Origin of the sequence: Bradyrhizobium pachyrhizi (assembly GCF_001189245.1) — a bacterium.
GTDB lineage: Bacteria > Pseudomonadota > Alphaproteobacteria > Rhizobiales > Xanthobacteraceae > Bradyrhizobium > Bradyrhizobium pachyrhizi.
In genome coordinates, this window is record NZ_LFIQ01000119.1 from 186479 (window position 1) to 243197 (window position 56719).

At 65.3% G+C, this 56719-nt stretch carries 54 protein-coding genes and 2 pseudogenes (1 of these 56 only partly in view); 23 read left to right on the forward strand and 33 right to left on the reverse strand.

From position 1 onward, the window contains the following. A partial coding sequence (locus AKL29_RS46090; protein WP_244482633.1) for a gamma-glutamyltransferase occupies positions 1-176 on the reverse strand: 176 nt, incomplete at its 3' end. 170 nt (positions 177-346) lie between these two features. Here AKL29_RS46090 and trhO point away from each other — a divergent pair. Next, positions 347-1138, forward strand: coding sequence for an oxygen-dependent tRNA uridine(34) hydroxylase TrhO (gene trhO / locus AKL29_RS35875; RefSeq protein ID WP_050387412.1), 792 nt, complete (start codon positions 347-349; stop codon positions 1136-1138). Beyond that, entirely contained in the window at positions 1131-1346 is a 216-nt protein-coding gene (locus AKL29_RS35880; RefSeq protein WP_050387413.1) for a SlyX family protein, read from the forward strand. Before trhO ends, AKL29_RS35880 begins: the two co-directional genes overlap by 8 nt. A gap of 29 nt (positions 1347-1375) precedes the next feature. Here the strand turns inward: AKL29_RS35880 and AKL29_RS35885 are convergent, their stop codons facing one another. After that, on the reverse strand, positions 1376-2263 hold the full coding sequence (locus tag AKL29_RS35885; protein WP_244482612.1) for a LysR family transcriptional regulator: 888 nt from the start codon (positions 2261-2263) through the stop codon (positions 1376-1378). Positions 2264-2643: 380 nt separating this feature from the next. Between AKL29_RS35885 and AKL29_RS35890 the strand changes: the two genes are divergently transcribed. From AKL29_RS35890 to AKL29_RS35900, 3 genes are all read left to right on the forward strand, one after another. Further along, positions 2644-3057, forward strand: a complete 414-nt coding sequence (locus tag AKL29_RS35890; protein WP_028333249.1) for a TadE/TadG family type IV pilus assembly protein — start codon at positions 2644-2646, stop codon at positions 3055-3057. 1 nt (position 3058) lies between these two features. Continuing rightward, positions 3059-4729 (forward strand): pilus assembly protein TadG-related protein, encoded by a 1671-nt coding sequence (locus tag AKL29_RS35895; RefSeq protein ID WP_050387414.1) that lies wholly within the window; start codon positions 3059-3061, stop codon positions 4727-4729. A gap of 152 nt (positions 4730-4881) precedes the next feature. Then, positions 4882-5169 carry a PilZ domain-containing protein gene (locus tag AKL29_RS35900; protein ID WP_152977908.1) on the forward strand — a complete coding sequence of 96 codons (288 nt, stop codon included), beginning with the start codon at positions 4882-4884 and terminating at the stop codon, positions 5167-5169. A 124-nt stretch (positions 5170-5293) separates the two neighbouring features. Here the strand turns inward: AKL29_RS35900 and AKL29_RS35905 are convergent, their stop codons facing one another. Further along, positions 5294-5479 carry a hypothetical protein gene (locus AKL29_RS35905; protein WP_028333252.1) on the reverse strand — a complete coding sequence of 62 codons (186 nt, stop codon included), beginning with the start codon at positions 5477-5479 and terminating at the stop codon, positions 5294-5296. A 122-nt stretch (positions 5480-5601) separates the two neighbouring features. On the opposite strand from AKL29_RS35905, the gene hemE reads away from it, so the two are divergent. Then, the gene (hemE, locus tag AKL29_RS35910) at positions 5602-6648 is read left to right on the forward strand and encodes a uroporphyrinogen decarboxylase (RefSeq protein WP_050387415.1); all 1047 of its coding nucleotides are present in this window, start codon (positions 5602-5604) and stop codon (positions 6646-6648) included. 102 nt (positions 6649-6750) lie between these two features. On the opposite strand, the gene AKL29_RS35915 is transcribed toward hemE, so the two are convergent. From AKL29_RS35915 to AKL29_RS35925, 3 genes are all read right to left on the reverse strand, one after another. Continuing rightward, positions 6751-8364 (reverse strand): GMC family oxidoreductase, encoded by a 1614-nt coding sequence (locus tag AKL29_RS35915; protein WP_050387416.1) that lies wholly within the window; start codon positions 8362-8364, stop codon positions 6751-6753. A gap of 157 nt (positions 8365-8521) precedes the next feature. After that, positions 8522-10111 carry a bifunctional 3-(3-hydroxy-phenyl)propionate/3-hydroxycinnamic acid hydroxylase MhpA gene (mhpA, locus tag AKL29_RS35920; RefSeq protein WP_050387417.1) on the reverse strand — a complete coding sequence of 530 codons (1590 nt, stop codon included), beginning with the start codon at positions 10109-10111 and terminating at the stop codon, positions 8522-8524. Position 10112: 1 nt separating this feature from the next. Further along, positions 10113-11108, reverse strand: a complete 996-nt coding sequence (locus AKL29_RS35925) for a VOC family protein (protein ID WP_050387418.1) — start codon at positions 11106-11108, stop codon at positions 10113-10115. A gap of 271 nt (positions 11109-11379) precedes the next feature. Between AKL29_RS35925 and AKL29_RS35930 the strand changes: the two genes are divergently transcribed. Next, entirely contained in the window at positions 11380-13341 is a 1962-nt protein-coding gene (locus AKL29_RS35930; protein WP_050387578.1) for a putative bifunctional diguanylate cyclase/phosphodiesterase, read from the forward strand. 37 nt (positions 13342-13378) lie between these two features. Here the strand turns inward: AKL29_RS35930 and AKL29_RS35935 are convergent. The 5 genes and pseudogenes from AKL29_RS35935 to AKL29_RS35955 form a co-directional block, all read right to left on the reverse strand. Further along, positions 13379-14312: pseudogene (locus AKL29_RS35935) on the reverse strand (PDR/VanB family oxidoreductase). Between the two features lie 109 nt (positions 14313-14421). Beyond that, a complete protein-coding gene (locus AKL29_RS35940) occupies positions 14422-15411 on the reverse strand; it encodes a DUF2778 domain-containing protein (RefSeq protein ID WP_050387419.1) in 990 nt (329 codons plus the stop codon). Between the two features lie 261 nt (positions 15412-15672). Further along, a complete protein-coding gene (locus AKL29_RS35945) occupies positions 15673-18039 on the reverse strand; it encodes a putative bifunctional diguanylate cyclase/phosphodiesterase (protein WP_050387420.1) in 2367 nt (788 codons plus the stop codon). Between the two features lie 137 nt (positions 18040-18176). Next, complete coding sequence (locus tag AKL29_RS35950; protein ID WP_050387421.1) at positions 18177-18587, reverse strand: DOPA 4,5-dioxygenase family protein; 411 nt, start codon at positions 18585-18587, stop codon at positions 18177-18179. Positions 18588-18608: 21 nt separating this feature from the next. Next, positions 18609-19229: a class I SAM-dependent methyltransferase gene (locus AKL29_RS35955; protein WP_050387422.1), complete on the reverse strand. Its 621-nt coding sequence runs from the start codon at positions 19227-19229 to the stop codon at positions 18609-18611. A 188-nt stretch (positions 19230-19417) separates the two neighbouring features. On the opposite strand from AKL29_RS35955, the gene AKL29_RS35960 reads away from it, so the two are divergent. Next, the gene (locus AKL29_RS35960; protein WP_028333263.1) at positions 19418-20122 is read left to right on the forward strand and encodes a hypothetical protein; all 705 of its coding nucleotides are present in this window, start codon (positions 19418-19420) and stop codon (positions 20120-20122) included. Between the two features lie 21 nt (positions 20123-20143). Here the strand turns inward: AKL29_RS35960 and AKL29_RS35965 are convergent, their stop codons facing one another. Beyond that, complete coding sequence (locus tag AKL29_RS35965) at positions 20144-20797, reverse strand: PilZ domain-containing protein (RefSeq protein WP_050387423.1); 654 nt, start codon at positions 20795-20797, stop codon at positions 20144-20146. 391 nt (positions 20798-21188) lie between these two features. On the opposite strand from AKL29_RS35965, the gene AKL29_RS35970 reads away from it, so the two are divergent. Further along, positions 21189-22001, forward strand: a complete 813-nt coding sequence (locus AKL29_RS35970) for an enoyl-CoA hydratase (protein WP_050387424.1) — start codon at positions 21189-21191, stop codon at positions 21999-22001. A gap of 277 nt (positions 22002-22278) precedes the next feature. Here AKL29_RS35970 and AKL29_RS35975 read toward each other — a convergent pair whose 3' ends face one another. The 8 genes from AKL29_RS35975 to AKL29_RS36010 all read right to left on the reverse strand — a co-directional run bounded on the left by AKL29_RS35975 (position 22279) and on the right by AKL29_RS36010 (position 29930). Continuing rightward, complete coding sequence (locus AKL29_RS35975) at positions 22279-23061, reverse strand: SDR family NAD(P)-dependent oxidoreductase (protein ID WP_050387425.1); 783 nt, start codon at positions 23059-23061, stop codon at positions 22279-22281. Next, complete coding sequence (locus AKL29_RS35980; protein WP_082190803.1) at positions 23058-24065, reverse strand: DUF1932 domain-containing protein; 1008 nt, start codon at positions 24063-24065, stop codon at positions 23058-23060. Before AKL29_RS35980 ends, AKL29_RS35975 begins: the two co-directional genes overlap by 4 nt. A gap of 5 nt (positions 24066-24070) precedes the next feature. Continuing rightward, complete coding sequence (locus tag AKL29_RS35985) at positions 24071-24940, reverse strand: substrate-binding domain-containing protein (protein WP_050387426.1); 870 nt, start codon at positions 24938-24940, stop codon at positions 24071-24073. 19 nt (positions 24941-24959) lie between these two features. Further along, positions 24960-25691, reverse strand: coding sequence for a TetR/AcrR family transcriptional regulator (locus AKL29_RS35990; protein ID WP_028333269.1), 732 nt, complete (start codon positions 25689-25691; stop codon positions 24960-24962). A gap of 59 nt (positions 25692-25750) precedes the next feature. Continuing rightward, positions 25751-26629 carry an SMP-30/gluconolactonase/LRE family protein gene (locus AKL29_RS35995; protein WP_050387579.1) on the reverse strand — a complete coding sequence of 293 codons (879 nt, stop codon included), beginning with the start codon at positions 26627-26629 and terminating at the stop codon, positions 25751-25753. Positions 26630-26664: 35 nt separating this feature from the next. Next, positions 26665-27735: an aldose epimerase family protein gene (locus tag AKL29_RS36000; protein ID WP_050387427.1), complete on the reverse strand. Its 1071-nt coding sequence runs from the start codon at positions 27733-27735 to the stop codon at positions 26665-26667. 2 nt (positions 27736-27737) lie between these two features. Further along, positions 27738-28667: a Gfo/Idh/MocA family protein gene (locus AKL29_RS36005; RefSeq protein ID WP_050387580.1), complete on the reverse strand. Its 930-nt coding sequence runs from the start codon at positions 28665-28667 to the stop codon at positions 27738-27740. A 237-nt stretch (positions 28668-28904) separates the two neighbouring features. Next, complete coding sequence (locus tag AKL29_RS36010) at positions 28905-29930, reverse strand: histone deacetylase family protein (RefSeq protein ID WP_050387428.1); 1026 nt, start codon at positions 29928-29930, stop codon at positions 28905-28907. Between the two features lie 178 nt (positions 29931-30108). On the opposite strand from AKL29_RS36010, the gene AKL29_RS36015 reads away from it, so the two are divergent. After that, on the forward strand, positions 30109-30720 hold the full coding sequence (locus AKL29_RS36015) for a TetR/AcrR family transcriptional regulator (RefSeq protein ID WP_050387429.1): 612 nt from the start codon (positions 30109-30111) through the stop codon (positions 30718-30720). Between the two features lie 3 nt (positions 30721-30723). Here AKL29_RS36015 and AKL29_RS36020 read toward each other — a convergent pair whose 3' ends face one another. Together AKL29_RS36020 and AKL29_RS36025 are read right to left on the reverse strand one after the other, a co-directional pair. Next, the gene (locus tag AKL29_RS36020; RefSeq protein WP_050387430.1) at positions 30724-31674 is read right to left on the reverse strand and encodes a fatty acid desaturase; all 951 of its coding nucleotides are present in this window, start codon (positions 31672-31674) and stop codon (positions 30724-30726) included. A 14-nt stretch (positions 31675-31688) separates the two neighbouring features. Further along, complete coding sequence (locus tag AKL29_RS36025; protein WP_050387581.1) at positions 31689-32720, reverse strand: alpha/beta fold hydrolase; 1032 nt, start codon at positions 32718-32720, stop codon at positions 31689-31691. Between the two features lie 213 nt (positions 32721-32933). Between AKL29_RS36025 and AKL29_RS36030 the strand changes: the two genes are divergently transcribed. From AKL29_RS36030 to AKL29_RS36060, 7 genes are all read left to right on the forward strand, one after another. Continuing rightward, positions 32934-34271, forward strand: coding sequence for an MFS transporter (locus AKL29_RS36030; protein WP_028333277.1), 1338 nt, complete (start codon positions 32934-32936; stop codon positions 34269-34271). A gap of 316 nt (positions 34272-34587) precedes the next feature. Further along, a complete protein-coding gene (locus tag AKL29_RS36035; RefSeq protein WP_050387431.1) occupies positions 34588-35493 on the forward strand; it encodes a LysR family transcriptional regulator in 906 nt (301 codons plus the stop codon). 124 nt (positions 35494-35617) lie between these two features. Further along, positions 35618-36559, forward strand: a complete 942-nt coding sequence (gene kdgD / locus AKL29_RS36040) for a 5-dehydro-4-deoxyglucarate dehydratase (RefSeq protein WP_050387432.1) — start codon at positions 35618-35620, stop codon at positions 36557-36559. 28 nt (positions 36560-36587) lie between these two features. Continuing rightward, positions 36588-37943 (forward strand): glucarate dehydratase, encoded by a 1356-nt coding sequence (gene gudD / locus AKL29_RS36045; RefSeq protein WP_050387433.1) that lies wholly within the window; start codon positions 36588-36590, stop codon positions 37941-37943. A gap of 18 nt (positions 37944-37961) precedes the next feature. Beyond that, entirely contained in the window at positions 37962-39410 is a 1449-nt protein-coding gene (locus AKL29_RS36050; RefSeq protein ID WP_050387434.1) for an aldehyde dehydrogenase family protein, read from the forward strand. A 108-nt stretch (positions 39411-39518) separates the two neighbouring features. Continuing rightward, positions 39519-41060 carry a galactarate dehydratase gene (gene garD / locus AKL29_RS36055; RefSeq protein ID WP_050387435.1) on the forward strand — a complete coding sequence of 514 codons (1542 nt, stop codon included), beginning with the start codon at positions 39519-39521 and terminating at the stop codon, positions 41058-41060. A gap of 93 nt (positions 41061-41153) precedes the next feature. Then, on the forward strand, positions 41154-41321 hold the full coding sequence (locus AKL29_RS36060) for a hypothetical protein (RefSeq protein WP_410712152.1): 168 nt from the start codon (positions 41154-41156) through the stop codon (positions 41319-41321). An 11-nt stretch (positions 41322-41332) separates the two neighbouring features. Here the strand turns inward: AKL29_RS36060 and AKL29_RS36065 are convergent, their stop codons facing one another. Further along, positions 41333-42838 (reverse strand): CYTH and CHAD domain-containing protein, encoded by a 1506-nt coding sequence (locus AKL29_RS36065; protein ID WP_050387436.1) that lies wholly within the window; start codon positions 42836-42838, stop codon positions 41333-41335. Positions 42839-42930: 92 nt separating this feature from the next. Continuing rightward, positions 42931-43188: a hypothetical protein gene (locus AKL29_RS36070; RefSeq protein ID WP_028333285.1), complete on the reverse strand. Its 258-nt coding sequence runs from the start codon at positions 43186-43188 to the stop codon at positions 42931-42933. Positions 43189-43385: 197 nt separating this feature from the next. Between AKL29_RS36070 and AKL29_RS43540 the strand changes: the two genes are divergently transcribed. Next, positions 43386-43562: a hypothetical protein gene (locus AKL29_RS43540; RefSeq protein WP_167350459.1), complete on the forward strand. Its 177-nt coding sequence runs from the start codon at positions 43386-43388 to the stop codon at positions 43560-43562. A gap of 48 nt (positions 43563-43610) precedes the next feature. Here AKL29_RS43540 and AKL29_RS36075 read toward each other — a convergent pair whose 3' ends face one another. Genes AKL29_RS36075 through leuC form a run of 6 tightly spaced genes read right to left on the reverse strand, consistent with a single transcriptional unit; the run spans position 43611 to position 49558 of the window. Next, on the reverse strand, positions 43611-44483 hold the full coding sequence (locus AKL29_RS36075; protein ID WP_028333286.1) for an ABC transporter permease: 873 nt from the start codon (positions 44481-44483) through the stop codon (positions 43611-43613). Next, positions 44480-45313, reverse strand: a complete 834-nt coding sequence (locus tag AKL29_RS36080) for an ABC transporter ATP-binding protein (RefSeq protein WP_050387437.1) — start codon at positions 45311-45313, stop codon at positions 44480-44482. The genes AKL29_RS36075 and AKL29_RS36080 overlap by 4 nt, the downstream gene beginning before the upstream one ends. Continuing rightward, positions 45310-46371 (reverse strand): ABC transporter substrate-binding protein, encoded by a 1062-nt coding sequence (locus tag AKL29_RS36085; protein WP_050387438.1) that lies wholly within the window; start codon positions 46369-46371, stop codon positions 45310-45312. The genes AKL29_RS36080 and AKL29_RS36085 overlap by 4 nt, the downstream gene beginning before the upstream one ends. After that, positions 46371-47504, reverse strand: coding sequence for a 3-isopropylmalate dehydrogenase (gene leuB / locus AKL29_RS36090; RefSeq protein WP_082190804.1), 1134 nt, complete (start codon positions 47502-47504; stop codon positions 46371-46373). The genes AKL29_RS36085 and leuB overlap by 1 nt, the downstream gene beginning before the upstream one ends. Next, entirely contained in the window at positions 47501-48151 is a 651-nt protein-coding gene (gene leuD / locus AKL29_RS36095; RefSeq protein WP_050387439.1) for a 3-isopropylmalate dehydratase small subunit, read from the reverse strand. Before leuD ends, leuB begins: the two co-directional genes overlap by 4 nt. A gap of 3 nt (positions 48152-48154) precedes the next feature. Then, positions 48155-49558, reverse strand: a complete 1404-nt coding sequence (gene leuC, locus AKL29_RS36100; RefSeq protein ID WP_050387440.1) for a 3-isopropylmalate dehydratase large subunit — start codon at positions 49556-49558, stop codon at positions 48155-48157. A gap of 145 nt (positions 49559-49703) precedes the next feature. On the opposite strand from leuC, the gene AKL29_RS36105 reads away from it, so the two are divergent. After that, positions 49704-50492 (forward strand): IclR family transcriptional regulator, encoded by a 789-nt coding sequence (locus tag AKL29_RS36105; RefSeq protein WP_028333292.1) that lies wholly within the window; start codon positions 49704-49706, stop codon positions 50490-50492. 277 nt (positions 50493-50769) lie between these two features. On the opposite strand, the gene ald is transcribed toward AKL29_RS36105, so the two are convergent. Continuing rightward, positions 50770-51885: an alanine dehydrogenase gene (gene ald / locus AKL29_RS36110; RefSeq protein ID WP_050387583.1), complete on the reverse strand. Its 1116-nt coding sequence runs from the start codon at positions 51883-51885 to the stop codon at positions 50770-50772. A gap of 126 nt (positions 51886-52011) precedes the next feature. Here ald and AKL29_RS36115 point away from each other — a divergent pair, with 126 nt between their 5' ends. The 4 genes from AKL29_RS36115 to AKL29_RS36130 all read left to right on the forward strand — a co-directional run bounded on the left by AKL29_RS36115 (position 52012) and on the right by AKL29_RS36130 (position 55597). Beyond that, entirely contained in the window at positions 52012-52500 is a 489-nt protein-coding gene (locus tag AKL29_RS36115; protein WP_028333294.1) for an Lrp/AsnC family transcriptional regulator, read from the forward strand. A gap of 192 nt (positions 52501-52692) precedes the next feature. Next, a complete protein-coding gene (locus AKL29_RS36120) occupies positions 52693-53631 on the forward strand; it encodes a hypothetical protein (RefSeq protein WP_050387441.1) in 939 nt (312 codons plus the stop codon). An 85-nt stretch (positions 53632-53716) separates the two neighbouring features. Beyond that, a complete protein-coding gene (locus AKL29_RS36125; protein ID WP_050387442.1) occupies positions 53717-54427 on the forward strand; it encodes a type 1 glutamine amidotransferase in 711 nt (236 codons plus the stop codon). Positions 54428-54565: 138 nt separating this feature from the next. Then, a complete protein-coding gene (locus tag AKL29_RS36130) occupies positions 54566-55597 on the forward strand; it encodes a serine hydrolase domain-containing protein (protein WP_082190793.1) in 1032 nt (343 codons plus the stop codon). A gap of 31 nt (positions 55598-55628) precedes the next feature. Here the strand turns inward: AKL29_RS36130 and AKL29_RS36135 are convergent. Beyond that, positions 55629-55977 (reverse strand): annotated as a pseudogene (locus AKL29_RS36135) (hypothetical protein). Positions 55978-56164: 187 nt separating this feature from the next. Continuing rightward, a protein-coding gene (locus AKL29_RS36140; RefSeq protein ID WP_028333299.1) for a LysR substrate-binding domain-containing protein crosses the window boundary here: on the reverse strand, positions 56165-56719 show its 3' portion. The gene runs 381 nt beyond the window's last position; 555 of the gene's 936 nt are visible here — the last part of the coding sequence; the start codon falls outside the window, past its right edge — the gene reads right to left on this strand; its stop codon occupies positions 56165-56167.

A 56719-nucleotide genomic window follows, 5' to 3' on the forward strand; every position in this document is an offset into this window, starting at 1 on the left:
GTCGATTGCGGCTCAATGACGCCGAGCAGCGCGCAGGCTGCAACCGCCGCGTCGGCGGCCGTGCCGCCCTCGCGCATCACCTCGATGGCCGCGAGCGCCGCTTCCGGATGCGACGTCGCCACCATCGCGTTCTGGGCGTGGACCGTGGAACGGCCGGCGAAATGGAAATTCCTCATGACAGAGTGCTCGCTTGATCGTGATGGTCTGATGCGGCTGCGGCGGATGATGCCAAGTACATGACACACTCATCCCCGGCTGAGCAATGCCTGGCATGCCAGGGGAATTATCCCGACAATGCATGGCTTTGCGGGTTTCGCCGGGCTGGCCGGCCTGATAAACCCCGGCGATGCCCTTCAAGGTCGCCGCCTTCTACCAGTTCGCCGCGCTGCCGGACTTCCGTGCGCTGCGCGAGCCGCTGCGTACGTTCTGCGCCGGGCTCGATCTCAAGGGCAGCGTGCTGCTCGCCCATGAGGGCATCAACGGCACCATTGCCGGCACCGACCAAGGCATCGATGACTTCGTTGCGGAGCTCAGGCACGGAGCGCTGTTCGGCGGCCGCCTCGACAATCTCGAGCTGAAGTTCTCCGAAGCCGCGCAGATGCCATTCCGGCGGCTCAAGGTGCGGCTGAAGAAGGAGATCGTCACGCTCGGCGACACCACGGTCGATCCGACGCGGCAGGTCGGCACCTATGTCGATGCCGCCGACTGGAACGAGCTGATCGCCGCGCCTGACATCATGGTGCTCGATACCCGCAACGCGTTCGAGGTCGCGATGGGCACGTTCGAAGGCGCGGTGGATCCCAGGATCGCGAGCTTTGGACAATTCAAGGAATTTGCGGCGCGAAACCTCGATCCGGCCAAGCACCGCAGGATTGCGATGTTCTGCACCGGCGGCATCCGCTGCGAGAAGGCCAGCGCCTATCTGCTCGCGCAAGGCTTTGCCGAGGTCTATCACCTCAAGGGCGGCATCCTGAAATATCTCGAGGACGCCCCGCAGCAGGACAGCCGCTGGCGCGGCGACTGCTTTGTGTTCGACGAGCGTGTTGCGCTCGGCCACGGCCTGCGCGAGAGTGCGGGTGCGCTTTCGAGCGACGCGGAGCGCGAGAGTGCCCCCTGCGAGGCTGCCGTCCATGAATGACACGGCCAGGCTGAGCGAGCGGATCGATGCGTTGGAGGTTCGCCTGACCTATCAGGACGAGGCCATCGAGACGCTGAACCAGACCATCACGGCACAATGGAAGCAGATCGACGCGCTGACGCGCCAGATCGCCGAGTTGCGCGACCGGCTTCAGGAGGCCGAACGCCAGGCGCCCGGCCCCGGCAACGAGCGCCCACCGCACTATTGATCAGTGCCGCCGGACCGCGGCAGCACCGGCTACATGTTGCTCACCTGACGCATCGGCTTCGCGCCGCTGAAGAACAGGCTGGACAACCGCTGCACCATCGCCGTGGCGCGGCTGCCTTCGAGACCAGGGCGAACGCATAGCAGGCGCTTCTGCACCGGAAGCTCCGGAAGATAATAGTCCTTCGCCGAGATCAGCGAGGACGGGATCATCCGCTCGGGGCACGCCGTCAGGCCGTATCCGGCCCGTGCGGCTTCCAGCCGCAGCTGATGGTTCGGGCTCCTGAACACGATCTTGTACGAGATGTTGTGCTTGGTGAGCGTCCGGATCATCCAGTCGTCACCGGGCCAGGCCAGGATCGGGATCGGGGCGCCCGGCCGCAGCACAAAATCGCGCGATCGCACCCACACCGACCGCTCGTCGGCTTCGGCGGCGATCGTCACCTCGTCTTCGTTCTCCTGCGAAGGGTTGCTGTAGACGAACGCGATGTCGATGTAGCCGTCGATCAATCCCCTGATGACGGCCGGTGACATGTCGGCGTGCAGCAGAACGTCGGCGAGTGCATCGGATGGATGCAGCTTCAGGAACTCCTCGGCGAGCATCGTGCTGATTCCCAGCCGCAACGGCTGGGGTCCTTCGTGATTGCCGCCGAGCCGAAGCAGTTGATCGTTGGCTTCGAGGATGCGCCTCGCCTGCTGCACGGCGACCTTGCCAAGCTCCGTGGTCGTGGTGCCGTTTGCGGTTCTGACGAAGAGTGCGCCACCAATCAGGCTTTGCAGGCGCTTGACCTGCGAACTGATCGCCGGCTGGCTGAGGCCGAGACGCTCCCCGGCTTTCGACAGGCTGCCTGTCTCCGCGATCGCAACGACGGTGCGAACGATTTCAGTAGGAATATTCAAATGCTGACGCGGTCTATGCATCGCGAGCCCTCCAGTCTCAGCACGGGACGCAATTCCAATCTTCAGAGTATGTGATCAGGCTATACTAACATTTGGTTGCACTTTCGTTTAGCTACAATTACCGCCAAGGCACTGATATTGCAGGCCATATGTATTGTTACGTGCATTGCTCCGCATATCACGGTATCCCACAACTACATCTCCACACGCTGCAGCACCTCAACCGCGCCACACTCCGGGTTTTTGCGGATATCGCATCAAATATTCTGATCGCCCCATAACGTTTCACTGACCCGATAAGTCTGAATTGCGGCCGCTGATTCGTGAAAGCGTTTTCATAGTTTTCCTTAATCAAAGCCTCGCAACGTGACGTCGTAGTTGGCGTTTCGAGGTGTGTTGCAATGACCAGATTTTTTCGCTGCCGAAGCGGTGCGTCCGCCGTCGAATTCGCGCTGATGCTGCCGCTGTTTCTTGCCTTCATTTTCGGCATCATCGTCTTCGGCTCGTATCTCGCCATGGTGCATGGCGTTCAGCAACTCGCCGCCGAAGCGGCGCGGTCATCCATCGCGGGAATGACCGACACCGAACGCAACAGCCTCGCGACGAGCTACGTCACCGCCAACGCGTCGACCTATCCGTTGCTCGTCCCCGGCAATCTCACGGTCAATGCCGCGCCGTCTCCATCGAATGCCAACGTCTACGTCGTGACGGTCAACTACAACGCAGCCGGCAACTTCATCTACAAGCTGCCCTTCGTCCCCGCCCCGGCGAGCACGATCGTCCGCTCCGCGGCGATTCAGTACGGGGGATTCTAGGATGAGAGGCGTCCTCATGCTGATGCGGCGCTTCGGCGCCGACGAACGAGGAAACTTCGCGATGATCAGCGCCGGCCTGATGACGCTCCTGATCGGGTGCGCCGGGCTCGCCATCGATCTCGGCACGATCTTCGCCGACCGGCGCAAGACGCAGAGCACCGCCGATCTCGCCGCGATCGTCGCCGCCGCCAACCTGAACAATCCGGTCAACGCCGCCACCGCGACCGTGACGCAGAACAAGTACCCGGCCAGTGCGCTGGTCAAGGTCGAGACAGGAACCTACACCGCAAACAGCGCCATCGCGCCGCAGGCCCGTTTCGTGACCCCGGCGGTCGGCACTCCCAACGCAGCGCGGGTCACGCTGAACACCCAGACCCCGCTCTACTTCGCGCGGTACCTCACCGGCGCGAGCAGCTTCACCATCAAGACGACCGCCACCGCGACATCGACCGAAATGGCCTCGTTCGCGATCGGGTCGAGGCTGCTCTCGGTCAACGGCGGCGCGCTCAATGCGCTGCTCGGCTCGATGCTCGGCACCACGCTGTCGCTCTCGGTGATGGACTACAATGCGCTGATCAGCGCGAAGATCGACGCACTGGACTTCCTGTCGGCACTGGCGACCCGGGTCAACCTGACCGGCGTCACCTATAGCGACCTGCTGAGCAGCAACCTCAAGGTCGGCGACATCGTCGCGTCCGCGCTGACCACCCAGCAGATCACCAACGGCGCCAACGCGGCGACCACAGCGCTGTCGACGATCTCCCAGGGCGTCACCGGCTCCACCACCAAGATTTCGCCGGGCACGCTGGTCGACCTCGGTCCCTTCGCCAATCTCACGGTGGGGCAGAAACCCAAGGTCGGCGCCAGTGTTTCGGTGTTCGACCTGATTTCCACGGTGGCCCAGATCGCCAACGGCAACCATCAGATCGCTACCTCGATCAATCTCGGGCTGCCCGGCATCGCCAACGTCTCCGTGATCGCAACAATCGGCGAGCGCCCGGTCGGCTCGAGCTGGATCGCGATCGGCACCCAGGGTGTGAGCGTCCACACCGCGCAGACCAGGATCCTGGCAACGATCAATGTGCTCGGCTCCGGCACCGTGTCTGCGATCAATCTCCCGGTCTATGTCGAGGTCGCCTCGGGTACCGCGACGCTCAACGCTGTGTCCTGCGGCCACCCGAACATCAACACCTCGCAGGTGACGATCGGCGTGACGCCAGGGATCGTGGATGCATGGATCGGCAACGTCACGGTCGCCGACATGACCAACTTCACGACCAAGCCCAATCCGCCGCCGGCGACACTGGTCAACCTCGGTCTCGCCACCGTCACCGGCCTCGCGCATGCCGGCATGGGCAACACCACGCCGACCAATGTCAACTTCAGTTACAGCGACATCCAGTCGGGCACCAAGAAGACGGTGACGACAACCAACTTCCTTTCGTCGCTGACAGGAAGTCTGCTCGGCAACATCTCGCTGACCATCAATCTCGGCCCGCTCGGGCTGCCGATCCCGGGATTGGGGGCGCTCGTCATGAGCATCCTGAACGGCGTGACGAGTTCAGTCGATCAGGTGCTGGCCTCGCTGCTCGCGACGCTCGGCATCGGGCTCGGCCAGGTCGACGTTTGGGTGCTGGGCATTCGCTGCGATGGCGCCGTGCTGGTAAACTAAAGCATGATCCGGAAAATTGCGAAGCGGTTTTCCCTCGCGACAAACGCAAAGCGTTTGCGCGGAGATCACGCTCAAACAAGAAGCGAAAGCGCGACCATCGCGCTTGAGGGGACCGATCGCGACGGGCATCACATCGGGGTCAGGAGACTGCCGTGAGCACAACGATAAGATACAAGACCGACAGCCAACGAACGATCCTGCTGAAGCGCGGGACGATCTTCTTCCGCAACACCAGTGTCGGATGTCTTGTGCTCAACCTCTCGACCGGCGGCGCGGGGCTCGCCGTGGAAAGCGACGTCGCAATCCCGCTCGCGTTCGAGCTCGAGATCGAGAGCGAACCGATCCGGCGGCACTGCATCGTGGCCTGGCGCCTGGAGCGACGGCTCGGCGTGACCTTCGAATCTGACCGGATGCAGCGCCCCGCCGGCGGCCCCGTCTAGACTATCCCGGCGATCAAGGTATGCGGACGGGCCCGGTCGCTCCAAGCCATCGCTCCGCGGCGAATAGTTCGCCGCATGTTGAACTCATGCGGCATCGTGGTTAGCAGCCGGTGGGATATACCAGCTAATTGTCCCGATTGCCGTCGTGCTTCGACGGCGCCGGCTGCGTGGCGCTGACCGGATCGGAGGCCGGGAAGGTATCCTCGAGCCCCTCCTTCAGCCGGGTGCGAGCCTTGCGGTCGGCAGCCTGCGCCTCGTGCGGCTTCTCGGCATGCTTGTCGTGCGGGGCAGGATCGAATTTGTCGGCCATGTCGTCCCTCCATTCGGGGGGACAACGCGGCCACGCAAAAAGGGGTTCCAGAACCGCCTTGGCCCATTGCGCTGCAGCGTGTATCAGGGGCGCAAACTTTGACCTGATCAGGAACTATCCGCGTGCCCCAGGATCCCACCAAAAAGCCGCTCATCGACGTCCTGTCGGGCCATCGGCAGGCCGTGCCGCCGCTCTGGATGATGCGGCAGGCCGGCCGCTATCTGCCGGAATATCGCGAGCTGCGTGCCAAGGCCGGCGGCTTCCTCGATCTCTGCTTCACGCCCGAATTCGCCGCCGAGGTCACGCTGCAGCCGATCCGCCGGTTCAACTTCGACGCCGCGATCATCTTCTCCGACATCCTGGTAATCCCCTACGCGCTCGGCCGCTCGGTGCGCTTCGAGGCCGGCGAAGGACCCCGGCTCGATCCGCTGGCAACGCCCGGCGAGATCGCGACGCTGGCGGCCCATGCCAATTTCGACAAACTCGAGCCGGTGTTTGAAGCGTTGCGCCGCGTCCGTCGCGAACTCGCCCCCGAGATCGCGCTGATCGGCTTCTGCGGCGCGCCGTGGACGGTTGCGACCTACATGGTGGCCGGACAGGGCACGCCGGACCAGGCACCCGCGCGGATGCTTGCCTACCGCCATCCGGATGCGTTCGCCAGGATCATCGACGTGCTGATCGAGAACTCGATCCACTATCTGGTCGGCCAGTTGAAGGCCGGCGCCGACTGCCTGCAGATCTTCGACACCTGGGCCGGCGTGCTGCCGCCGCGCGAATTCGCCCGCTGGTCGATCGAGCCGACCCGGCGCATCGTGGCCGGAGTGCGCAAGCAGGTCCCCGATGCCAGGATCATCGGCTTCCCGCGCGGCGCGGCAGGCATGCTGCCGGCCTATGTCGAGCAAACCGGCGTCGATGCGGTCTCGATCGATTGGGCCACCGAGCCGTCAATGATCCGCGAGCGCGTGCAGAGCCGGGTCGCGGTGCAGGGCAATCTCGATCCGCTGGCCCTGATCGCCGGCGGCGCCGCGCTCGATCGCGCGGTGGACGATGTGCTGGAGAACTTCGGCAAGGGGCGGCTGATCTTCAATCTCGGCCACGGCATCCTCCCCGAAACGCCGATCGCCCATGTCGAGCAGATGGTCGCGAGGGTGCGCGCATATAAGGGCTGAGGCCTTGTAGCCCGGATACAGCGCAGCGCAATCCGGGTGCCTGTTGCGGTGTAGAAGGTCCCGGATTTCGCTCCGCTGCATCCGGGCTACGTCACTGCGAGTCTACCGCGCATCCTCCAAAATCATGTCGGACGCCTTCTCCGCGATCATGATTGTCGGCGCATTGGTATTGCCCGACATCAGGTCCGGCATGACGGACGCATCGACCACGCGCAGACCTTCGATGCCGCGCACCCTGAGCCGCTGGTCGACCACCGCGAGCGGATCGTTGCCCATCCGGCAGGTCGAGGTCGGATGATAGACCGTGCTGCCGGTGCGCCGGCAGAAATCGAGCAGGTCGTCGTCGCTGACCACCTTGGCGCCGGGATCGACCTCGCCCACTGAATAGGATTTCAGCGCCGGTGCGGCCAGGATCTTGCGCAGGATACGGATGCCGTCGATGAAGGCGCGGCGGTCGGTCTCGGTCGCCAGATAGTTGATGCGGATTTCCGGCGGCACGCCCGGGTCCGCGCTCCTGATCTTCAGCGAACCGCGGCTCTCCGGACGCAGCTGGCAGACCGAGGCCGTGAAGCCCGAGAACGGATGCAGCTTCTCGCCCATCTTGTCGGTCGAGAACGGCAGGAAGTGGATCTGGATGTCGGGCGAGGCCAGCCGCGGGCTGGTCTTGAAGAACGCGCCGGAGGTGCCGGCGGCGATCGTCAACGGTCCTTTGCGCAGCGCGGCGTAGCGGAGGCCCGCCATGACGCGGCGCACGGGATGATTGATGACGTCGTTCAGCGTGACGGTTTGCGCGCAGCGCGTGACGATGCGGACCTGCATGTGATCCTGCAGATCGTTGCCGACGCCGGGCGCATCGAGCACGATGTCGATGCCGTGCTGCTTCAACAGATCGGCGGGGCCGACGCCGGAGAGCTGCAACAATTGCGGCGAGTTGTACGCACCGCTCGATACCAGCACCTCCTTGCGCGCCTTGGCCTTGCGCAATTGCCCGTTCTGCTTGTAGGCGACGCCGCTCGCGCGCTTGCCGTCGAACAGGATGCGCTGCGCCAGCGCCGAGGTCTCGACATGAAGATTGCCGCGCGTCAGCGCCGGCCGCAGATAGGACCGCGCCGTCGAGGCGCGCCGGCCGCGCCGCGTCGTGGTCTGGAAGAAGCCCGCGCCCTCCTGGGTCGCGCCGTTGAAATCCGGATTGGTGGGAATGCCGACCTCGGCTGCGGCATGCACGAAGGCCTCCGACAGCGGATCATGATGCCGCCAATCCGACACCGGCAGCGGGCCTCCGGCGCCGTGATATTTGTCGCCGCCGCGCTGCTGATCCTCCGCCTTCCTGAAATAGGGCAGAACGTCGTCATGGCCCCAGCCGGCATTGCCGCGCTGTCGCCAGCGGTCGTAGTCCTCGTGCTGACCGCGCACATAGAGCAGGCCGTTGATCGAACTGGAGCCGCCGAGCACCTTGCCGCGCGGCTGGAACACCTGCCGGCCGTTGAGGCCGGGCTCGGGCTCGGTCTGGTACATCCAGTTGACGGATTTTTCCTTGAACAGCTTGCCGTAGCCGAGCGGGACATGGATCCAGATGTTGCTGTCCTTCGGTCCGGCCTCGAGCAGCAGCACCGAGTGCTTGCCGTCAGCGCTCAGCCGGTTGGCGAGCACGCAGCCGGCCGAGCCGGCGCCGACGATGACGTAATCATACTCCGCCGCATCGTTATTGTTGTTCACTGGTTTCCCCCGGAATTTCTTTCTTCCGGTGGTACAGACAAAGCGCCCGCTTGAAAAGACTAGGGCCCCGTTCCGATGGCATCGGCACGGGGCCCTAGATTCCTGTCTTGACGCGTTTTCTTCGCGCGAACCGGCATCCACTTCGCTCGAAAACGCGCTAGTGCCATGCGCGGAGGTTCTGGAGCAGTTGCCCGACAAGCATATTGAGCTCTTCGGCGCCGCCTGCGGCACCGAACACGTAACGGTCGGGCCGCACGATCACCGCCACGGCACCATGTTGCCGCATCCATTCGGCGAACAGCCCGTCGTGTTCGACCACGGTCAGGATACCGCCTCGATCGGCAGTTTCGCCCGATGCGGCGATGACGACGCGCTGGCCTGACAGACGCTGCCAGGCGGCAGCGGACGCATCCGACAGCCACGCCATCGGCTCCGCCGTCGTCGTCACGATCGCGAATTCCGGTTTCAGCAGATCGTCGAGCCGGCACGTCCGCCCATCTGCCGCGCGCACATGCGGCTGCACGAACAGCCGCCCGGCAAGCGCAGCATCGCGCGCGATCAGGCCGGAAACGAGATCGGGGATGAATTTCTGCCTGATGGTTTCGGCCTTGCCGGCCTTCAGGTCGGCGCGCAGCCGCACGTCACGTTCGACGGCGGCCACCGGATCGAGCTCGCCGATGATCTTGCCGAACTCCTTGGCGCTGGCGACGACGGCGCGGACATGCGGCTTGCGCTCGATCTCGTAACTGTCGAGCAGCGCACCGCCCGCGTCGCCGCGAAGAACCAGCCTCAACTTCCAGGCCAGGTTCACCGCATCGCGGATACCGGCGCACAGTCCCTGCCCGAGGAACGGCGGCGTCTGGTGCACGGCATCGCCCATCAGCAGCACGCGGCGGTCGCGCCAGCGCTGGCCGAGCAGCGCGTGAAAGCGATAGACCGCCGAGCGCCAGATCGTGAGGTCGGAGATATCGGTGAAACCCCTGAGCAGCTTCACGACGTTGTCGGGCGCGCCGGCCGCCTCGGGGTCCTCGCCGGGCAGCAACTTGATCTCCCAGCGCCGCAAATTGCGCGGGCCCGGCACGAAGGTGCCGGGACGCGACGGCCAGCAATACTGAAAGCTCCTGGCCGGCCGCTTGGCGGGATCGCTGGTCAGCGTGTCCACCACCATCCACCATTCATCGAAGGCGAGGTCGTCGAGGCCGATGCCGAGTTGCTTGCGGACGAAGCTGTTGGCGCCGTCGCAGCCGACCAGATAGCGCGCCCGGATCAAGACCTCCTCGCCGGACTCGCGACGCGCCGTCAGCATCACCGCGCCATCGTCCTGCTGCAGCGCCACGCCCGTGGCCGCAAGGAAAATGTCGGCATGCGGATAGTCGGCGAGCTTGTCGCGCAGCGCCTGCTCGACGTCCGGCTGCACGAAGGTCACGTTCGGAATCCAACCAAGCGGAAACGGCGGCGGCATCGGGTCGAAGATCTTGATGACCTCGCCGTCGACGCCGAGATAGTGCGAGCCGTTATGCGGGGCGATCGCCTGCTCCATGAAATCGCCGAGTCCGATCGCCTGCAGCACGCGCAGCGCCTCGTGATCGAGCGTGATGGCGCGCGGCTTGTCGTAGATGTCAGCAACGCGCTCGACGACGGCGACCCTCAAGCCGGATTTCGCGAGCAGATTGGCGAAGATGGCACCGACCGGCCCGAGGCCGACGATGGCCACGTCATGGATGGGATTATCGGCTGGCAATGACATGCTACTTCGCGAGGTAGCTCTCGAGCGTCAGCGGTTTCGGCTTCACCTGCGGCTCGCGGATCGCGACACCTTCGAACGGCGTCGCCTCCTCGAACCAGGCCTGCCGCGCCGGCAGCCCCCACGGGAACGAAATCGTGTGGTCGGACGGATCCCAGCCGACCGGCGCGTTCTCGATGTCCATGATCTGGTAGTGCGTGTTGAACAGCTCGACGCGATGCCCGTCGGGATCGCGCATGTAGACATACATCGCGTGTCCCGGGCCATGGCGCCCGGGGCCGCGTTCGACGGCCGCGCCATAGCCGAGCTCGCCGGCGACATCGCAGGCGTTGAGCAGATGATGAACTTCGGGCGCGAGAAATGCGAAATGATGCAGCCGCGGTCCGGCACCGTTGAAGAACACGATGTCGTGCGGATTGCCCTTGCGCTGCAGGAACACGCCTCGCAGGTCGAAGGTATCAGCGGGCGCGATATATTCGCTGAGCCGGAAGCCTGCCGCGGTGTAGAACTCGCACGCCTTGCGCACCTCCGGCGTCAGCACCTGGTAGTGATCGAGCCGCAGCGCCGAGCCGCCGGCATGGCGGGTGAATTTGGTGATCATGCGCGGCTCGACCGGCATGGTCGCGCAGAACTCCAGCGGCGTGCCGGCCGGATCGGTCGCATGCAGGGTGCGACCCTGATGCCGCACCTCGGCCCAGGCGGCCCGGCATCCCTGCGCTTCGAAGAAGGCCTTGAGCCGGTCGAGGTCACCGTCCAGAAAGACCCGCAGGCCCAGCCGCGCGCAGGCGGCGCCCTCGCCTTTGCGCAATACAAGGCTGTGATGACAGGCCTCCTCGACGCCGCGGAAATAGAGCGCATCGCCCTCCTCCGCGGTCAGGATCAGCCCGATCACCTTTTCGTAGAACTGCCGGCTCTCCGCGAGATCACGGACGGTCAGGACGACATGGCTGGCTCGCGTGATACGGAACCCGGGATCGTGGTTCGTCGTCGGGAGGCTCATGCGCACCTTCTGGTTTTTGCCTTGCCGTTCGCGGGAACCCGACTCATTGCGAAAAACCCGCGGTGGATCAAGCAGCGCGGCGTCAGGCCGGCTTTGCCGCTCCGTGACCTCGCGTCACGCATTTGTATCGATTTGTTAGCAATGCCGGCCGGTGGAACCCAAGCGGGGGGCCGCCGCGGCACGGTCCGTTCCAATAGTTCATAGTTTGTCAAAGGTTTGCAGAGAATTCTTCGCCACTGCGCCATGGCCAAACCGGGCAGGCAACGTAGTGATGCGTACCCATCTGAGATCATATTTCGCGACCCTGTTCGCGGGCGACCTCGCGGCCTTCGGTGCACCACCGGCGGATGAAGCGCTTGTCGGCCACATCCGCGCCGAACAGGTCTCGCTGGTGCTCGGCTATTCCTTCGGCATCATGCTGGCCAACGCCTGCAACGCGCTGGTGCTCGCGATTGCGCTGTGGCAATCGCCGGACTGGGCCTTTGCGCTGGTGTGGGCGGCCGCGGTGGGCAGCGCGGCGCTGTTCTTCGGCCTGCAGGCGCGGGCATCGCGCCGCATCGCCAAGCCGCAATTCGTGTCGCGCCGGACCATGTACCGGCTGGTGCGCAATGCGCTGGCGCTCGGGACGGCCTGGGGCGTCGTCCCCGTCGCCTTCTTCGCGAACGCATCGAGCGGCGCCCAGCTCGTCATCACCTGCCTGTGCGCCGGAATGCTGGCCGGCGGCGCCTTCGCGTTCTCCACCATCCCGATCGCCGCGATTGCGTTCACCGCGCCGATCTTCGTCGGCACCGCGATCTGCCTCGGCCGGGACGGCGATTTCGTCTACCTCCTGATGGCCGTGCTGGTGCTGGTCTACGGTTCGGTGCTGCTGCGCGGCGTGTTCGTCAACGCGTTCGAGTTCAGGCGCCGGATCATCGCCCAGCACGAGGCCGAACGGACGGTGAGGCAGGATCCGCTGACGCATCTGCCGAACCGCGTCGCCTTCAATGAAGCGCTCAACGGTGCACTGAACCGGCTGGCGCGGTCGGGCGAGGAATTCGCGGTGCTGCTGCTCGATCTCGATCGCTTCAAGGAGGTCAACGACAGGTTCGGCCATCCGGCGGGCGACGAGTTCCTGGTGCAGGTGGCGGCCCGGTTGCAACGCTGCACCCGCGCGGCCGAACATGTCGCACGGATCGGCGGCGACGAGTTCGCGCTCATCATGTCGAATCTGACGAGGCCCGAGGAGGCGCTGGCGATCGCCGAACGGTTCGTCGCGGCCTTTGCCGACCCGTTCCCGATCGACGGGCTGGAGGTCAACCGCACCATCAGCATCGGCATCGTGCTCGCGCCCCGGGACGGCAGCACGTCCCACGACCTGCTCAAGCATGTCGACATCGCGCTTTACCGGGCGAAGAAATCCGCCCCCGGCACCATCTGCTTCTTCGAGGCCAGCGACGACCGGTCGGCGCGCGACCGCCGCGCCTTGCAGCGGGATCTCGAGCACGCGATCGAGGCGGACGAGCTGTTTCTGGTCTACCAGCCGTTCCTCGACATCCGCAAAGGCCGCGTCACCGGCTTCGAGGCACTGTTGCGATGGCAGCATCCGACGCGCGGCCTGATCCCGCCGTCCGTCTTCATCCCGATCGCCGAGGAGAGCGGACTGATCCACCAGCTCGGCGAGTGGGTGATCCGCCGCGCCTGCACGATGCTGTCGCGCTGGCCGGACGACATCCGGATCGCGGTCAATTTCTCCGCGGTCCAGTTCCAGAACGTCGGCATCCTGCAGACGATCGTCGACGCGCTGGCCGAGGCGAATGTCGCGCCGAGCCGTCTCGAGATCGAGATCACCGAGTCGATGCTGATCTCGAAATACGGATCGGCGCCCGCGATCCTGCACGCGCTGCTCGAGCTCGGCCTGACGGTGGCGCTCGACGATTTCGGCACCGGCTTCTCGTCGCTGACCTATCTGCGCAAGCTGCCGTTCAGCCGCATCAAGATCGATCAATCCTTCATCCGGGACATGCTGACCCAGCCGGACTGCGCCGCGATCGTCAAATCGGTGATCGGCCTCGCGCAGGAGCTGCAGATCGGCGTCGTGGCCGAAGGCGTCGAGACCGCGGATCAGCTCGAATATCTGCGCCAGACCAGCTGCGACGAGGTCCAGGGCTATCTGATCGGGCGGCCGATGTCAGGCAGCGAGATTTCCGCACTGCTCGATCACGATCCGCAGCACTCGGTGCACGCGGCGTAGCCCTGATCGGACGCCGCCCGAGCGCCGCTCGGTTGGGTCAGAGCGCGTCCGACCGATGCAGGGTATCGACCGTGATGGTGCCGCGGGCACGCGAGACGCAGGCGCAGATCTTGCGGCTCTCCTGCTTCTGATGCTCACTGAAGAAGACGTCGCGATGGTCGATCTCGCCGTCGACATCGACCACGTCGAGTGCGCAGACCCCGCATTCGCCGCGCCGGCAGTCGCTCATCACCTCATGACCGGCTTCGTTGAGCACGTCCAGCATCGACCCGTCGCGCGGGATGACGAACTCGGTCCCCAGTTCGGTCCCTTGGCCCCTGAGCCGCACGCGGAACGGCTCGGTCGGCAGCAGCCCGCTCGATCCAAAGGTCTCGTAGCGCAAATCGGAGAGCGGGCGACCTGATGCCTCCCAGGCGCGCCGCGCCGCGTCCAGCATCCGCATCGGGCCACAGAACAGCGTCATCATATCCTGCGGCAGCGCCGCAAAGACGCCGCCGAGGTCGAGCCGCCTGCCTTCGTCGCCGGCATGAACGGAGAGGCGGTCGCCGAGCGCACGCTCGAGCGTATCGAGATAGACCGCATCGCCGCGCGCGCACGGCATAGTGCAGCGTCACGCCGGCGTCGCGGCGGGTCAGCACCTGTGCCGCACCGACGATCGGCGTGATGCCGATGCCGCCCGCGATCAGGCAATAGTGCCGCCGCGTCCAGTCGAGTTGCACCAGCGAGGCGGGCTGCGTGATGTTGAGCCGCGCCCCCGGCGCGAGCGACCACATGTAGCGCGAGCCGCCGCGGGAATCCGCTGCGTGCCGAACTGCGATCCGGTAGCCCTGCGGATCGACTTCGCCGACCAGCGAATAGGACCGCGTCTGCGGCTGGCCTTCGATGGTGACGCCGACATCGATATGGCTGCCGACGGGATAGGGCGCACCCGCGGCGCCGCCCAGGGAGAGCTGGCGACGACGTGGCGCGATTTTCCGCGACGATGGGAGAAGCAGCTAGGCCGCTCTGGAGGCGGTCAGCGGATCGAAAGCTGGAATCTGCAAGCGCCTGCGCGATTTGCCGGAGGCGCCGGCGCGCGGCCTACGAGTTCGACGCCGCGCGGGTCGAAGCCGACTGAACATCCTTGATGTTGATCACCACGGCGATGCGCTTGATCGTGCCGCTGCGATAAGCCTGCAGGAACTTGTCGTAGTGCTTGACCGAGATGCAGCCGTTGGAGTCGCCGTTCGGCCCGAGCATGTAGCTGTGGACCAAGAGGCCGACGCGCCCGAACGTGTCGCTGCCATCGACCGGCGTCATGCGCAGCGCGGGCACGCCGTGGAACAGCTTTTCACGCGGCTTCATCTCATAGATGCCGGGCGGCGTCGCGCCTGCGTTGCGGGCATTCACGTGCGCCGGGTCGTCGAGCAGATTGCCGAGGCCTGAATGCGCCTCGAACTTGGTGCCGTCGGGCATGTACACGATGCGGCCGGTGATGTCGTAGACCGCCGTCGTGCTGTCATAACCGAGCTTGCCGAGATCGGGACTCGGACCGGACAACAATCCGTCATTCGGATCGAGCGAGGCCAGCTGCAGCTTGCCCGGCATCATATCGGCGATCTTCTGCAGGAATGTCCGGTTGTCGCCCTGCTGCACCGGCGCCTGCGGCGGTGGCGGCTGATCGTTACGCGCAAGCAGATTGGCCTCGGCCGGCCGCGACCGCGGCATCGGCACGGAGGACGTCGTCGCTGCGGTCGTGGCAGCGACGGACGCCGTTGCCGACTGGCTGGTCGGCAGTTCGGTCTGCGTGTCGCGTAGCTGGCCGGCCAGCGCGTCCTCGATCTGGCCGAACTCGGAATTGAAATCGCCGCGGCTCGAACGGAACCCGCGGCGCAGTGGATAATAGAGTGAGGCCGAATTGATCGTGGAGCGCGAGCCGAAGCGATCGTCGAAGTTCAGCGAGGCTGAGGTGTTGGCGAGCGCCGGACCGTGAAGCCATGCGGTGGGGTCGATGCCGACCATCCAGGCGGCAAGGCCAGACGACAGGGCAAGCGCGCTCACGGCAAACGCCGTGCTGCCCACCAGTGACATGCCGCGGCTCGACTTACGCCGGGCAGCTTTCGTCGTTCGTTGACCCATCAATCCCCAAGTTCGGTGCTCTGGGGCCTGTTACCCGGCCCACCGGGATTCACCGATCACTCATCATATCAGGGAATTAGAGTAAGGCATAATCGAGACAAAGCGGACAACGAGAGGATTTTTAAACGTTTTTCGGATGGAAAGTGCCAGAGAATCAGCCTTGGGCGGGCTGAATTGACCGAAAAGGTCCCGATTCGGGACGATTTCGACGGCTCAGGCGATCTTTTCCTCCCAGAGGGTGAGCACCGGGACCGGCTTCCCGATGGCGTAACCCTGGGCGTAATCGACCCCGATCTGGCGCAGCTCGTCCAGGATCGCGAGGTTCTCGACGAACTCCGCGACCACCTGCTTCTGCATGATCTTCGCGGTCTTGGTGATCATCTCGACCATCGCCCGATCGACCTTGCTGTTCAGTATCTCCTTCACGAACGAACCGTCGATCTTGATGATGTCGACCGGCAGGTGCTTCAGATAGGCGATCGAGGACATGCCGGTGCCGAAATCGTCGAGCGAGAAGCTGCAGCCGATCTCGCGCAGCCGCGCGATGAACTTCTGCGCCTCGTCGAGGTTCGAGATTGCGCTGGTCTCGGTGATCTCGAAACACACCGATGCCGGCGAAACGTCAAGTTGCGCGAACAGCCCGGCGACGAAGTCGACGAAGTCGCTGTCGCCGATGGTGGCGCCGGACAAATTGATGGCGTAGCTCGCAATCTTGCGCGGCTGGTGCTTGCGCTCGGCGATGATCTCGAAGGCGCGGCGAACCACCCAGCGGTCGATCAGCGGCATCAGCCCGTAGCGTTCGGCGGCGGGCAGGAAACTGCCGGGCGGCACCAGCGCGCCGTTCTCGTCGCGCAGGCGCAGCAAGAGCTCGCGCCGGTCGTTGCCTTTCAGCGCGCCGTTCACCGGGCGGATCTCCTGCTCGTAGAGGCAGAAGCGTCCTTCGTCCAATCCCTTGCGAATGCGATTGACCCAGCTCATCTCGGCAACGCGCACGGCCATGCCGGTGTCGGACGGGCGGTGCTCCTGGACGCGGTTGCGTCCCTTGTCCTTGGCAAGGAAACAGGCAACGTCGGCAAGCCGCAACGCGTCCTGCACGCCGGCGCTGTCGGCCAGCCCGACCAGGCCGATGCTCGCGCTGATCCGGAAGCTCGACCCCTCATAAACGAAGTTCGACTGCTCGATCACCGCCCTGATCCGCTCCGCGACGTCGGCAGCGACGTCGTGCGTCGCGGAGCCGTCGTCACGCAGCAGAATGCCGAACTCGTCGCCGCCAAGACGCGCGACGAGGCCGCTGCTGCCGACTTCGGTTGCAAGCAGCCTCGCCACCTGCTTCAGCAACCGGTCGCCCGCCATATGGCCGCAGGTGTCGTTGACGATCTTGAACTGATCGAGATCGATCAGCATCAGGTCGGCGCCGATGGCCGGCGAGCCCGACATCGCCTTGTGCAGTTCGAACTCGAACTGCCGCCGGTTGGCAAGGCCGGTCAGCGCGTCATGCGAGGCAGCCCACGCCAATTCCTCGACCAGCCGCCGCTCGGCAGTCATGTCGTGAATGATCATGACTCGGCCCGCCGGTTCTCCGGCATGCACGATCGGGGTCTCGACCACCGAGACCGGCACGCTGGAGTGGTCCGGCCGCACCAGGAGCTGCGGCCGGCTTTCGTCGGCGGCGTCGAACGATCCGCGCACCGGCTGTTCGGCAATGTTGAACAGCGACGCCAGCGACCGTCCCGTCACCTCCTGCCCTGCCGCCATGAGCCGCTGCGCGGCGGCGTTCACGTAGTCGACCCGATCGTCCTGCGTCGTCACGATGACGGCATCGCCGATCGACGCCAGCGTGAGCTGGGCGCGCTCCTTCTCGACCGCGAGCGCGGTCTCGGCAAGCCAGCGCCGCCACAGCATCCGCCTCGTGTGGACCAGCACGATGCCGGCAAGGCAAGCCGCGATCACGAGGTTGACCAGCAGCAGCAGCGCGGAGACCTGCCGCGACGCCTTGCCGAGATGATCGGAGAAATCGACGGCGAGCGTGCTCAGCGCGGCGTCGACCATACCGATCCGTTCGGCCCAATGCCGGATGGTCGCAGCCGACGGGTCGTGCAGCGCGACGTCGCTCGCGGCCTCGTTCCGGATTTCAATCAGCTGATCGAGCAACGCATCCGAATTGCGCCATGCCGTCACCGCGCCCGCCACGTGGTGCATTGTGCGGAAGTATTTGAACAGCCAGATCAGGCCGCCGATGTCGTCATCATGATTACCTGCCCTGGCGAAGCCGGCGCTCGCCACCGCGTCATTGTCGCCAGGCGCCTCCAGGGCGCGCCGCGCCGTACGATCGGCCAGCGGCACCGCGATCGCGGCATCGAACTTCTGCAGATAGAGCGGCGCGCCTGTGCTGACATAGGTCTGCAGGTAGTGGATGGCGTCCTTCTGCCCCTTCGACCACATGCTTTCGCCGGCCACATAGGCCCTGACCGCCGACATCACCTGCAGGCTGCCCACCGACAGGCCGCCGAGCAGCAGCACGATGGCCAGCAGCGGCCCCACCACCCGCCACAATGACCAGCTTCGAAACGAAAAGAACATGCCCAATGCGCCCCGACCCTGAAATTTATCGGGTAGCCTAGGAACGGTGACTTAACCTCACGTTGCAAAACGGGATGAGTTTGAAACGACTTGGCAGCAGCGCAATTGCGTCAAACTTTACGCAACGGCCGCGACGCTCAAGGACGCAGCGTCGGCGACGTGTTCGGCGCGGGCGCCTGCTCCATCTCGGCCACCTCGGGCAGCTTGTCGGCGTGAACGGCCAACGGCGTGCCGATCCAGAGCGGATCGTCGTGGTGGTCGCGGCGCGGATTGGTGGTGTTGGGATGGACCAGGATGCTCAGGCTGCCATGGTTCAGCATCAGCCACGGCACCAGCGTCGGAAACAGTTCTGCCGCAAACGCCACCTGATACATCGCCTGATCGTGCGGGCCGACCTTGACATCGTGCCAGCGCCCGAGCGTGACCAGGAAGCGCTCGCCGATCCAGTTGCGCAGCCGCTCCGCCTCATCCCGGCTGGTCGCGGGGTCGTAATAGACATGAGCGTGATAGCTCGCGATCTCGCCGATCGTCCGTGGCGCGCCCGTCATCTCAGCTCTCCTTCTGACCGGTCATTTGCGCCGCAGCACACTGAACTGGAACGACTGCGTCGCGCCCCAGGGCGTGACGTGCCGGTGCGCCTCATGCGCGATCAACTCGAATGCCGGACCAATGGTCCTGCTGAGCGTCACGGGATCATAGCGCTGCACCGGCAGGCCGCTGCACTTCTCCGGGCCGTCCAGCGCAAAGGTGCCGATCACGGCGTGGCCATCTGCTTTGACGCCGCGATGCAGCCGGTCGAGATAGGCCGCGCGGTCTGGTTCCTCGACCAGGAAGTGGAACGCCGCACGATCGTGCCAGATGTCGAAGGCCTGCTCCGGCTGCCAGACCGTCGCGTCACCTACGATCCAGCGCACCGCGTCAGCTGCTGCGCCGATCCGCTCCCGCGCGCTCGCCAGCGCCGCCTCGGAGAGATCGAGCAGGGTCACATCATGAAAGCCGCTCGCCAGCAGCGCATCGACAAGTCGCGAAGCTCCGCTGCCGATGTCGACGATCGAGGCGTCGCGGCCGGGCGCAACCGATTCGATCAGGCGCAGCGAGGGCTGCGGATCGGCCTGCGACCAGCTCACCTGCTGCTCGCGCTTGGTCAGATAGACGGTCTGCCAATGCGATTGGCGATCAGAAGCAATCATGGCGATAGGTCCCGAAAGCGGCGCCAGCAACCCGCGTTGCGCACGATTAACCATGAGCTAGGCGCGGACGTTTCCCGCGTCAACCCGCAGCAGCCGACGCGCCAGCCTTGCAGCAGCAAATGCCGCATTTGATTTGCGGCATTTTCAGACTAACCTGACCGACAGGTTGAGATCGGGGCGCCCGGGGGATGGCCAACTTCGGCTGGACACGCGTCAACAAGCCTGCACAAGCGGAGGACGCCGCCAGCGACTTGCGCGGCCTCAGCGATCCGGCGGCGTTTCTCGCCGCGCTCGACAAGGTGGTCCCGCGCTATCTCGATCTCGCCGACAATGGCGTGCTGGTCTATCCGGCCTGCAAACGCAAGTCCGGCGATCTGCTCGGCGACATCAGTGCGATCTGGGAGCACACGCGGCTTGAAGCGATGCGCTATGTCCCGATGGTGCCTCGGCAGGACATCTCGCTGCTGGTCGATCCGGCCCGCCAGGCGGAGATGATCGATGCTTTCCTGCGCCAGCGCGCACACGACAAGACCGTCGTCGATTTCACCGGCACCGCGATCGAAGACTACGGGATCGCGATCTACGCTGGCTTGAACTGGCTGAACCATTGCGGCGCCCTCGTGGGTGCCGATCCGCAAAAGTTCTCCGGCACATTGCGGAGCTTCCGCAGGGTCATGGTGGTCGCCCAACAGTGGTGGGCGATCGACGGCGCGGCCGAGCGCTGTCGGCAACTGCTCGAAGCGCGCGAACGGCCGCCGCTGGTGTTCTTCCTGCTGTGGGCCGAATGCACCAATTTGGCGCGGGAGATCGCGATCGCTGCGGCCGGTCCGAATGCAACCGAGGACACCATCTCGCGGATGCGCGCGGCCGAAGATCCGGAACAGCTGACCTAGGAAGCCGGCGGAGCCCGGCCGTCAGGCGACAGGGTCCCCGTCGGCGGACGCCAGCTGCAATTCCTTGGACTTGCGCGAGATCAGGCGGGCCAGCTCGCTCTGCTTGTAGGTCTCGACGAACTTGATGGCGAAGCCGTTCGGCAGATGCCGGACCACTCGCCCGACGCAGGCGCCGATCGCCAGCGGCATGCCGATCGGCGGCTGCGCCTCGGAGGAGACGGCCGCGCCGGACAGCGACATATCGATGATAAAGCAGCTCTGCATGGTGCCGTCCGCCAGCGTCAGCATGGCATGCGGCGCGACGGGAGCGAAACGCGGGTTGTTGCGCGCCTCGCGGATGCTCGGATCCTTTTGCTTCTTCTCGATCCAGGTCAGCTTGTCGGCGAACTTCTCACGCATGGCATGCGTCATCTCGAGCTCGAGCAGGAAGCTGCCGCCCATCGTGTCGGTGATGCAGCCGTCGAACTTGCCGAACTCCTCGAAATACGAAGTCAGCCGGTCGCCGACCTTGCCGACGACGGGCACGTCCACGATCATCCGGAACGGCGAGACGCGCGTGGTGCGGCAGGCGAAGGTGCGCAATTTGCCCTGGGCATCGTACCAGTTCGGCAACGTGTAGCTGCCGTTGACGGTGATCTTGACCGCGCGTTGCTTGAGAAACTTTTCGACGGACACGACTGAACCTCGCCCGAGGCGATGTGAATGTACGGAGGTCGGGATTGACCGGCTTCACTGCCGGTCCGGTGGTGGGGAAGTCTGCTACCGACGCGATGGTAGCGGGGAGCTGCGGCACGCATCCCAGCGCGTGGCGGAATGGTCTTGGCGCGATGGTCCTGGCGCGCAGGCGTACAGCCATACCGTCGAAAAACTAGGAAAAAGTTAAACCGGGGCGGAGCGCCGGCGGCGCACTCTATGGCGCAACCGTTGCGCGGCGGTTTATTTTGAGAACCGTACAACTACCGGGAGAGTTGCTGTCCGGTAATGCAATCGCGCCGTGCTCCAAACCGCCTGCCTCGGCTGTCGGCCGGGTGCTAGCCTTGGCCGAAATCAGACCGGACCCCCTCATATGCCAAACCTGTCAAACAAACCGCTTGCCGACGGCAAGATCCTGCAAGACGTCGTCGACGGCGTCGGCGTCATCACCTTCAACAATCCCGACAAGCGCAATGCGATGTCGCTGGAGATGTGGGAGGGGCTCGGCGAGGCGCTGACGGCGTTGCGCGACGATCCGGGCGTCCGCGTCGTGATCCTGGTTGGCGCCGGCGACAAGGCCTTCGTATCGGGCGCCGATATCAGCCAGTTCGAGAAGACCAGGCACAACGCCGAGGCCTCCGAGGAATATTCACGGCGCAGCGCCGCCCAGCGCGCCCTGCTCGCCGACTATCCGAAGCCGACCATCGCCTGCATCCGCGGCTTCTGCCTTGGCGGCGGCATGCAGGTCGCGATGCTGACCGATATCCGCATCTCCGGCGCCAGCGGCCAGTTCGGCATTCCCGCCGCCAAGCTCGGCATCGCCTATGGCTATGACGGGCTGCGCCACCTGGTGTCGCTGGTCGGCCCGTCCTGGGCGCGGCTGATCATGTATACCGGCATGCGGATCGATTCCGCCGAGGCGCTGCGGATCGGCCTCGTCGATCGCGTGCTGCCGGACGCCGAGCTCTGGGACGCGACCATGGAGATCGCGCGCACCATTTCCGGCAACGCGCCGCTGGCGATCAAGGCCGCCAAGATCACCATTGCGCAGGTGCTGAAGGATCCAGCCGACCGCGACATGGCCGCGATCAAGCAGGTCGGCATCGAATGCATGGATAGCGCGGACTTCCGCGAAGGCCGCAGCGCCTTCATGGAAAAGCGCGAGCCGCAGTTCAAGGGCCGCTAACGGCGTCCCCATCCTCACCTGTCATCGCCCGGTTCAACCGGGCGATCCTGAACGCCGCGGCCATCGGCTCAAGCACGACTCGCCTCTGGAATACCGGATTACCCGCATGCGCAGGCGATGACACCGGATGGCTACTGTGATATTTCTGTATAACGGAATAATACCGCCGATTTGCCCGACGCGCCAGGCTGCCTGGTCGAACGCCGGCCGCCGGCGGCTACTTTGCATGGGGTTGTTTTCGATATTTTGGCAGTTTGCTCGCGATTGAACCTGCCCGCTACTTCTTCTCGCTGACCGGCACCGTGTAGTTCAGGATCAACCGCCCGCCGTCGGGATAGATGGTCTGGCCGGTGATGTAGGAGGCATCGTCGCTGGCCAGGAATGCCACGACGGAGGCGACCTCGCTCGGCTCGCCACAGCGGCCGGCCGGCGTCCGCGACAGCACGCTGCGCCGCGCGTCCTCCGAGGAGAAGATCGCCGTCGCCACCATCTCGGTCAGGATCGTGCCGGGTCCGACCGCCACGACGCGAATGCCGTGCGGCGCCAGCGCCACGGCGGCGACCGAGGTGAGCTGCTTCATCGCGCCCTTGGACATCGCATAGGTCGCGAGCGAGGGGATCGCGAGCAGCGCGTTGACCGAGGACATGTTGACGACGACGCCGCCACCGCCCTGCGCGATCATCTGGCGCGCCGCGGCCTGGACGCCGAAGAACGCGCCCTTGAGGTTGATGCCCATCACGTCGTCGAATTCGGCCTCGCTGATGTCGAGGAAGTCGCGGTTGCGCGCGACGCCGGCATTGTTGACCATGACGTCGAGCCGGCCGAACTCCTTCACCGCGGTCGCGACAATGCGATCGACATCGGCGCGCTTGCTGACGTCGGCCTCGACCGCCCGCAACTGATCGATATGTCCGAGGTCCTGGGCGGTGTGGACAAGCCCTGCAGCGTCGACATCCGAGATGACGACCCTGGCGCCGTCGGACAGGAAGCGCGCCGCGCAGGCCTTGCCGATGCCGCGTGCCGCTCCGGTGATGGCGACGACCTTGCCGGAATTCTTCATGGGAGTGCCTCCAGAACAAACTGTTCATGGAGCAATAGCGCATTGCGCGTCGGCAGGGAACGCGGCGGATTCTCCGGGCGAGACCTCAGGGACTTGATGCGCGCGAGAATCCGGTCGGCCTCGGTACGCCAGTCGGCGCTGCGGGCGAAGTCCGGCGTTCCCTTGGCTCCGAACACGCCCTCATCGGCAAGATCGGCGATCCAGCCCTGGCGCTCGGCGGTGCCCGAGGCAGACCACGGCGTCAGCCCGGCCTCGCGCACGGTCTCCGCCACCTCGCGCACCTCCTCGGCGCGCCGCCGGCCGTGCTCGATCACTCGCTGAAAGAAATAGGCGCCCTGCTTCTCCCAGTCGATCGACGGAAAGGTTTCCTTGAGCGAGGCGAGCACCGCATCCTCGACGCCATAGGCGCGTGCGGTGGTGAAGCTCTCGATCACCATGGCCTCCAGCCCCTTGATCATGATGCAGCGGCACATCTTGACCGCCGAGGAGACGCCAAGCTCGTCACTTGCGACCTTCGCCGCAAAGCCGAGCGCGAACAGCTGCGGCGCGAGCTCCCGCGCGCCTTGGCCGCCGAGCAGCAGCGGCACCTTGATCCGGTACGGCGGCAGCGAGGTCATCACCGCGCCCTCGACATAGCGGCCACCGGCGCCGTCGATGTGCGCCGCCGCGCGCCGCTTGGCGCCGGGCGAGGCCGAGTTGAAGTCGAGAAACCAAGCGCCGTTGCGGATTGCGGGCGCGCAGGCCGCGGCCACCGGCACCGCCTGGCTCGCCGTCACCGCCGAGATGATGAAATCGGCCCGCGCCGCGAGATCGGCATGGGATTGTGCGAGCTCGACGCCGATCTCGGCCGCGTGTGCGCGCAGCGCCGCGCCCTGCCCGCGGTCAAGCTTGATGTCGTAGGCCGAAACCCTCACGCCCTGCTGGCGCAGATCCTCGGCAAGGATGCGGCCGACCTCGCCATAGCCCAGCATGCCGATTTGCCATTGCCTCGGATCGCCGGAGATTGTCATCAGTTCAAGTCCCGTGTTGTGTCGTCGAACAGCTCGTCGACCGTGACGTGCCGGGGGATCAACGCCTGCTGCGCGCAATAGTCGATCATCAGCTCGAGCGGCTTGCGGTTCGCCGCAACGCCGAACGGCAGCAGGTCCGGCATGCCGGGTGGTCCGGCCTCTTCCTTGCCGCGCTTGAGGAGATCGTACAGGCTCAGCACCACGTCCGGCCGCGACGCCGCAAGCCGCGATGTCACCACCACCAGATGATTGACCGGCACCACGCCGTGCCGCGCATACCACCGCGCCGCCTCTGCGGCCGGATCGGCGAACAATGGCTTGAATGCCGGATCGCTGGAGGTCTCGCCGAGCACGGCGTCGAGTTCGCCGTCCCTCAGCATCTGGACGATGGTCTTGCCCTTTGGCGCACGCTCGGTGCTGTCGACATATTCCGCGACATGCGGATCCTCGAACGTGACCCAGTTGATCCTGTCGAGGTTCACGCCATGGTCGTTGGCAAGGATGCCGCGCATCCATGCCCCGGTCGTGGTCGTGAACGAGCGGATGCCGACCCGTTTGCCTTCGAGATCGGCAGGCACGAGCGTACCGCGGTCGGCGCGACAGAGCGCATGGCCGTGCTGGAAGCGGCCGACCATCGCCGCCGGCAACAGCACCAGCGGCTTGCCGTGCGCCCTTGCCATCAGATAGGTCACGATCGCCATCTCGCAGATGTCGAAGGCCTGGTCGCGCACCATCGGCTTGAAAGCGGCGTTGGTCGGCATGAATTCGGTGAAGTTGAGATCGAACAGGTCGGAGCGAAGCTCGCCGTTCTTCACCGCCCGGATGTGCGAATGATTGCCGAGCACGGCGCGTAGCCGAAGTTTCTCCATCGCGACAAGCTCCGGACGTTCAGGTCACCACTCGCCCCGGATTCGCGGCCGGGATCTTGCGCGGCGCCCCTTCGTCGAGCGGCGCGGCCTGCAACGCGGCGACGGTGGCGCGCACCAGCTCCTCGATGGCGTGGCCGGCATCGGTGCCGTCGGCGCTGCCGCGCGACAGGCGCGAGACGCGCTCCGGCGTCACCAGCGTGTAGTAGAGCGCGCCGAGCAGGAAGTGGCTGCGCCAGACCAGATCGGTACGCGGAATATGCGGCAGGCTTTCATGAATCGCGTCGATGAAGGCATGACTGGTGTCGTCGAAGGTCTGCGCGATGATCTTGCGCACGACCTCATTGCCCTCGGCCGACATGATCGCGCGCAATCGCGTGAACCGCGTTCCGCCGCCGGCAAGATCGCTGCCGGACGTAAAGGCCGGCAACACATAGGCGCGCACGATCGCCTCCAGCCGGTCCTGCAGATCGCGCACCCGCCGCGCCGCCGCCAAAAGCTCGGAACGTCTGCGGTTCATCGGGCCGCAATGGCGCCGATAGATTTCCAGCAGCAGGCCGTCCTTGGTCCTGAAATGATAGGTCACGCTGCCCGGATTGGCGCCGGCGGCCTGCGCGATGTCGCGCACCGAGACGGCGTTGAAGCCGTAGGTCGAGAACAATTCCTCCGCCGCGGCCAGGATCGCCTCGCGCATGTTCGGCTTGCGGGTGCTAGCGGCGGCCTTCACGTCAGACCTGGCAGGTTTGCGGACCATATTTGTACTATCGTCCAAATAATCCGGTCGCGTCAACAACGCCGCGCTGCACGCATCCGTCAGGATAGTTTGACGTCGGGCTCGGCACGACCGCGCGCGGCAGCGTCGAGCAGGAACGTCCTGCCATGGTCGGGATCGGCCGCACGCTGCGCCTCATCCATGTCCTGCCAGGCCGAGGTGACCAGCACGCGCGAGAAGTCGCGGCCGACGAATGCCGGGCAGCTCGATTGCCTCGCCGGTACGCGCAGCGAACGCAGATGCCGGCCGGCGGGATCGTAAACGTCGACGGAGCCACCGCCCCAGCGCGCGTTCCAGATCAGCCCGTCGGCATCGACGATCGCGCCGTCGAGCCCGCCGCTACCTTGATGCCTGATCAATTCGGTGAGCTCGCCGACCGGCAGTCCTGTTGCTGGATCGAGCGGCACGCGATGCAGTACGTTGGTCGCGGTATCGGCGAAATAGCCGATGTCGCCCGCGGGCGAAAAGCAGATCGCATTCGGGATGGTGATCCCGGGATACAGCCGCACGATGCGGCCCCGGTGCAGCGCATAGATCGCGCCGGCACCCTGCTCGGCATGGCGCCCCATGGTGCCGAGCCAGAACGTGCCCGACGGATGCACGCGCGCATCGTTGGAGCGCGTCAGCGGATTGTCGGCCTCCAGCGCGGCGAACAGCTCCAGGCGGCCGTCGGCAACGTGCCGGACATAAAGTCCATCTTCGGTCAGGATCAGCTGCCGCTCGCCGTCGATCCGCGCCAATGCACTCGCCATTTTCGGCAATTCATGGATCACAGTGGTGCCGCCTGCAAATCGATGCTCGAACAGGCGGCGCTCGCGGATGTCGAACCACCAGGCGGTGTCGGTTGCCGCATCATAGGTCGGACCCTCGCCGAGATGGCAACGCTCCGCCGACAGCACCGATGTCGGCACCTCTTCCATCAGCGGCTCGGCGGCACGGTCGGTCATTGCGTCACTCACGCGGTTGAGAAGCGGTAGACGATGCTGCGCCGATAGAGCTGCCCCGGATCGAGCCGCGCCGACGGGAAGTCGGGCCGGTTCGGCGTATCCGGCCAGGCATGCGGCTCGAGACAGAGCGCGTCGAATTGCCGGTAAAGACGATCGCCCTTGCCGGCGGTCGAGCCGTCGAGGAAATTGCCGGAATAGAACTGCAATCCCGGCTGATCGGTGAGCAGTTCCATCACGCGGCCGCTATGCGGCGCCTCGAGGCGCGCGGCCAGGCGAAGGTCCGTCCCCTTGGCCAGACAGAAATTGTGGTCGTAGCCGCGCCCAAGCTGGAGCTGCTCGTCATGCATCCTGATCCACGCGCCGATGGCCGTGGGCTTGCGGAAGTCGAACGGCGTGCCGTCGACCGGCCGCGGCGGGCCCGGTAGCGGGATCGCCGTGGCATCCACCGCGAGGAAATGGTCGGAGACGATCGTCAGGCGGTGATCGAGGATCTGCATGCCCGAGCGCGCGCCCTCGAGATTGAAGAAGCTGTGATTGGTGAGGTTGAGGCAGGTCGGCCGGTCGGTCGTCGCCTCGTAGGTGACCGAGAGCTCCATCGGGTTGCGCACGCTGTAGGTCACCCGCGCCTGAAGATTGCCGGGATAGCCTTCCTCGCCATGCGGGCTCTCGCGCTCCAGCACCAGCGTCGGTCCCGGATCATCCGATAGTTCGACGATCCGCCACAGCTTGCGATCAAAGCCTTGCAGGCCGCCGTGCAGCGCGTTGGGACCGTTGTTGGCGTCAAGCTGCACGGTCTCGCCATCGAGCACGAAACGCGCGCCGGCTATCCGGTTGGCATAGCGCCCGATCGTCGCGCCGAAGAATTTGCGCTGTGCGAGATAGCCGTCGAGCTCATCGTGGCCAAGCACGATGTCGTCGCAATGCCCGTCACGATCCGGCGCAAGCAGCGCTTGCAGCGTGGCGCCGAACGGAAGGATGGCGGCCTCAAAACCGTATTCGCCGCGCAAGATCACGCGCTCGACCACGGTGCCGTCGTGCAATTTGCCGAAGGGGGCGCGACCAATGCTGGCTGATATCATTGTCAGTCCTTGAACGCCTCGACGAGGCGCCGTCGCCCGAGCATGAAGCTATCGGCGACAAGCCGCAAGGGCGCGAGGTCGACATCGGATTTTCCTTCCGAGGTCAACGCGACGAAACGGCGGTAGAGCGCGGGGTATTCCTCATCTGGCGCATCGACCACCAGCCTGCCGCCATCGCGCAGCTGCCTTCCACCTGTCGACAGCGTCACAGGTCCGGCCTCGGTCTCGCACAGGATGTCCCAGCTCGGCGATCCGGTCTGGCGGAAATCGAATTCGGCGTGAATTGGCAAGCCACCCGCGTCGGAGAGTTCGATCTCTGCCGCAATCGGCGCCTCCCGATTGGATGGAAAGTCCAATGCCGCACTCCTGATGAAGACCGCACGCGGCAGGATCTCGGTCAGGATCGACAGCGCGTTGATGCCGGGATCGAACACGCCGAAGCCACCCGCCTCGAAGATCCAGATCTGGCCCGGATGCCAGACGCGCACGTCTTCCTTCCAGATGATGGTCACCTTGTTGATGGTGCGTCTCGCGAGCAATTGCCGCGCAGGACCGACCGCGGCCGCATAGCGTGAATGCCATGTGGCAAACAATGTCCGACCCGCCTCCTGCGCGGCCGCGATCAGCGGCGTGAGTTCGCTCAACGTCGTGCCCGGCGGCTTCTCCATCAGCACATGCTTGCCCGACGCGAGCGCGGCGTCGGCCTGCGCGTGGCGCACCTGCGGTGGCGTACACAGCGCGACCGCATCGATCTCCGGCCCGTCGCGCAACAACTCCTGCAAATCGCGGAAATGCGGCAGGCCGGGCGGGGTTTTGACGGGATCAACCACCGCAACGAGAGCTACGCCTGACGTCTTCGCGATCGCAGGCACGTGCTGCCGGCACGCGATCTCGCCATAACCGACGATGGCGATGCGAAGCAGGTCACTCATGGCCGTCCTCGCGTTGCGGTCGACCTGCCGGCTGAAACCGCCAGGCAGAATCATAAGCCAGCGCCGAATACCAACGGCATGATGTGATTTTGGTTGCGGACGCGCAAGTCCACGACGCTCTGGTGTGCACCTCGCGGCCGGGGCATCGGCTTTGATCAAATCAAGGCCGATGCTCCAGATTCCGGTCTTGACGGGCTTTCTTCGCGCGGACCGGTCACCGCCTCGCCCGGAATTGCGCTAGCGCGCGGCCTCAAACCCGCCGAGCACCGCCGTCAGATTGGCGCCGAGGATGTCGGAGAGATAGCCGCCCTCCTGCACCAGCACCGTCGGCAGTCCGAATCGGGCCAGCCCCTCGCCGATGCGACGAAAGCCGTCGGTGGTGACGGCGAGACCGGCAAGCGGGTCCTTCTCGGAGGCGTCGAGACCGAGCGCGACCACGAGCGCGGTCGGAGCAAAGGAGCGGATCGCCTTCTCCGCCGCTGCGAGCGCCTTCATGTAGTCGTCGTCACCGGTGCCCTTGGCGAGGGGAATGTTGAGATTGGTGCCGAGGCCGCCTCCGGCGCCGCGCTCATGCGCATAGCCCCAGACGAAGGGGTAGAAGAACGACGGATCGGCGTGGATCGAGACGGTGAAGACATCCGGTCGCTCATAGAAGATGCCCTGCGTGCCGTTGCCGTGATGCACGTCGACGTCGAGGATCGCGACGCGCTCATGCTTCTGGCGCAGATGCTCGGCCGCAATCGCGCTGTTGTTGAGGAAACAGAACCCGCCGGCGAGGTCGCGATAGGCGTGATGGCCGGGCGGACGGCTCAGCGCGTAGACGGCGTCCTCGCCGTCGAGCACCATCTGCGCGGCGGTGACTGCGACGTCGCTCGCGGCGCAGGCGCCGGCCCAGGTGCCGGGACCGATCGGAGCCGCGGTGTCCATCGTGTGCCAGCCGAGCTTGCCGACGATATGAGCAGGGTACGTGCCGGCATTGCGCACCGGGTGGATGTTCGCGATCATCTCCGGTCCGGCATTGCCGAGCGCCGACCATTCGTCCCAGGCGTCCGCGAGAAAGCTCAGATATTCCGGACTATGCACGCGCGCCCGCGGCCCCTGGCCGAACCTGGTCGGCTCGATCAGCGTGTGCTTGCCGGCCTTCAGGCCCGCCAGCAGGCGGTCGGCGCGTTCGGGCTGTTCGGTGGTACGCTGGACCACACCGCGGACCAGGAAGAATTGCGGATCATGGCTGCGGTGCAGATCACTGTAGACGGCCTTCACGGGGACACTCCTGTTCGATCGGCTGAGCTGGACAGAGCGAGGGCAATGTGCCGCACGCAAGCTTTGGCTTGCGCGTTGTACACTATCAGCGACGGCGACGATCTGAAACCGAGCGCGATTTCATGCTATGCCCGCATGCAGCGCAATGATTGAAAGACGCAGGACGCGAAGTCCGGCCATGGCCAGCGGCAAGACGGTGACAGAGGAAACGGCAACGGGGCGGCGCGGGCGGCCGCGCTCCGCCGCGACCACGGCCGCGATCCTGGAAGGCGCCTATCAGCTGATGGCGACGACCGGCCTCGCCGCGACCACCATCGACGCGATCGCCAAGCATTCCAACGTCTCGAAGATGACGATCTACAAATGGTGGCCGTCGCGCGAAGCCTTGCTGATCGATGCCTTCCTCGACCAGGCCTCGCGGGCCGTGCCGCTGCCCGAAACCGGCAATCCGGTGGCCCGCGTCCGCCGTCATGTCGCAACCTATGTCGAGGCGTTGCAGGGCGAGTTCGGTCGGGTGCAGCTCGCCGTGATCTCGGAATGCATCTCGAAGACCGGCACGGCGGAACTGTTCTACGAGCGTTACCTCGGCCTGCGCCGCAGCAAGATGCTGGAGATCATCGCCACCGGCCAGAAGGATGGCAGCATCGGCGCGCCGGCCGTCCCCGGCGACATCTATGACGCGATCTATGGCAGCCTGTTCTATCGCTACGTCTTCGGCATCAAGCCGTTGACGCCGGCCTACGCCCGCAATCTCGTCAATCTGGTGCTGCGGCCACGCGCGGACGCTTGACTATCAAGCAGAGCGCTGGCGCTGACGGCGGAACCAGACCCAGGTCTCGCGCGTCACGGCCCGGTAACTGCTGCCGCGATACACGATGTGGCCATCGACGATGGCGTTGAGCTTCGGCAGCGCATGGAACGGCACCGTGGGATAGGCGTGGTGCTCGACATGGTAAGGCATGTTCCAGGCGAACCATTTCATGATCCTGCCGGTCATCGTGGTGCGCGTGTTCTCGAACGCGCTCCGCGTCCGCTCGCAGCCGGTGTGCTCGGCATAAAGATAGGGGCGCAGGATGAGCTGACCGGCCAGGAGCGGCACGACCCACACAAAGAGCAGGATCGCGCTGTGCAGCGCGAACGATGCCACAAGCAACAGCAGATAGCCCGCGAGATAGAGCCGCGCCTCCAGCACGATCGAGGCCCGCTTGTGCGCCGAAATCCATGGCACAACCACCTTTCCGGTGAGTGCATGCCAAAACATCAGGCGGATGCGAACCAACACCTGCAGCAGTCCCGAATAGGCGATCGCGAGCTGGGTGTCCGACGCGGGCTTGGGGCCGACGATCAGCTCCGGGTCTTTCTCAGGATCCTGCGTGTAGCGGTGATGGTCCCAGTGAAACAGGCAGTAATACTGGTAGGGCAGTCCGATCATGAAGGCGGACAGATTGCCGACGACAAGATTGAGCACTGGACTGCGGAACGCCGTCTTGTGCGCGGTCTCATGCACCACCATGAACAGGAATGCGACGAAGTAGCCCTGCACGGCAATCAGCGGCAGCGCCCATGGCAGACCGTAGCGCGATGAGACCAGGGAGATCAGCGCACCGACGATGACGATCATTCCGTAATGGCTTGCCGCGCGCACCGCGCCGGCAAGGTTCGACTTGGTCGACAAATCGCGCAAGGTCAGCGGGCTGAGCGGCTTCAGGCGGGGTCCGGCGTCACTGGTCTCTGCGGTGCTCATGGTCGTCTCACCTATCAGCGTTGCAGCAGCGCCGAGATTTCGGCGTTGATGAAGGCGCGGTCTTCGGCGTTGTTGGCGGGGTTGCCGGCCCGATGCCCATGGATCGAGGGAATGGCGTGCAGCGCGGCCGAGCGTGCGTTGACGAGGCGACCGAGTTCATCCTCGTTGTCGCGCGGGTCGAAATAGCGATCAGTACGCCCCGGAATCAGCAGGACATGCGCCCTGATCGCGGCCAGCGCCCGGTCGAAGTCGCCGCCGAATTGATCGCAACGGCTGATATCGCCGACCTGCCAGATCGCGATCTGCGCCAGCAGATCATTCGCATCGCGCCGCGCGAAGGCACCGTCCCAGGATCCCGCCAGATAGTCTTCCAGCGAGTTGAAGCCAACCTTGCGCCAGACTTCCTCGCGATAGAACTCATGCGACATCGCCCAGCCGGCGTAGACGCGCCCCATCGCGCGCAGGCCCGCCACCGGCTTGGCGACGAAGCGGCCATCCCGATAGGCCGGGTCGGCGGTCAGCGCGGCCTTCACGCCTTCGAGGAAGACATGATTATACGGCGAGCACCGCGCGCTGCCGCAAACCACGGCTGCGCGCTCCACCATGTCGGGATACCGCGCGGCCCAGTGATAGGCCTGCATGCCGCCCATCGACCAGCCATAGACCAGCGCGAGCCTGGTCACGCCAAACCGCTCGACCAGCAGCCGCCGCTGGATCGCGACCGCGTCATGATAGGTGAAGGCAGGAAACGGCGCGCCGCCCAGCAGCTCGGCGGAATTCGACGGCGAGGAAGACAGACCATTGCCGAACAGATTCGCGATGACGATGAAGTAGCGCTCGGGATCGAGCGCGCCGCCCGGCTGCACCAGCCATTCGATGTCGGTGTGCTGTGCGGCGAACGACGTCGGATAGAGGATGACGTTGTCCCGCGCCGCATTCAGCGTGCCATAGGTCTTGTAGGCGAGCCTCAGTTGCGGAAACACGGCACCGCCCTGCAGCGTCACATCACCTGCCTCGAACACCTCATAGTCGCGCAGCGTGGTCATCAGCATTCGACCTCGAGCAGCAGGCGCAACGCTGCGCCCTCCATAGCTGTACTATTCGTACACTAAATGCGGAACCCCGGCAATAGCGGCGAAGGTGGAATGACACCGGGCCGATCCATTCAAAATCGGTATGGATCAATACCCGTTTCGGCTTGGACCCATTCTCGTCATCTCTCTAGGAGAGACCCCGAGGAAATTTTCGAGGAGGCGCTAATGAGCGCAATTGTGTCCGCCGCAGACACGCGGCGATCCCGCGTCCGGCTCTTGATCGTGACGATGCTGTTTCTCGTCACCACCGTGAACTATGCCGATCGCGCCACGCTCTCGATCGCCGGCCCCGCACTTTCCAAGGAACTGCATCTCGATCCCGTCGCGATGGGCTACGTGTTCTCGGCGTTCGGCTGGTCCTATGTGGTCGCGCAGGTGCCGTGCGGCTGGCTGCTCGACCGCTTCGGCTCCAAATGGGTCTATGCGATCAGCATCATCGTCTGGTCGATCTTCACCGCGATGCAGGGCCTGGTCGGGTTCCTGTCCGCCGGCGCGGCCGTGGTGCTGCTGTTCGGGCTGCGCTTCCTGGTCGGCATCGCCGAGGCGCCGTCATTCCCGGCCAATGCCCGCATCGTCGCCTCCTGGTTCCCCGGCAATGAACGCGGCACCGCCTCGGCCTTTTTCAATTCGGGGCAGTATTTCGCCACCGTGATCTTCGCGCCGCTGATGGGCTGGATCGCCCATGCGTATGGCTGGCGCCATGTGTTCTACGTGATGGGTGCGCTCGGCATCGTCATGGGCATTGCCTGGATCAAGACCATCTACGAGCCGAAGGAGCACCCCGCGATCAACGAGGCCGAGTTCGACTACATCAAGCAGGGCGGCGCGCTGGTCGACATGGATGCGGCGAAGGCCGGCAAGACGCAGGACAGCGGCCCCAGCTGGGACCACATCCGTCAGCTGCTCGCCAACCGCATGATGCTCGGCGTCTATATCGGCCAGTACTGCATCAACACGCTGACCTACTTCTTCCTGACCTGGTTCCCGGTCTATCTGGTGAAGGAGCGCGGGCTCTCGATCCTGCAGGCCGGCTTCGTCGCGACCTTGCCGGCGCTGTGCGGCTTCATCGGCGGCGTGCTCGGCGGCGTGATCTCGGACTATATCCTGCGCCGCACCGGCTCGCTGACCATGGCGCGCAAGATCCCGATCGTCGGCGGCATGCTGCTGTCTATGTCGATCATCGCCTGCAACTATGTCGACGGCCAGGCACTGGTGGTCGGCTTCATGGCGCTCGCCTTCTTCGGCAAGGGCATCGGCGCGCTCGGCTGGGCGGTCGTCTCCGACACCTCGCCGAAGGAAGCCGGCGGCGTCTCCGGCGGACTGTTCAACACCTTCGGTAACCTGTCCTCGATCACGACGCCGATCATCATCGGCTACATCCTGGCCGCCACCGGCTCGTTCAACGGCGCGCTGGTGTTCGTCGGTGCCAACGCGCTGGTCGCGGCGATCGCCTATCTGTTCATCGTCGGCGAGATCAAGCGGGTGCAGCTGAAGGCGGCCTGAACGCGACCTCTCCCCGCCCTTCCGCGGGGAGAGGTCGAAATTCGCACAGCGAATTTCGGGTGAGGGGCAAAGCAACACGTCTCCGCAGAGACAGTCCTTCCGACTCGTTCGGATCGCGCGTGCACATCGAGGCGGCCGCTGCGCAGAGAGAGCCCCTCACCCCAACCCTCTCCCCGTAAGAACGGGGAGAGGGAGCAGAAAACCAAACGGCGGCTTCGGCCGCCGTCTTTGTCTGCTTGTTTGTCTTCTTGGCCAGTGGGAGGCATCGATGCTAGAACGTACAAATCCCCGCGCGATCAATTCCGGGCTTGCATCGATGTTCGACCTGAGCCAGCTCCGCTGCTTTGTCACGGTGGCCGAAGAATTGCATTTCGGCCGCGCCGCGGCGCGGCTCAATATGACCCAGCCGCCGCTGAGCCGGCAGATCCAGGTGCTCGAGCACATCATCGACGCGCCGCTGCTGGAACGCACCAGCCGCTCGGTGCGGCTGACGCCGGCCGGACGCAGTTTCCTGCCTGAGGCGCGGCGCATCCTCAAGCTCGCGGAATCGGCCTCGCAGGTTGCCCGCCGCATCGCGCTCGGCAAGACCGGCTCGCTCAAGATCGGCTTCACCGCCGCGGCCGCCTACGGCTTCCTGCCCGACCTGATCGCGGCCTGCCGCTCGCGCCTGCCCGAGGTCGATTTTTCGCTGAAGGAGATGGTCTCCGGCGATCAGTTCGAGGCGCTCACCACCGGGCAGATCGATGCCGGCCTGCTGCGTCCGCCGATCGCGCGGCCGGAATTCGCCAGCCGGCGCGTCGTGGCCGAGCCGCTGCTCGCCGCGATCCCGAAGAAGCATCCGCTGGCCGCGGCCGAGACCGTCAGCATCAAGGATTTCGACGACCAGCCCTTCGTGATGTATTCGCCCTATGAGGCGCGCTATTTCCACGATCTCCTGGTGTCGATGTTCACGCGCGCCGACGTGCTGCCGCGCTATGTGCAGCATCTCAGCCAGATCCATTCGATCCTCGCCATGGTGCGCGCCGGGCTCGGCGTTGCGATCGTGCCCGAAGCGGCCGCCAGCCTGAAGATCGCGGAGGTCAAGCTGAAGCCGTTGAAGCTGCGATCACCCGGGCCGGTCGAGCTGTTCATGGTGTGGCGGCGCGATCACGAGAACCAGTTGCTGCCTTCGCTCATCGAGATCGCGACCGAAATCGCAGCGCCGCATCTGCGCGGCGATTGATGCAGAGTTAGCATCGCTCGATACCGCGTTTGGCTTGGACGCGCATCGAACCATTCCCTAGAAATTCCGCCATGGACGCGCGCTGCTCGCGCATCCCGTTCCCAACATCATCAGGAGTGGCGCCATGAGCAAGATGACCCCTCAGGAGATGGCCGCTAGAATCGGTGGCGGCCTCCTGTCCTTCCCCGTGACCCCGTTCAACGCGGACTATTCGTTCGACGAGGCGACCTATCGCGCCAACATGGACTGGCTGTGCGGCTATGACGTTGCCGGCCTGTTCGCCGCTGGCGGCACCGGCGAGTTCTTCTCGCTGACGCCGAGTGAAGCTCCCCACGTCGTGAAGATCGCGGTCGACGAGACCAAGGGCCGCGTTCCCGTGCTGGCCGGCACCGGCTACGGCACCGCGATCGCGCGCGAGATCGCGGTTGGCGCCGAGAAGGCCGGCGCCGATGGCCTGCTGCTGCTGCCGCCCTATCTCACCCATGCCGAGCAGGACGGCCTCGCCGCGCATGTCGAGGCGGTGTGCGCATCGGTCAAGATCGGCGTCATCGTCTACAACCGCGACAATGCGATCCTGCAGCCCGATACGCTGGCGCGCCTCTGCGAGCGCTGCCCGAACCTCGTCGGCTACAAGGACGGCATCGGCGATATCGAGCTGATGACCCGCGTCTACACCCGGCTCGGCGACCGCCTGACCTATATCGGCGGCCTGCCGACCGCGGAGACCTTCGCCCTGCCCTATCTCGACATGGGCGTGACCACCTATTCGTCGGCGGTGTTCAACTTCGTGCCGGAATTCGCCACCAGATTCTACGCCGCGGTGCGCCGGCGCGATCATCAGACCATCCATGCAGGCTTGAAGGATTTCATCCTGCCGCTGATCGCGATACGCAACCGCAAGAAGGGCTATGCGGTGTCGATCATCAAGGCCGGCATGAAGGTGATCGGCCGCGATTCCGGCCCGGTGCGCCCGCCGCTGACCGATCTCACCGAGCAGGAGATCGCCGAACTCGCGGCCCTGGTAGCCAAGCTGCCGCAGGCCGCGACCCAACAGGCAGCGGAATAAACCAAACGAAGGACGAAGGGAGGAGCAGATGATCCAGGACACGATCCGCACCGGCTTTGCCGGCGCACCTGTTGTCACGGCGATGGAGGTGATCCCGGTCGCCGGCCGCGACGGCATGCTCCTCAATCTGAGCGGCGCGCATGCGCCGTTCTTCACCCGCAACCTCGTTATCCTCACCGACAACTCCGGCCACACCGGCGTCGGCGAGGTGCCGGGCGGCGAGAAGATCAAGAAGACGCTCGAGGACGCCCGCGACCTCGTCGTCGGCCAGACCATCGGCGCCTGCAACAACGTCCTGGCCTCGATGCGCCAGGCCTTCGCCGATCGCGACGCCGGCGGCCGCGGCAAGCAGACCTTCGACCTCCGCGTCACCATCCATGCTGTGACCGCGGTGGAATCCGCGCTGCTCGATCTGCTCGGCCAGCATCTCAATCTCCCGGTCGCAGCGCTGCTTGGCGAAGGCCAGCAGCGCACGAGCGTCGAGACGCTCGGCTATCTCTTCTTCGTCGGCGATCGCAGGAAGACCAACCTTCCTTACGTCGAGGGCGAGACCGGCAAGCCCGACTGGTTCGATCTGCGCCACCAGGTGGCAATGACGCCGGAGGCGATCGTGCGCCTCGCCGAGGCGACGCAGGCGCATTACGGCTTTGCCGATTTCAAGCTCAAGGGCGGCGTGCTCAGGGGCGAAGAGGAGATCGAGGCCGTCACCGCAATTGCAAAACGCTTCCCGAAGGCGCGTGTCACGCTCGACCCGAACGGCGCCTGGTCGCTCGACGAGGCGATCCGGCTGTGCAGCAACATGCATGGCGTACTCGCCTATGCCGAGGATCCCTGCGGTGCCGAGGCCGGCTTCTCCGGCCGCGAGATCATGGCCGAGTTCCGCCGCGCCACCGGGCTGCCGACTGCGACCAACATGATCGCGACCGACTGGCGGCAGCTCTCGCACGCACTGCGGCTTGGCGCAGTCGACATTCCGCTCGCCGATCCGCATTTCTGGACCATGCAGGGCTCGGTGCGGGTGGCGCAGACCTGCCGCGACAACGGCCTGACCTGGGGCTCGCACTCCAACAACCATTTCGATATTTCGCTGGCGATGTTCACCCATGTCGGCGCCGCCGCGCCCGGTAAGGTGACCGCGATCGACACCCACTGGATCTGGCAGGATGGCCAGGCGTTGACGCGCCAGCCGCTGCAGATCAAGGGCGGCAAGATCGCAATCCCGGATCGGCCGGGCCTCGGCATCGAGCTCGATCGCGGTGCCATCGAGGCCGCGAACGCGCTATACAAGCAGCATGGCCTCGGCGCCCGCGACGACGCGCTGGCCATGCAGTTCCTGATCCAGGGGTGGACCTTCGACGACAAGCGTCCCTGCCTCGTGCGCTAAACAAGAAAGGTTGGAAACATGACCGCTCACCAAAAGAACTTCATCGCCGGCGAATGGGTCGACGGAACAGGCATCACGCGGGACATCAACCCCTCCAACACCGGCGATGTCGTCGGCGAATACGCCAAGGCCGACAAGGCGCAGACCGAAAAGGCGATCGCCGCGGCGAAGGCCGCATTCCCGGCCTGGGCGCGCTCGACGCCGCAGGAACGCTTCGACGCGCTGACCAGGATCTCGGTCGAAATCCTCGCCCGCAAGGAAGAGCTTGGCCGCCTGCTCGCCCGCGAGGAAGGCAAGACGTTGCCGGAAGGCATCGGCGAGGTGGCGCGCGCCGGACAGATCTTTGCGTTCTTTGCCGGCGAAGCGCTGCGGCTGATGGGCGAGAAAGGCGCATCGGTGCGCCCCGGCCTCGACGTCGAGATCACCCGCGAGCCGGTCGGCGTCGTCGGCATGATCACGCCGTGGAACTTCCCGATCGCAATCCCGGCCTGGAAGATCGCGCCGGCGCTGTGTTACGGCAACGCGATGGTGTTCAAGCCGGCCGAGCTGGTGCCGGGCTCCGCCCATGCGCTGTCCGAGATCATCGCGCGTTCCGGCATTCCGGCGGGGGTCTTCAACCTCGTGGTCGGCTCGGGCTCGGTGGTCGGCCAGACCCTGCTCGATCATCCCGACGTGGCCGCGATCTCCTTCACCGGTTCGGTGCAAACCGGCCGCAAGATCGCGCAGGCCTGCGTGCTCTCCAACCCCATGAAGAAGTTCCAGCTCGAGATGGGCGGCAAGAACCCGCTGGTCGTGCTCGACGACGCCGACGTGAAGGTCGCGGTCGAGGTCGCCGTCAACGGAGCCTATTTCTCGACCGGCCAGCGCTGCACGGCGTCCTCGCGCCTGATCGTCACCGCGGGTATTCACGACCGCTTCGTAGCCGCCATGACCGAGCGGATGAAGGGGCTTTCGGTGGACGACGCACTGAAGAGCGGCGTGCATGTCGGCCCGGTCGTCGACCAGAGCCAGCTCGACCAGGACCTGCGCTACATCAAGATCGGCCAGGATGAAGGCGCCCGCCTGCACTGGGGCGGCGAGCTGCTCAACCGCGAGACGCCCGGCTTCTATCTGCAGCCGGCACTGTTCACCGAGGCCAACAACCAGATGCGCATCGCACGCGAGGAGATCTTTGGCCCGGTCGCCTGCGTGATCCGCGCCAAGGATTATGAAGAGGCGCTGGCGATCTCCAACGACACCGAGTTCGGCCTCGCCTCGGGCATCTGCACGACCAGTCTGAAATACGCCTCGCACTACAAGCGCAACAGCGAGGCCGGCATGGTGATGGTCAACCTGCCGACCGCCGGCGTCGACTACCACGTCCCGTTCGGCGGCCGCAAAGGCTCGAGCTACGGCGCGCGCGAACAGGGCGCCTATGCCCGCGAGTTCTACACCACGGTGAAGACGGCCTACACGTTCCCGGGCTGAGGCTTGTGGCGTGGGTTAGCCGAAGGCGTAACTCACGATGGCCACAACGTACCAAACATGACGGGTTACGCCTTCGGCTAACCCGTCCTACAACTTCCGGAGTCCACGATGGACCAGTCGATCGGCGCGCAGGAGCAGCCCCGCTACATCAAGCTCAACGAGCGCGACAACGTCGCGATCGTCGTGAATGATTTCGGGCTGCCGGCCGGCTCCCGCTTCGCGTCGGGCCTGACGCTGCGCGCTTTCGTGCCGCAGGGCCACAAGACCGCGCTGGAAGACATCGCCGAAGGCGCTCCGATCATCCGCTATGGCGAGGTGATCGGCACGGCGCTGTCGCCGATCCTCGCCGGCGAATGGGTCGACGAGGCCCGCATCCGCATGCCCGACGCGCCGCCGCTCGATCAGCTCGAGATTGCGACCGCGGTGCCGCCGGCGCTGCCGCCACTCGAAGGTGAAGCCTTCGAGGGCTATCGCAATCCCGATGGCTCGGTCGGCACCAAGAATATCCTCGGCATCTCCTCCTCCGTGCAATGCGTCAAGGGCACGATGGAATACGCAGTCAAGCGCATCCGCGCCGAGCTCTTGCCGAAATACCCCAACGTCGACGACGTCGTGCCGCTGACGCATGCCTATGGCTGCGGCGTCGCGATCACCGCGCCCGACGCCGTGGTGCCGATCCGCACCCTGCAGAATCTCGCGCTCAATCCGAATTTCGGCGGCGAGATACTCGTCGTCGGCCTCGGCTGCGAGAAGCTCGCGCCGGAACGGCTGGTGCCGGAGGGCGTCGGCGACGCCATCGTGCGCATGCAGGACGAGGCCTTTGACGGCTTCGGCGCCATCGTCGACGCCATCATGACCCAGGCCGAGGCCCGGCTGAACGTGCTCAACGCCCGCAAGCGCGAGACCTGCCCGGCCGCCGATCTCGTGATCGGCCTGCAATGCGGCGGCAGCGACGCGTTCTCCGGCGTGACCGCGAACCCCGCGGTGGGCTTCGCCGCCGACCTGCTGGTGCGCGCCGGCGCGACCGTGATGTTCTCGGAAGTGACCGAGGTGCGCGACGCGATCCAGCTGCTGACTCGCCGCGCCGTCAACCAGGATGTCGGCCGCGCGCTGATCCGCGAGATGGAATGGTACGACGCCTATCTCGCCCGCGGCGGCGCCGACCGTAGCGCCAACACCACGCCAGGCAACAAGAAGGGCGGCCTTGCCAACATCGTCGAGAAGTCGCTCGGCTCGATCGTCAAGTCGGGCTCCGGCCCGATCGCGGGCGTGCTGTCGCCGGGCGAGAAGGCGCGGCAGAAGGGCATGCTGTTTGCGGCTACTCCCGCCAGCGACTTCATCTGCGGCACGCTGCAGCTCGCCTCCGGCATGACCTTGCAGGTGTTCACCACCGGCCGCGGCACGCCTTATGGCCTCGCCGCAGCCCCCGTCATCAAGGTCGCGACCCGCAGCGAGCTGGCACGGCGCTGGAAGGACCTGATCGATTTCGACGCCGGCTGCATCGCCAGCGGCGAGAAGACCATCGAGGAAACCGGCTGGGACCTGTTCCGTCTGATCCTCGACGTCGCGAGCGGTCGCACCCAGCCGTGGTCGGACCGCTGGGGCATCCACAACGATCTGACGCTGTTCAACCCGGCACCGGTGACCTGAGCATCCGCGGCTCCTTAACCACCCGTTAGCCACGTCCTGATCGGCCCGGGAACGTGGCAATTCGATTCAATTTGTCTGGGCATGGAGGCACACATGACCCGGACAACCAACGATCTCAGAGATCAGGCCGACCGCGCCGAGCGGCTGGCACGCACCGGCATAGACTCGTTGACGGTCGAGCGCCTGCGTGCCTACGCGGAGGAATGTCGCATCGCAGCGGCCGAGCGGGAGAGGCAATCGGGGGCATCACCACCGGCATAGATGTCCGGTCGTCAAAACGTCTTTAGGCCCCGCACTTCCTTGGCGGCGACCTTGATCAGCGGCTTGACCGCCTGTTCCTCTCGGCCGAGCACGACGCCCGAGGCAAAGGCGCTGGCGCGCTCCTTCCGATGCGGGGCCTTCAGCGCCGCATCGACCGCCAGCTCGCGGTGCGCGACAAAATCGTTGAGCGAGCCGAGCGCATCCTGGACCCGCTTCAGATGCCGGGACAGCCGCGCGAGTTGCTTGCGCTCACCCTTGCGCGAAAACAGGCTTTCGAAGAAGTCGATCGCGTATCTGAGCTTCTTGGCCCTGATGCGCAGCTTGTGCCGCTCCTCGGCCGACAGCTCGTCGAGACGCCGGCCATCCTTGCGCAGCTTCCTGATGCGGCGATGCAGCAGCGCGGCGGCGAATTCCTCGATCGGACCGCCTTCGTCCTCCGCGGCAATGGTCTGCCTTGCCTCGATCCATTGCAGCGTGTCGATCAGCATGGACCGATAGCGCCGCGAATTGACCGCGTGCCTCGCGCCGGCAAATGCGCGGTCGCGGCGACCGGAAAACTCCCGCCGGATCGCTTTGCCGCCGCGCCGGAGCAGCGCGTCATGCGATGCAGGCTCGATATCTTCCTTGACGAACACATCAAGCTCGCGCGCCGGCGCGAGCGCGTTGGTGAGCCACTTCAGCTGCGTCTTGATCTCCTCCGTCGGAGCTACGGTGAGGATCTTCGAGAACAGCGAGATCGCAGCGCGCAGCCGCCGCAACCCGACCCGCATTTGGTGAATGCCTTCCGCCTCGCCCTCGCGGACCGCGTCGGCATTCGACGAGAAGTGACGAAGCGCGCTGCGCGCGACCACCCGGAATGCCGCGCCGGCGGTAAGTCCGGCGTCGAGCACGATGCTCCCGGCGGAGACGACGACATGCTCCTCGCCATCGGCAAGTTCATAGCCGTGTTCGGCTTTCGAGCGCAGATCGAGCTCCGCCGCCGCCTTCCGCTCCAGCGCCCTGGCGACCCGGAACAGGTCGAGCGGGCGGCCGCTCTTGAGCTCGAGTTCGACCTCGTCGATTCGGCGCGAACGGTGCCCGGCCGTGGTGTAGCCGCGATCGATCGCGAGTTCGATCTCGCTGCGTTTGGTCCGCAGCGGCACGGTGATACGCCGCACCGACGTTTCGAACACCGGCTTCAGCTTGCGACGCAGCCTGCCAGACGCGAGCTTTTCGAGCGGCGTACCTTCAGCCTTGTCGAGGTCGAGGTTTCCGTCCGCCAGGTCAGTCTCCCATTCGCCCCGTTCAAACTGCGGACCCGCTCCCGACTTGATAGTCTGAACATAGTTGCCGCCATCGCGCCGCACGCGCAGCGTCAGTCCGTGCCGCTTGAGCTTGTGCTTCGCCGTGTCGAAATAGGTCGAGACGAGATCGCTCTCGGATGGTGCACCGCTCTTGCTGCCGGCGACCCGCGGTTTCTTCAGCCCCTTGAGCTTGCGCGCGGGAACGTGGAATTTGAGCTCCGTCTCGGCCGCCATCGTCGCTCCATGCCTGGGGCACCAAGCAGACGTCCGCCGTGACGAAGTCAGCGACGGACGTTCATGCTCACACAAGATCGCCTGAGTTGGCGTCAATCGTCGTCGTTATGGATGACGGTCTTGCTGCGATTGCCGAATTCGTCCCGCTTCTTGATGACCGTGGTCCGGTCATGGCGCGGCTCACGCTCCCTGATCACGGTGGTGCGATCACGATCGCGGTCGCGATACTCGGGCGCCCGACCAACGGTCACGCCCGCGCCGACGGGACCTGCGCGGACACCGATATCATCGGCGAACACAGGCGATGCGATCGCGGTCACCATGGCCGCGGCTAGCAGATACGTCCTCATGCCGTCTCTCCTCCTCCAGTTGCGATGTGAAGAAGGAACGTCGAGTGCGACACACCGTTCCTGTATCGACCGTGTTGCAGACATCGCGCGGGGAACTCGCTGAACAAGCATTCATCTGTGTGGCGAAATACCCATGTTCCACGCGTTGAATAGCCTGAATTGATGTCCCACGTCCTTAACTAATAGGAGGACGTTCCATGAAACAGTCACAGCACTTCCGCGACAATGCGGAGAACTGCGCGCAGCTTGCCGAGCGTGCCGACGACGCGCCGACCTACAATCGCTTCAAGCGAATGGAAGCGGCCTGGCGCGCGCTGGCAAAGGAACAGGACTGGCTCGACGGCGAGACTTCGCCATCGGAAAATGCAGCCTAGATCCAGCCCGGCCGTGGCGGCAAATGCGACGTCGCCACGGCTCGCGGCCTATTCGGCGCTGCGTTGCCGCTGCCAGCGCAACAGATAGGCCTGCAGCCGCCAGATGATCGCCGACAGCACCACACCGACCAGCATCAGCACCACGACAGCAACCATCATGCCCGAGGCCTCGCCGCGCGCCTCCGATTCGATGATGAGACGGCCGATGCCGCGCTCGGCGCCTATGAACTCGCCGACGATCACGCCGATCAGCGCGAAGGAGATCGCAGGCGTCAGCGAAGCGAACACCCAGGCCATGGTCGAGGGGATCACCACCGTCCGGGTGATCTGCCATTCGCTGGCGCCAAGCAGCCGCGCGGCATTGGTAAAGCCCTCGTCGATCGAGCGCGCGCCCTCGAAAGTGTTGAAGAACACCAGGAACACGACGACGATCCACGACGTCACGATCTTCGACATGTCGCCGATCCCGAACGCCAGCACGATGATCGGCGCCAGCGCGATCCGTGGGATCGAATTCACCGCAGTGATGAAGGGCTGAAAGATCGCGCTCAGCCGATCGGATCGTCCCAGGATCAGCCCGGCGACGAAGCCGCTGACCACGCCGGTAACGAAGCCGAAGAAGGTATTCTTCAGGGTGATGGCGGTCGCGGCCCAGAGGTTGTTCTCGTTGCGCGCCAGGCACTTTCCGAAGTCGCCGTTGAACCAGCTGTTGAAGGCGCCGAGCTTCGAGGTCAGGCAGCTCTGGATCAGGAAGTTGTCGAAGATCATCGACGGCTTCGAGATGAAGTAGGGATCGAGCAGGTCGGGCACCAGCCAGGGCAGCTTGGTGCGGAGGTCGTAGCCCCATTGCCAGACCGACAGCACGACGGCGCAGATCAGGACCTGCCAGCCGACCGTGCCGAGCGTGCCGTATCTCTTCATGCGCTGCGGCCCTTGACGAATTCCTCGCCCAGCGAATGCCAGATGTGCTGGAACAGCTCGGCATAATGCGGGGTCTCTCGCACCTTCACCGCATCGCGCGGCCGCGCGAAGTCGACCTCGAACATGTCCTTGATCCGGCCCGGCCGCGCCGAGAACAGGATGATGCGGTCGGCCAATGTCAGCGCCTCGCCGAGATCGTGGGTCACGAACAGCACGGTCTGCTGCTCGCGTTCCCAGATCCGGAGCAGCACCTCGTGCATGTCGATCTTGGTGTGGGTATCGAGCGCGCCGAACGGCTCGTCCATCAACAAGATCTGCGGCTCGACGATCAGCGTCCGCATCAGCGCCGCGCGCTGGCGCATGCCGCCCGACAGCGCCGACGGATAGGCGTTCTCGAATCCCTTCAGGCCCGCCTGCGCGACGCATTCGGCGATGCGCTCCTTCCGTTCGTGAGCCGGCACGCCTGATAGCTCCAGCCCGTAGCCGATATTATCGCCGACGGTCCGCCATGGAAACAGCGTGTCGCGCTGGAACACATAGCCGACATTGGGCGTCGCCTTGCCGGCGGCGACGCGCTTGCCGTCGATCAGGATCTCGCCACCGGTCGGGCGGATCAGCGAGGCGATCATGTTGAGCACGGTGCTCTTGCCGGAGCCCGACGGCCCGAGCAGCGCGACGAACTCGCCGCGGCGGACGTCGAAGGTCACGTCGCGCACGGCCTCGATCGTGGTTTTGGCGAGCTGGAACGACTTGCTCAGGCCCTTGACCTCGACGCGGCGATCGGCCGAGGCGCGCGGCGATACGGTTGCGCTTGTCTCGAGCGCGCTCAACCCGGATAGGCCTTTCGCGCCGCTTCGATGAGGTTCGAGTTGACCACGTCGGCGATCTTGAGCGGCTTGATGCCGGTCATCTCGCGGAACCAGACCTTCTCGCCGCGCGCGAAGCTTGCGGCGTCGATCGAGCCCTCATAATCCGCGACCTTCTGGATCGACGTGATCTCCAGCAGATTGGCCTCGCGCGAGGTGCTGCCGACATAGGGCTCGATGGCCTCATAGACCTCGGTCGGCTTGTGGGTCTTGATCCATTGCGAGGCGCGCCACAGCGCGGTGACGTAGGCCTGCATCTTGGCCGGATCCTTGTCGATGGTGGCCTGCAGCGTGAAATGCGCGGTCACCGGCACCTTGCCGCCGATGTGCTTGTTCCAGATCGCTTCATCGGTGCCGTCGAACAACAATTCGCCCCAGCCCTGCTGCTGCGCCTCGTTCAACAGCGACAGCGAGCTGACGAGAATATCGACCTGTTTCGACTTCAGCGATCCCAGCATGGTGTCGACATTGCCGGTGCCGATCCAGGTCACCTTGTCGTCGAGCCCCATGGTTTCCATGTAGTATGACGACCAGACATGGTTGGTGCCGCCGAGCGAGGAAACCGAGACGATCGGCTTGCGGCCGTCGGGCCGCTTCCATTGCGTGAAGGCCTCCAGCGAGTTGATGCCCTGGTCCTTCAGGTCCTTGCGGATAATGAACATCACCGAGTTCGATCGCGTGTCGACCGGCAACAGCACGCGCGCGGCGCGGCCGTGATTGGTCAGTTGCATCGGATGGGTGACGTCGCCGATACCGATATCGCCCTGCGACGAGGCGATGATCTCGCGGGTCTTCACGCCGCTGCCGCCCTGCACCAGCTTGCAGTCGAGCCCGGCCTCCTTGAAGTAGCCGATACGGTCGGCGACGAACTGCGTCTGATAGACCGGCACCGCGACCGGATAGATTGCGCGACCCGCGGCCGCCTGCGCCCATGCACGGCCACCCGCCAGCGCGGCGCCACCGGCGGCGATCACCGTCAGCGCCGATCGCCTTGAAATGTGGGGCATGGTGGGGCGCGCCATCACGCGTGCTCCTTGGCCGAGATCTTGTCGAGCGCGCCGAGCACCGCATCGCCCATCTGGACAGTCGACAGCTTTTTCGCCCCGGCCTCGGCGATATCGGCCGTGCGCGCGCCGGAGGCCAGCGCGGTCTGCACCGCCTTCTCGAGCAGGTCCGCATCCTCGGGCCGGTTCAGCGTCAGGCGCAGCAGCATTGCGACGCTGAGGATCGAGCCGAGCGGATTGGCGATGCCCTTGCCCGCGATATCGGGCGCGCTGCCATGCACCGGCTCATACAGCGCCTTGCGCCGGCCGAAGCGATCGACCGGGCCGAGCGAGGCCGACGGCAGCATGCCGAGCGAGCCCGAAGCCATCGCCGCGCAGTCGGACAGGATGTCGCCGAAGATGTTGCCGGTCACCATGACGTCGAACTGCCGCGGCTCGCGCACGATCTGCATTGCGGCGTTGTCGACATAGAGATGGGCCAGCTCGACGTCGGAGAACTCCTCCTTGTGCAGCTTGATCACCTCCTCGCGCCAGACCACGCTGGTCTCCAGCACATTGGCCTTGTCGACCGAGCAGACCTTGTTGCGCCGGGTCCGCGCCAGCTCGAAGGCCGAGCGCGCGACGCGGCGGATCTGGTTCGTGGTGTATTGCTCGGTGTTGAAGCCGCGGCGCTGGCCGTCGGGCAGCGTCTCGATGCCGCGCGGCTCGCCGAAATAGATGCCGCTCGTCAGTTCGCGGATGATGACGAAATCGACGCCGTCGAGCACCTCGGCCTTGAGCGGCGCGGAGGCCGACAGTGCCGGGCTCGCCACGATCGGCCGCAGATTGGCATAGAGATCGTATTTGCTGCGCAGGCCCAGCAGACTGCCGGCCTTGCGTGCCGCGGCCGGCACTTCGGTCGTCTCCGGCCCGCCGGTCGCGCCCCACAGGATGGCGTCGGCCTCGTCCATCGCCTCCGCGGTATCCTCGGGCAGCACCTTGCCGGTCGCCAGATACGGGATCAGGCCGTATTGCGCCTCGCGCAAAGTCATCGGCACGTTACGTTTCGCCGCGAACCAGTCGAGCACGCGGCGCGACTGCGCGGTGACCTCCGGGCCGATGCCCTCGCCGCCGACGACGGCGACCTTGACCATGTTGGATTGCGTGCTCATGCCGGTGTCCTTGAAGCGGGTGTCCTTGTCGAATGAATCCATGGCCGCGCCGCGCGGTCGGAGACCTGGAAAGCGTGGATATCATCGTCGCGCTGCAGCGTCAGCGCCACCTCGTCGAGCCCCTTCAGCAGCCCCTCGCGCCGCCGCGGATCGATCTCGAACGAATGCCGCGCGCCCGACGGCGAGACGATGGTCTGGGCCTCGAGGTCGATCGAGACCTTACCCGCGCCCTGCGTCGCCTCGATGTCGGCGGCAAGCTGATCGACCACCGCCTTGTCTACGATGACGGGCAGGATGCCGTTCTGGAAGCAGTTGGCGAAGAAGATGTCGCCGAAGCCGGAGCCGATGATGGCGCGGATGCCGCGCTCCTGCAGCGACCACACCGCGCCCTCGCGCGAGGAGCCGCAGCCGAAATTCGGTCCGGTCACCAGGATCTCCGCCTCGCGGTATGGCTCGCGGTTCAGGATGAACTCCGGGTTCTCCGAGCCGTCGGGCAGATAGCGCAGCGAGCCGAACGCCCATTTGCCGAGCGTGCCGCGGATCGAATTACCCACCAGCCGCTCGATGCGGATGATGACGTCGGTATCGATATTGCCGCGCATGATCGGCGCGGCGGTTGCGGTGAGCCTGTCGAACGGTTTTGGCATGCTCTAGCGTCCCATCATCCTGACATCGGCGATCGCGCCGGCAATGGCGGATGCTGCGGCGCTCGCGGGGCTCGCCAGATGCGTCCGCGCGCGCGGCCCCTGCCGGCCGACGAAATTGCGGTTCGAGGTCGAGACCGAGCGCTGCCCGGGCGCCACCACCTCGCCATTGGCGGCAAGGCACATCGAGCAACCCGGCTCCCGCCACTCGAAGCCGGCGTCGATGAAGATCTTGTCGAGCCCTTCGGCGACCGCCTCGCGCTTGACATTCTCCGAACCCGGCACCACCCAGGCGCGGACCCCGGCCGCGACCTTGCGGCCGCGGGCAACCTCGGCCGCGGCGCGCAGATCGCTGAGCCGGCTGTTGGTGCAGGAGCCGATGAACACCCAATCGACCGGCGTGCCGGCGATCGGCGCCCCGCCTTGCAGGCCCATATACTCCAGCGCGGTCTCGATCGCGGCGCGCCGCAAGGGATCGTCGACCGCATTCGGATCGGGAATCACGCCATCGACGCCGACGACGTGCTCGGGGCTGATGCCCCAGGTCACCTGCGGGATGATCTTCTCGACATCGATCACGACCTCGCGGTCGAACACCGCGTCGGGATCGCTCGGCAGTTCGCGCCACGCTTTCACCGCGAGATCCCACATCTCGCCTTGCGGCGCATAGGGACGGCCGCGGAGAAATTCGAACGTCTTCTCGTCCGGTGCCACCATGCCCATCTTGGCGCCGAGCTCGATCGAGAGGTTGCAGATCGTGAGCCGGCCCTCGATCGGCAGCGCGCGGATCGCACTGCCGGCATATTCGACTGCATAGCCGGTGCCGCCGGCGGCGCCGATATGGCCGATCAGCGCCAGGATCATGTCCTTGGCGGTGACGCCGAGCGGCAGCTTGCCCTCGAAGCGCGCGCGCATCGTCTTCGGGCGGCGTTGGATCAGCGCCTGCGTCGCCAGCACATGGGTGAGCTCGCTCGATCCGATGCCGAAGGCGAGCGCCCCTAAGCCGCCATGGGTGCAGGTGTGGCTGTCGCCGCAGACGATGGTCGCGCCCGGCAGGCTCAAGCCGAGTTCCGGACCGATGACGTGGACGATGCCCTGGCCGGGCTGGTCGACGTCGAACAGCGTGATGCCGCTCGCCGAGGTCTCGACCCGCAGCGCCGCCAGCAATTCCAGTCCGATCTTGCTGGTTCCGGCGCGGCCGGGCGCCGTGGACAGCGCGTGATCCGGCGTTGCAAAGGTCAGTTCGGGATTGTGGACCTTGAGGCCCCGGCTCTTCAGATCGAGCAGGCCGCGCGAACCACCGAGATCGTGCAGCAGATGGCGGTCGATATGAAGGAGGTCTGTGTCTTCGCTGAGGCGAGCAATGACATGCTGGCCCCAGATCTTCTCGAGCAAACTTCGGCCGGGCATCCGCCTTCCCCTGCTCTCTGCGTTTCCATGCGCCTTGATCTAATTGGCGCCAATCTGGGCCAAAGTTGTCGTCAAGTGAAGCAGTTTTGCCTTAACATCACATATGTGATGGAAGTGCGGTACTTGCCCCACCGAGGAGCCAGCCATGCCGAATCTGAATAAGACGGCCATCGTCAAGTCGGCCATGCGGACGTTTGCAGTTCTGGAGTTCTTTCGGAAAACAAAGCGGGCTGCTTCCGTGACTGAAATATCGTCCGCGCTGGAGATGCCCCAATCGAGCACGTCCGTGTTGCTTCGCTGTCTCGTTGAATTGAACTACCTGGAATACGAGCGAAAGACCCGACGTTTCATCCCGAGCTACCGGGTCAATCTGCTCGGTGATTGGATCCGTCGTTCTCCGTTCCGTGATACCAAGCTCACCGATCTGATGGAGGAACTCTGGACCGCGACGGGCGGCGAAACCGTCATGCTTGGGCAACAGGCCGGCGCGGCCGGGATGCAATATCTGCACGTGGTCCCTGGCGGCTCTCAGCTTCAGTACACTGCACAGGCCGGTCAAATACGGCCGATGGTTCGAACCGCGCTCGGACATGTGCTGCTGAGCCAAATGCCGAACACCAAAATTCGCGGCATTATCCGTCGCAACAACGCCGAGGAGCCCAGTCAGTCGGCGCGCGTTCGCGAATCCGCCTTTCTCGAGGAGGTCGAGCGCATTCGCCGCCGCGGCTTTTCCGAGTCAGGCGGCCGCACGACGCCGGGCGCAAACACAATAGGCATGCTCGTTCCCCTGCCAAAGCGACGCGCTCCGCTGGCCATCGGCATCGGCGGCCCCATCGAACGTATCGCGGCAAAGCGCTCGCACATCATTGAAGTCATGCAGAGCCGGCTGAAGGAATTGACGGAGGAAGCCGGGCCAAGATTCGTTGAGAAATGACCTCTCGGGACACCTAACGCGTGGTACGGATGGCAAAGCCGCAGCCCGGATGGAGCCAATGGGTCGCTCGAACGCGCGCCCGATGACAGGCTTCGCGCAATCCGGATTACGCGACGGCACAACACACTCGATGTCGTCCCGGCGAAAGCCGGGACCCATAACCACGAACGCCTGTTGCCTTGCTCAGCTGTGTCGACGAATCCCCCCATAACGTCCGCCGCGGAGTATGGGTCCCGGCTTTCGCCGGGACGACAATGGGAAAGGCTGCTCGCAAATGTTACGACGCCAGCGCTTCTTCCGGCATCACGGCCGACAGATGCTGGCTTTCGGCCACGGCGCGGTTGGTGATGCGGCCGCGATGCACGTTGAGGCCGGTGCGCAGATGCGGATCCTCGACCAGCGCGCGCAGTCCCTTCGCGGCCAGCGCCAGGCCGAACGGCAAGGTGGCATGATTGAGCGCGTGGCTCGAGGTGACCGGCACCGCGCCCGGCATGTTGGCCACGCAATAATGCACGATGTCGTCAACGAGGTAAGTCGGCGCCTGATGCGTGGTCGGCTTCGAGGTCTCGAAGCAACCGCCCTGGTCGATCGCGACGTCGACCAGCACCGCGCGGCGCTTCATGCCCGCAAGCTGCGCGCGCGACACCAGCTTGGGCGCGCTGGCGCCGGGCACCAGCACCGCGCCGATCACAACGTCAGCCGCGAAGACCTCCTGCTCGATCGCTTCCAGCGTGGCGTAACGGGTGCGGACCCGGCCGAGGAAGAGATCGTCGAGCAGGCGCAGCCGCGGCAACGAGCGGTCGAGGATGGTGACGTCGCTGCCGAGCCCTGCCGCCATCCGTGCCGCATGGGTACCGACCACGCCGCCACCGATGATCGCAACCCGCGACGGCGGAACGCCGGGCACGCCACCGAGCAGCTTGCCCATGCCGTCGGCGGATTTGCGCAGCGCGGCGCCCGCGGCCTCGATCGCGAGCCGGCCCGCGACTTCGCTCATCGGCGCGAGCAGCGGCAGCCCGCCATGCGCATCCGTGACGGTCTCATAGGCGACCGCGGTGCAGCCGGAGGCGATCAGACCCGCGGTCTGCGGCACGTCGGGCGCGAGATGCAGATAGGTGAAGAGGATCTGTCCCTCGCGCAGCCTGATCCATTCGGACGGCTGCGGCTCCTTCACCTTCACGATCATCTCGGCGACGGAGAACACCTCTTCGGCGGTGTCGGCGATCCGCGCGCCGGCCTGGGTGTAGACCTCGTCGCCGGCACCGATGCCGTCGCCGGCGCCGCGCTGGACCACGACCTCGTGGCCGTGCGCCACATATTCCCGCACCGAGGCAGGCGTCAGCCCGACCCGATATTCCTCGACCTTGATTTCCTTGGGCACGCCGATGCGCATGGTCCGCTCCTTGAAGGATTCGTTTCCGCCGGCCTCAAGGCTATTCCCCGTCACATGGCGTTTCTCAGCGATTTCCGGCTTGCTCACAGCCAGATACGCTCATATCCTTCGCATTCAGCTCAGCTCTTGAAGGAAATCTGCGTGGACGGTCTCGATCGTATCGACCTCAGAATCCTCGCCGAGCTGGTTAGTGATGCCCGCGCGAGCCAGATCGAGCTTGCCGAGAAGGTCGGGCTGTCGCCGACCGCCTGCGCGCGGCGCATCCGCCATCTCGAGGAGATCGGCGTGATCCGCGGCTACCGCGTCGACCTCGAACCATCAGCGCTTGGCCTCGTGACGACCGTCGTCGTCACCATCACGCTGGAAAAGCAGAGCGAGGATTATCTCGCAGCCTTCGAGGCCGCGATCGCGCGCTGCCCCGACGTCGTGTCCTGCCATCTGATGTCGGGCAGCGACGACTATCATCTGCAGGTGATCGCCCGCGACATCGCCGACTTCGAGCGCATCCACAAACAGCATCTGTCGCGGATGCCGGGCGTCGCCCGCATCCATTCCAGCTTCGCGATGCGCGAAGTGGTCCGCCGTACCATCCCCGAAACCGCGCTGCGCGGCTGACGGTCACGCACCACCGCACACTGTCACAATCGGGCGCTGTCACAATCGAGCACTGTCATATTAGGACACTGTCATAATCGGACCTGCCCGGTTTGCTCCCACACGCATTTTTTAGTCGTGATTCGCCGCCTTCTATGACAAAATTACTACGGTTCGATATCAGTTCGGTTACGCGCGGAGCGGTGAATGAGCATGGAGTGGCGGGCACGGCCGGTTTCGCTGGCTTGGTCAAATCCAGTGGTCCGGTGGTGGGGCTTCTTGAGCCTCGTCAGCGCCACCAACATCGCGATCTGGTTCGCGCTTTACCGCCAGTTCAATGAACAGGCCAATGGCAGCTTCAGCAACACCTCGGGCATCGGCCTGATGATGCTGCTGTGCGCGGCCTATGTGTTCGGCTGCGCCTTCCGCTCGGTCCTGCCGCGCGCCGACGTGCAGCGCATCTGCCTGTTCGACACCTGGCTGTCGAGCGTCGTGGTCGGCCGCACCGTTGCCACCGTCGCCGAGGTCTGCTTCGCCGCGCAATGGGCGATCATCCTGCATCAGCTCGGCACCATGACCGGCGCCGAGACCACGGTGAACATCGCCTGGATCATCGTGCCGCTGATCGTGATCGCGGAATGCTTCTCCTGGTATGCGGTGCTGACCACCCATTATCTCTGCAACGCGATCGAGAACTCGATCTGGGCCGTGGTGTTCTTCCTGGTCGGGATTGCGCTGTGCCGGCTGCTGCCGGAGTTTCATGGCCCGGTGCGCTGGGCCTTCATCGTCGCGATCCTCGGCATCGCCGGCTTCCTCGCCTTCCTGATGACCGTCGACGTCCCTATGTATCTGAACCGCTGGCGCGCCAACCTCGCCACCGGCGGCACGCTGCTGCATCCGCTGGAAGGCCTGCGCGACGTCAGCCGGCGCTGGGTCGTGACCCACGACATCGCCGAGTGGCGCGAGGAGATCGCCTGGATGTCGCTGTATTTCAGCATGGCGGTCTGGTCGAGCCTCGCGCTCTGCGTCGGCTACTCGCTCGAGGATCAGCTGCCGCGCTACCGCACCGAACCTGCGATCGTGACGGCGACACCGGCGCCGACAGCGCAGCACACCGCCAAGATCGACGCGGCGGCACCGTCGCGGAATTGATCGGCGACCGCCACGCAAGGCTTGTCGCCGTCGGTGCTTTCGGAGTAAAGGCTGAGGCGTCCCCGCTCATCCGTCAGCGCGCTCCATGCCCCGCATCACCATCATCGAAACCGGGTTCGTCAACCCGCAAGCCCGCGAGCGCCACGGCAGCTATCCGCAGATGTTTCAGCGGATGGTGGCCACCGCCGATCCATCTGTTGGCTGCGACGTCGTCAGCCTCGCTAGCGGCGAGACACTGCCGGATCCCACCACATTGGATGCGATCCTGATCACGGGATCATCGGCCGGCGTCTACGACGATGTCGCGTGGATCGCGCCGCTCGAAGCCTTCGTGCGCACGGCCCATGACAAGCGCATTCCGACGGTCGGCGTCTGCTTCGGCCATCAGCTGATCGCGCAGGCGCTCGGCGGCACGGTGCGCAAATCCGAGAAAGGCTGGGGCATCGGGCGCCACGTCTATCGGATCGCGCCGGACAACGGGCTGATCAACGGCGAGACGATCGCCGTCGCCTGCTCGCATCAGGACCAGGTGGTCAACCCGCCCGCCTCCGCGCGCACAATCCTGTCGTCCGAGTTCACGCCGCACGCCGCCCTGCTCTACGCCAACGGCACGACGCTGTCGGTGCAACCGCATCCGGAATTCACCGCCGACTATGCCGACGCGCTGTGCGATCTACATCGCGGCCGCGCGCCGGATGCCCTGATCGAAGCCGCCAAGACCTCGCTCACTGAGCCGCTCGACCACGCTACGCTGGGCGGCATGATCACGCGCTTTCTCACGCGCCGCAACGTCTAGCCGCGCGCGGCCGATTGGCCGGGCATCAGGGTCGAGTTGACCTTGGCGGCATGGCTGGACATGATCGTTCGCTCCGGTCGCGACCATTGCGGCTAAGATCAAGTGTGAGGAACGCCGCGTGCCGACGGATCACGACGGATGGACTGTCGCCACCCCCGCGGACGTTGGACTCGACGGGTCAAGGCTCTCCGAACTCGACAGGTTCCTCCGACATGGCCCAGGCACAATGTTCACGCGGTCGTCGTGGCACGACGAGGCAGGCTCGTATTCGAGCGCTATTTCTCCGGCACGGAGCGGCGCTGGATGGATTGGTCGGGCCTGGTCCAATTTTCCCCGACACAAAAGCACGACATCCGCTCGATCTCGAAGAGCGTGACGTCGCTTCTGATCGGTGCGGCAGTGAGCGAAGGCAAGTTTCCCCCGCTCGAATCGACCGTGATCGACTACCTTCCTGAATATGCCGATCTGCGCACGCGCAAGAACGAGCGCATCGCGTTCCACCACCTGCTCACCGTGTCACATGGGCTGCGGTGGGATGAAAGCCGAAGTTGGAAAAGCCGGGCCAACAACGAGCGGCAATTGCTCGAGGCGAAGGATCCCTATCGGTACGGGCTGGAGCAGCCGATAGCGCTGCCGCCCGGCACGTCGTTCAACTACAGCGGCGGCGCCACCAGCCTGCTGAGCGCGGCTCTGGCCAAGGCGGTCGGCCAGCGGATCGATCAGTTTGCGAGGGAGAAGCTGTTCGAACCGCTTGGGATCGCCGATGTCGAGTGGCATTGCTTCACCGGAAGCGCCGAGATCGCGGCCTTTGCCGGCTTGCGGCTGAGGCCGCGTGATCTCGCCAAACTCGGCCAGCTCGTGGCGGATGAGGGACGTTGGGATGGCAGGCAAGTGCTGCTCGCCTCGTGGATAGCCGAATCCACCAAACCGCATGTGAACGCCGAAGGAAATGGGGCGTTGTGCTACGGCTATCACTGGTGGCTTGGCCGCTCCTTGCTGAACGGCCTCGAGCTGAGCTGGATCGCCGGTTTCGGCAGCGGCGGCCAACGGCTCTTCGTGGTGCCTAGGCTCGATCTCGTCGTTGTCGTCAACGCTTTCAACTACCGGGATCATATCCCGATCGCGATTCTCAACCGCCTGGTCATGCCTGCCGTGACCGACGGTCCCTGAACGCCCGACGATTTGGCCCGGACGATGCGCCTCAGGTCATGCTGCCCGGCATGAAGCAGCGCACGCGCGGGTGGCCGTCGATATAGTCCTTCCACACCATGGTGCGCCCGACCTTGTTCGGCTCGGTGATCACGGCCTCGTTCGGCACGACAACCCATTCATTGTCGATGAGCACGCGAAAGTGGCCGTGATCCGACTCCGTCGGGATCAGCGACCACATAGCCATCGGCATCCGAGCAGCATTGTCCATAGCCGCTGTGCAGGCTTTCGAACCAGGGCTTTAGCGGTGAATTGGCATAGCGGCCGTCGTCTCGCGCCAGGGTCGGCGATGTCAGCCACATCGTCCCGAGCAGCAGTGCCGCACGCGTGATGGCGTGCATATCGTCGTCTCCGCAAGCGTCTATCCAGCTGCGGGCACGTCGCAGACTGCTCGCCTGCGACGCTGTCGCCGCGGGCGAGCACGCGACACATCCGCGCCCCAGCACCTGACATTGAACGATGCAAGAGCAAGGCCAGACGGGATGCCGGAAGACTACAGCCGACGAAAGTATAGGGCGTGCGGCGCGATCAACGACTCACTGCCGCAACCTCCGGAACGAGCGGCGGTGCGCTGCGCGACGCCGCCTGCAGCGTGCATTCGACGAACCGGCGCGGCAGCAGCGAAGCGTTGGAGCGCATCGCCACCAGCATGCGGCTCTCCGCATCCGGCGTGTCCAGCGGCTTCGCCACCACATTCATCACGCCGGCCTGCTGGTAGCAGGACGGCAGGATCGAAAGCCCGATCCCGGCCGCAACCAGGCTGAGCACGGTGCGCAGCTCATGCGCCTCCTGCACCACGCGCGGGGCGAAGCCCGCCCGCCGGCACAGCATCGCGGCCTGATCGCCGACGCCGCAACCGCTCTCGGCCATGCCGACGAATTCATGCTCGGCAAGGTCGGCCATCTCGAGCGCCCCCTTCGCGCCGGCCAGCGGGTGATCCAGCGGCAGAAACACCATCAGCCGGTCGCGCCACACCACATGCACCTGCAGATCGGCCGCTGGCCTGAAATCGAGCGGCGGGCGCATGATCGCGACATCGAGCTCGGCGTCGGCAAGCGCGCGCAGCTGCGTTGCCGTCGACAT

Coding starts and splice junctions, on each gene's coding strand:
- trhO (WP_050387412.1), top strand. CDS start 347: ATGCCCTTCAAGGTCGCCGCCTTCTACCAGTTCGCCGCGCTGCCGGAC.
- AKL29_RS35880 (WP_050387413.1), top strand. CDS start 1,131: ATGAATGACACGGCCAGGCTGAGCGAGCGGATCGATGCGTTGGAGGTT.
- AKL29_RS35885 (WP_244482612.1), bottom strand. CDS start 2,263: ATGCATAGACCGCGTCAGCATTTGAATATTCCTACTGAAATCGTTCGC.
- AKL29_RS35890 (WP_028333249.1), top strand. CDS start 2,644: ATGACCAGATTTTTTCGCTGCCGAAGCGGTGCGTCCGCCGTCGAATTC.
- AKL29_RS35895 (WP_050387414.1), top strand. CDS start 3,059: ATGAGAGGCGTCCTCATGCTGATGCGGCGCTTCGGCGCCGACGAACGA.
- AKL29_RS35905 (WP_028333252.1), bottom strand. CDS start 5,479: ATGGCCGACAAATTCGATCCTGCCCCGCACGACAAGCATGCCGAGAAG.
- mhpA (WP_050387417.1), bottom strand. CDS start 10,111: ATGTCATTGCCAGCCGATAATCCCATCCATGACGTGGCCATCGTCGGC.
- AKL29_RS35925 (WP_050387418.1), bottom strand. CDS start 11,108: ATGAGCCTCCCGACGACGAACCACGATCCCGGGTTCCGTATCACGCGA.
- AKL29_RS35930 (WP_050387578.1), top strand. CDS start 11,380: ATGCGTACCCATCTGAGATCATATTTCGCGACCCTGTTCGCGGGCGAC.
- AKL29_RS35940 (WP_050387419.1), bottom strand. CDS start 15,411: ATGTCACTGGTGGGCAGCACGGCGTTTGCCGTGAGCGCGCTTGCCCTG.
- AKL29_RS35945 (WP_050387420.1), bottom strand. CDS start 18,039: ATGTTCTTTTCGTTTCGAAGCTGGTCATTGTGGCGGGTGGTGGGGCCG.
- AKL29_RS35950 (WP_050387421.1), bottom strand. CDS start 18,587: ATGACGGGCGCGCCACGGACGATCGGCGAGATCGCGAGCTATCACGCT.
- AKL29_RS35955 (WP_050387422.1), bottom strand. CDS start 19,229: ATGATTGCTTCTGATCGCCAATCGCATTGGCAGACCGTCTATCTGACC.
- AKL29_RS35960 (WP_028333263.1), top strand. CDS start 19,418: ATGGCCAACTTCGGCTGGACACGCGTCAACAAGCCTGCACAAGCGGAG.
- AKL29_RS35970 (WP_050387424.1), top strand. CDS start 21,189: ATGCCAAACCTGTCAAACAAACCGCTTGCCGACGGCAAGATCCTGCAA.
- AKL29_RS35975 (WP_050387425.1), bottom strand. CDS start 23,061: ATGAAGAATTCCGGCAAGGTCGTCGCCATCACCGGAGCGGCACGCGGC.
- AKL29_RS35985 (WP_050387426.1), bottom strand. CDS start 24,940: ATGGAGAAACTTCGGCTACGCGCCGTGCTCGGCAATCATTCGCACATC.
- AKL29_RS35990 (WP_028333269.1), bottom strand. CDS start 25,691: ATGGTCCGCAAACCTGCCAGGTCTGACGTGAAGGCCGCCGCTAGCACC.
- AKL29_RS35995 (WP_050387579.1), bottom strand. CDS start 26,629: ATGGAAGAGGTGCCGACATCGGTGCTGTCGGCGGAGCGTTGCCATCTC.
- AKL29_RS36000 (WP_050387427.1), bottom strand. CDS start 27,735: ATGATATCAGCCAGCATTGGTCGCGCCCCCTTCGGCAAATTGCACGAC.
- AKL29_RS36005 (WP_050387580.1), bottom strand. CDS start 28,667: ATGAGTGACCTGCTTCGCATCGCCATCGTCGGTTATGGCGAGATCGCG.
- AKL29_RS36015 (WP_050387429.1), top strand. CDS start 30,109: ATGGCCAGCGGCAAGACGGTGACAGAGGAAACGGCAACGGGGCGGCGC.
- AKL29_RS36020 (WP_050387430.1), bottom strand. CDS start 31,674: ATGAGCACCGCAGAGACCAGTGACGCCGGACCCCGCCTGAAGCCGCTC.
- AKL29_RS36025 (WP_050387581.1), bottom strand. CDS start 32,720: ATGACCACGCTGCGCGACTATGAGGTGTTCGAGGCAGGTGATGTGACG.
- AKL29_RS36030 (WP_028333277.1), top strand. CDS start 32,934: ATGAGCGCAATTGTGTCCGCCGCAGACACGCGGCGATCCCGCGTCCGG.
- AKL29_RS36035 (WP_050387431.1), top strand. CDS start 34,588: ATGTTCGACCTGAGCCAGCTCCGCTGCTTTGTCACGGTGGCCGAAGAA.
- kdgD (WP_050387432.1), top strand. CDS start 35,618: ATGAGCAAGATGACCCCTCAGGAGATGGCCGCTAGAATCGGTGGCGGC.
- gudD (WP_050387433.1), top strand. CDS start 36,588: ATGATCCAGGACACGATCCGCACCGGCTTTGCCGGCGCACCTGTTGTC.
- AKL29_RS36050 (WP_050387434.1), top strand. CDS start 37,962: ATGACCGCTCACCAAAAGAACTTCATCGCCGGCGAATGGGTCGACGGA.
- garD (WP_050387435.1), top strand. CDS start 39,519: ATGGACCAGTCGATCGGCGCGCAGGAGCAGCCCCGCTACATCAAGCTC.
- AKL29_RS36060 (WP_410712152.1), top strand. CDS start 41,154: ATGACCCGGACAACCAACGATCTCAGAGATCAGGCCGACCGCGCCGAG.
- AKL29_RS36065 (WP_050387436.1), bottom strand. CDS start 42,838: ATGGCGGCCGAGACGGAGCTCAAATTCCACGTTCCCGCGCGCAAGCTC.
- AKL29_RS36070 (WP_028333285.1), bottom strand. CDS start 43,188: ATGAGGACGTATCTGCTAGCCGCGGCCATGGTGACCGCGATCGCATCG.
- AKL29_RS43540 (WP_167350459.1), top strand. CDS start 43,386: ATGAAACAGTCACAGCACTTCCGCGACAATGCGGAGAACTGCGCGCAG.
- AKL29_RS36075 (WP_028333286.1), bottom strand. CDS start 44,483: ATGAAGAGATACGGCACGCTCGGCACGGTCGGCTGGCAGGTCCTGATC.
- AKL29_RS36085 (WP_050387438.1), bottom strand. CDS start 46,371: ATGGCGCGCCCCACCATGCCCCACATTTCAAGGCGATCGGCGCTGACG.
- leuB (WP_082190804.1), bottom strand. CDS start 47,504: ATGAGCACGCAATCCAACATGGTCAAGGTCGCCGTCGTCGGCGGCGAG.
- leuD (WP_050387439.1), bottom strand. CDS start 48,151: ATGCCAAAACCGTTCGACAGGCTCACCGCAACCGCCGCGCCGATCATG.
- leuC (WP_050387440.1), bottom strand. CDS start 49,558: ATGCCCGGCCGAAGTTTGCTCGAGAAGATCTGGGGCCAGCATGTCATT.
- AKL29_RS36105 (WP_028333292.1), top strand. CDS start 49,704: ATGCCGAATCTGAATAAGACGGCCATCGTCAAGTCGGCCATGCGGACG.
- ald (WP_050387583.1), bottom strand. CDS start 51,885: ATGCGCATCGGCGTGCCCAAGGAAATCAAGGTCGAGGAATATCGGGTC.
- AKL29_RS36120 (WP_050387441.1), top strand. CDS start 52,693: ATGGAGTGGCGGGCACGGCCGGTTTCGCTGGCTTGGTCAAATCCAGTG.
- AKL29_RS36125 (WP_050387442.1), top strand. CDS start 53,717: ATGCCCCGCATCACCATCATCGAAACCGGGTTCGTCAACCCGCAAGCC.
- AKL29_RS36130 (WP_082190793.1), top strand. CDS start 54,566: ATGGACTGTCGCCACCCCCGCGGACGTTGGACTCGACGGGTCAAGGCT.